Below are 56,821 nucleotides of genomic sequence, written 5' to 3'. Positions count from 1 at the left end.
GCTGTAAAATCATTGCCCATCCCAGCGGGAAAATCTGATCGCCATCTGCACGAAGGCGGTTGAATAAAGCGTTCTCTGTTACATCCAGCCACTCAGCAGCTTCAGCGTACCCCCCCGGCAACGCCGCGATAGTTTTTCTGACAGCTTTCACGTACCACTCAGGCTGTTTTTCTACTTTCCAGTGATGCTTACCCACGGTTAGCCTCATCGTTCTGTGGTTAAAAATTGAAGGTGTTCTGTTAATCTTTCGGATAGATATCCGGTCTTAAGTCAGATTTCGTAATTGCACCTGACGTGCATTGCTCAAGTTTTTTAGCCAGCACAAAACTGGCTTTTTTATAACCATTGAAAACCAGCCGTAAGTAGCCTGGTGTTGAGCCAACTTTTCCGGCCAACTCGCCCTGCTGTTCTTTGGTTAAAGAGTCCCAATACGCTTTCATACAATATGTACCTCCGATGTACATATTACATGATTAAAATGAACCTTCAAGATACTTGTACCTTAACGGTACAAGGGTTTTAATTTCATTATGAAAACAGTCCATGACATCCGGCGGTCTAACGCCAGAAAACTGAGAGATGGTGTTGGCGGGAATTCTTCCTTTGCCACCATGATTGATCGCGAGCCAACCCAGACCAGCAGGTTTATGGGAGATGGTGCAACTAAAAATATCGGTGACAGCATGGCACGGCACATCGAAAAATGTTTCGACCTGCCTGTCGGATGGCTTGATCAAGAACACCAGACAACGAACATCACAAAAAAACCTGATGTTTCAATCACTAACAAACAAATAACGTTAGTCCCTGTCATATCATGGGTACAGGCCGGAGCATGGAAAGAAGTTGGCTATTCTGAGGTTGATTTGAGCACAGCAGAAACTTATCCCTGCCCTGTACCCTGTGGCGAAATGACTTATATCTTGCGGGTGATTGGTGATTCAATGATTGATGAGTACCGCCCGGGAGACATGATTTTTGTTGATCCTGAAGTCCCTGCCTGCCACGGTGACGACGTTATTGCATTGATGCACGATACAGGCGAAACCACCTTCAAGCGGTTGATAGAAGATGGAACACAGCGTTACCTCAAAGCATTAAACCCAAACTGGCCTGAACCTTACATTAAGATCAACGGTAATTGCTCTATAATTGGTACAGTGATTTTCTCGGGAAAACCAAGAAGATACAAAATAAAGGCCTAATCAATATTTATGAACCTGCTTCGGCAGGTTTTTTTATACTTGACAATGTACCTTTGAGATACATAATGTATCCAAAAGAAACATGCAACAGGCAAGATTCAAACAAAATTTGGTTGTAACACGGCGTATGGCACATGCGTCGTTAGCGGTCTGGGGACGTTAAAGGGGACAATCCACTCCTTGCTCGGGCAAACAAACCAGGTAGCCGGAATGTGCAAGTCAATGATGATGCTGATAAGACGCCTAACCAGCGTGGCGATTCGGTTTGACGCCTGGGAAGAGACCAGGGTGCAACGATAAGAGCATTTATGGAGCCGCGACAAAGTGTGGTGCCGTAACTGGCTAAGTGCTCTCAGCGTTGTGGTAATCCGCGAAATGGCGCGGCGGTAAGTATGGCGGGGTTACTCTTTCCCCGTTGAGGACACCGGATTGTCAGGTTGACCATACGCCTGAGTGACAACCCCGCCACAACTGCCACTGCGTTGGCGGTACCAGCTTGTACCCTTGCTTCCGGCTGGTACCGTCCTTTTTACAAAACAGAGAAGAGCATCACCGGACGACGGGCTCATAACCCAATCCATCCGGGCGGCAGTCACCGCAGGTGTTCTTCTCTGTTTTGTGGAGAAACCAACCGACCTTGCAGGGTCGATATGATGAGGAGCAGCAAAATGGCTAGCGAACGCAGTACCAACGTGCAGGAATTTATCGTAGAACTGGACGGCGGCGTATTTGAAACCAAACTCGGCGCAGTTCTCAGTGAAGTCGCTTCCGGTGTGATGAACACGAAAAACAAAGGTAAAGTCTCGGTCAATCTGGACATCGAACCGTTTGATGAGAACCGTGTGAAAATCAAACACAAACTCTCATATGTTCGCCCGACTAACCGCGGGAAAATTTCCGAAGAAGACACCACCGAAACGCCGATGTATGTCAATCGCGGTGGTCGCCTGACTATTCTGCAGGAAGACCAGGGACAATTACTGACTCTTGCCGGTGAACCTGACGGAAAACTCCGCGCAGCAGGTCATTAATATCGTTCTTAATTAACCGATTATTTATCTCATCACTGAATATCTTTATATAGTGAGGACTTATTATGTCTCAGAACTTAGACGCAACCGCAATTAATCAAATCCATGCCCTTATTTCTGCTCAGGGTGTTAATGAAATTATCAGTAAGATTGGTGCCGATGCTGTGGCATTGCCTGAGAATTTCCGCATTCATGATCTGGAAAAATTTAATTTAAATCGCTTCCGTTTCCGTGGTGCGCTTTCCACTGCCAGCATCGATGACTTTACCCGTTATTCTAAAGATCTTGCAGATGAAGGCACCCGCTGCTTTATCGATGCCGATAATATGCGAGCAGTCAGTGTGCTTAACCTGGGTACTATTGATGAACCAGGTCACGCAGATAACACCGCCACTCTCAAACTGAAAAAGACAGCACCGTTCTCTGCCCTGTTGTCTGTTAACGGCGAGCGTAACTCCCAGAAGTCACTGGCAGAATGGATTGAAGACTGGGCCGACTACCTTGTGGGCTTTGATGCTAATGGTGACGCTATTCAGGCAACAAAAGCGGCTGCGGCAGTCCGTAAAATCACGATTGAAGCAAACAAGACCGCTGATTTTGAAGATAATGACTTCAGCGGCAAACGCTCCCTGATGGAGTCTGTCGAAGCGAAAACCAAAGACATTATGCCAGTGGCATTTGAATTTAAATGCGTTCCGTTTGAAGGCCTGAAAGAACGTCCGTTTAAATTACGCCTCAGCATTATCACTGGCGATCGTCCTGTACTGGTTCTGCGCATTATTCAGCTGGAAGCAGTGCAGGAAGAAATGGCTAACGAATTTCGTGATCTGCTTGTTGAGAAATTCAAAGACAGCAAAGTAGAAACCTTTATTGGTACTTTCACCGCCTGATTTCATTACTGCAAATGCCCCTGCGGGGGCATTTATGGAAACGTAATTGACTCAATAATCGCCGGATGGTGAGGGCTTCCTTTTACCAGAATTCAGCGCGGTGCAGCGCATATACGTGGAGAACAAAATGTCATTTATTAAAACTTTTTCCGGGAAGCATTTTTATTATGACAAGATAAATAAAGACGACATCGATATTAACGATATCGCGGTTTCCCTTTCAAATATCTGTCGCTTTGCCGGTCATCTTTCACACTTCTACAGCGTCGCCCAACATGCGGTTCTTTGCAGCCAGCTGGTGCCGCAGGAATTTGCTTTTGAAGCGTTAATGCATGATGCAACAGAAGCGTATTGCCAGGACATTCCCGCACCACTGAAACGCCTTCTTCCTGACTATAAACGGATGGAAGAAAAAATAGACGCCGTAATCCGTGAGAAATACGGGTTACCTCCGGTTATGAGCACGCCAGTGAAATATGCCGATCTCATTATGCTGGCAACCGAACGCCGCGATCTCGGACTTGATGATGGCTCTTTCTGGCCTGTACTGGAAGGTATCCCGACAACAGAGATGTTCAAAGTGATTCCACTGGCACCGGGCCATGCCTACTGGATGTTTATGGAACGTTTTAACGAGTTATCGGAGTTACGCAAATGCGCATGAATGTTTTCGAAATGGAAGGGTTTCTTCGTGGGAGATGTGTACCGCGAGACCTGAAAGTGAATGAAACAGATGCTGAATACCTGGTGCGTAAATTCGATGCGCTTGAAGCTAAATGTGCGGCACTGGAAAACAAAGTAATACCAGTGTCAACTGCACTGCCACCAGCAAATGAAAGTGTTTTGTTATTCGATGCTAACGGAGAAGGCTGGCTAATTGGCTGGCGTTCTCTCTGGTACACCTGGGGGCAAAAAGAAACCGGAGAATGGCAGTGGACATTTCAGGTCGGGGACCTTGAAAACGTCAATATCACTCACTGGGCAGTAATGCCGAAAGCACCGGAGAATAAGAAATGAGCGTACTGGAAACAAAAGCGAACCAACAAACCACTATAAGCGATAAGAGCCTGACCGAGCTGATTGCCGCTGCTGACAAAATGCTGGGTATGCGTTCGCCGGTTGTAGACAGCGAGTGGTGGACGCTCTTACGGCAGTCCCTGATTGAACTTCAGGAGCGCCGCAAAAACAGCATTTCTGAATCTGGAATCCGTGCTGAAACCCTGAATGATTTAATCCGACATATTGACAGAAACCTGGATATTGACGCGATGAAATCGCCGTTTGAACTGTCATCTGAAATTGTGGATTACGTTAATAAGCAACTGCACAAGGAGAATACGTAATGCAGGTGGCATTTGTTGGCCTGTTACCGCATCCGATCCGCCTTTGGGCGGATATGTCACTCATAAAACCACATTTTTTTTACTACTGATGGCGGCATCCCGGCACCAAAGCGCCGCCATACAGGTATTGCGGCGGCACGACGTGCAGCAAAGAAACGCAGGAGAGCAAAACGATGAAAAACCGTAAAGCAAAACGACTTTTTTTACAGCGACCTGTGCGTGTGGTGGAGCTGGTTATCAGCAACCATAAGATAGCGGTATTCCATCCATTTGGTCAGGTGGCTTTTGCCGCAAAGCGTAAGCCTAGCGCGTCACAGAACAGGCGGAAGAAAGGGTACGCAGTAAGATGAAAAACCGTAAAGCAAAAATTCTTTTGACCTGTAGAAACGCGCGCGGCGTCCAGCAATGGTTAAAACTCAGTAACCGCAGAATGGGATTGTTCACAAACACGGCTGATATCGTGATGTGTTCTCTTAACAAACCCAGCGCGGCGCAAAACCGCTGGAAAAACCACGGGCGCACTAAAGGAGAGTGATATGACCACTATTACCAGAGAAAGCGCGGAGATTAAATCATTCATCACTGGTTTCCTGAGCGACCCGGCGCACGATAACCAATCGTCAAACAGTCTGCTTGCTAATGTGTTTCGTATCGCACTGGCATCACTGGAAGCAGAGCCGATAGCATGGACTGATGACGAAGAGTTACGAGACGTCGAGCGGATTGGTTGCGGCTACATATTGCCGTGTCCGCCAGATAAATACGCGGACCCGCGCCGAGTTATTCCGTTGTATCGCTATCCTCCAGCACCGGTAGCTCCAGATGGTTGGATAAGCTGTAGTGAGCGAATGCCGAACGACGCGCAGTGGTGCGTAGTGGACACAGAAGGCGGGTATTACGTGCAATGCTGGTCTGAAGGTCAAGGATGGCTTGGAGATGACATCAACCTAAGTAATTGCGATGTAATCAGATGGATGCCGATACAAGAACCGAAGCAGGAGGTGGAGTGATGAACAACTTAATGATCGACCTTGAGACGATGGGGAAAAATAAGGATGCACCGATCGTTTCCATTGGCGCAGTGTTCTTCACCCCAGAAACAGGAGATATCGGACAAGAATTCTATACGGTTGTTAGCCTGGAAAGTGCTATGGAGCAAGGGGCCACACCTGACGGCGATACCATCCTGTGGTGGTTGAAACAAAGCCCTGAAGCACGAGCTGCAATCTGTATTGATGATACTTTATCGATCAGCGATGCACTCTCTGAACTGAGCCATTTCATTAATCGGCACGCGGACAATACGAAATATTTAAAAGTCTGGGGTAACGGAGCCAACTTCGACAACGTAATTTTACGCGGAGCTTATGAGCGAGCAGGACAAATCTGCCCATGGGCGTACTGGAATGATCACGATGTACGCACGATCGTTACGCTTGGGCGTTCCATCGGATTCGACCCCAAAATGGACATGCCTTTCGATGGCGAACGGCACAACGCCCTAGCTGATGCTCGTCATCAGGCAAAATATGTTTCCGCTATCTGGCAGAAATTAATTCCTGCCACCAGCACAGAATTATGATTTTCCCGGGTGCAGCCGGTTTTGATGGAGAAAATTATGAACACCTTGTTTTTACTGATGGCTGAATTCAATACCCCTAACATTGAACTCTCAGCAGTTAGCCAAAAGTACTTTGGCATGAGCCCAGCCACGGCAGAAGCAAAAGCAAACGCTTGTAAGTTGCCCGTTCCAACATATCGCATCGGCACATCACAAAAAGCAAAACGTTGCATCAATATTCAGGATCTTGCGGAATACATAGACAAAAGACGAGAAGAAGGACGAGCTGAGTGGGAAAAGGTCAGAACGGATAAACAAAAATATAACTAAACTAAAACCATGAATAACCCGTGTATATACGGGTTATTTTTCTTTATCGCCATCTTTTCTTGATTTGAACAATCCACTAACAACGAAACCAACCAAACCAACAATGCTAATTGTACTTGTACCTAGTAATGCAACGATTGCTTCAACTGGAGGCTTTCCTTCATGAGCAATAAGAAACGATACAAACATTACGGCTACAAATAAGCACCACCACGACATAAAACAAACCGTGAATGATGCCATTTTTGTCCGAAGTTCATTGTCTATTTCTTTACCAGTTGCGTCAGCTATCTTATCGCGTACTTGTGATTTGAGCATATCAAGCTGAGCTTGAAGACTGTCCATTCTGTGCTGCTGCATAAACTCATGCAATGCACCTGTATTAGAACCAAACTCTTCTTCCTCCAGAATAGCTTTATTTTCTGAAGAAGAATCATCATCGCTCTCATGATTAGACGGCTCAAATGCAGATTTAAAAACCTGTTCTTGACTGTCAGTATAGTTTAAGGATGCTTCAGAGCGACCATTTTCAACACCTGCAGCCGCTCCGATAAGTTTATAGATATCTGAATTGCGAGACATGTCATCCCTGAATATTACTTTTTCAGAGGCCCTGACATTGCTGTCGGTTATTCAATAAATCATGATAATAAGTCTTGATCGCATCATCTGGGATGATTGACGAGCCAATACCATTATAAGTTTGTGACCAAGGCGTACCTGGCATATGAGTTAGAGTTGATAACTCAATTCCATTTTTCGAGCCGTAAAATTTATAAACAGCCCCTATAATGCTCTCTGCTTGCGGATCCATAGTAACAATGCCACCAAAAGGAGCTACTGCTACATTCGTAACAGGCTTATTCCCATAATCTTTGAAAGCATCGTACATTCCGGGAATAACCGGACCGTACTTCCACGCAGAGACACATTCGTTGAGCAAAGGCTTACCTGTTAATGCTAAATAGTAACCATGGGCAATATAAGTAAGCTTCTGCAGTTGCATGTGGGTCAGAGGATTATGATGTTGGTTTCCCAACGTTATGAATTTATTGGCTATTTGTACCGGGCTGTACATAACCACCCTCCTCATTACACTGAATGTGCAAACAGTATCATCACTGTTATCTCAACCTAGCACGAACAAAAAAAATTTTGGAAGATTGCAAGAGCAAATCACTGTGTTTATAACCAGTAAACAACTGTACATATACACAGGTTACAAATTGGTGGCGAATTATACCTGCAGACGTTGCGATGTCAACAAAGCTACCATCACAGTGTTTTACATCTCACACTGTTTATGACAAAAAATCTTTTGATAGGTTCCCAATAGGCTCCCACAAAACACATAACCAATTGTTTTTCAAAAACGATACATCCTATCGAGCATAGGAGCAATAGAGAAACGGTATGCGGGATAAGCGGTTTGTGATTCTGCTGACATGGCGATTTTTTAAGCATCTGGTGAATTGGGGGCGCTACTATAGCATAACGAATATGCGATCAGGCAATGCGGCAGCTTCGATGCCCGGTTGTCGGTGTTTAAGTGAGAATTATGGTAAAGTAAGGACATTCTTAACCCCACTTTCGAGGTGCACAATGGAAAAGACCACAACGCAGGAGTTATTGGCGCAGGCTGAAAAACTCTGCGCGCAGCGTAATGTGCGCCTGACACCGCAACGTCTCGAAGTGCTGCGCCTTATGAGCCTGCAAGAAGGGGCTATCAGCGCCTACGATCTACTTGATTTGCTGCGCGAAGCCGAGCCGCAAGCCAAGCCGCCGACGGTTTATCGCGCACTCGATTTTCTGCTTGAACAAGGTTTTGTGCATAAGGTTGAATCCACCAACAGCTATGTGCTCTGCCATCTTTTCGATCAGCCTACGCATACTTCAGCCATGTTTATTTGCGATCGCTGCGGCGCGGTGAAAGAAGAGTGTGCGGAAGGTGTGGAAGACATCATGCATACGCTGGCGGCAAAAATGGGTTTTGCCCTGCGGCATAATGTGATTGAAGCACATGGACTCTGTGCGGCATGTGTGGAAGTTGAAGCGTGTCGTCATCCTGAACAGTGCCATCATGACCACTCTCTTCAGGTGAAAAAGAAACCTCGCTAAGAGGGCGTACATCCTTGTACACGTCGGGCAGGAGGGATCAATTACCAACGGTAATCATGGCGTTTTTCCCAGCTATCAACCTCTTTTTCTGCCTGATCTTTCTGGTAACCGTAACGTTCCTGGATTTTACCCACTAACTGGTCACGCTTACCTTCAATGACCGTCATATCATCATCGGTCAGTTTGCCCCATTGCTCTTTCACTTTACCTTTGAACTGTTTCCAGTTACCGCCGACTTCGTCTTTATTCATATTCAAATCCTCATCGTTAGGTGGTGAATGAGTGTACGCTCACTTTTCTTCTGAACGTGGGATTAAGTGTAGTCAGGAATTTGGCTTAGGATTATTTATTCAGAACTTTTAACCGTCATGTTGCTGAAAACCAGGTTCCATTACGCCAGTGACGACGCCAGATAACCGCCAGTGAAAGCCCGCGCAGCGCCAGAAAGACGGTTAACGCCAGCCATAAACCTTGGTTACCCAACCACGGCAACGTCAGTAGCGTCAAAGCAAACCCTGCTGCTGCGACTGCCATACTATTGCGCATTTCGGCAGCGCGCGTTGCGCCAATAAACATACCGTCCAGCAGATAACACCAGACGCCCACCAGCGGTAAAATAACCTGCCAGATTAGGTAGCGATCGGCCAGATTCTGGATCTGCGTTAACGACGTTAGCAACGCGATGATATGTTCTCCCGCCAGCAAATAAATCACCGAAAACAACAATGCCACGATCCCCGACTGGCGGCACGCTGCGCGCCAGACATCCAGTAACTGGCTACCGTCGCGCGCACCATACGCCTGACCGGAGTGGGCTTCAACCGCGTAGGCAAAACCATCCAGCGCATAGGCAGTAAAGGTGAGTAACGTCATCAGGACCGCGTTGACGGCGATAATATCGCTCCCCAGTCGCGCCCCAAGAACCGTTATTGCGCCAAAACAGAGTTGTAGCAGCAGTGAGCGCAGCATAATGTCGCGGTTAAGCGCCAGCAAGCGACGGAAGTTTCCTCGCCAGGCAGTTTTCAGCATTTCGCCGGAGATGCCACGTAGTTTGAGGATTTTACGCACCATTAGCAGACCAATCAGCAATGTTGCATATTCCGCAATAACCGTCGCCAGCGCCGCGCCCTGCACGTTCATATGCAGCCCCATCACCAGCCAGACATCCAGCACAATGTTGAGGATATTGCCAACCACTAACAAAATCACTGGCGCGCGGGCATATTGCACGCCGAGCAACCAGCCGAGCAGCACCAGATTCGCCAGCGACGCCGGTGCGCTTAACCAGCGGATTGCAAGAAAGCGCCGCGCCTGTTCCAGAACCGCTTCGCTACCACCAACAATATGCAGCGCCAGCTCGATAATCGGCGTACGCAGTAACGCAATCAACGCTCCGGCTCCCAGTGCCAACAGCAACGGCTGCACCAGCGCACGCGCCAATGCCTGAGGATTTTTGGCACCATAAGCCTGTGCAGTAAGCCCGGTAGTGCTCATACGCAAAAACAGCAACAGCATAAAGAGAAAACTGGTCGCCGTTGCGCCAACCGCCACGCCGCCCAGATAAACCGGACTATCAAGATGACCAATGACCGCCGTATCAACCAGTCCCAGCAAGGGAACGGTGATATTGGAGAAAATCATGGGTAAAGCCAGATGCCAGAGTGCTTTATCAGATGAAGTGAGGAATGCCATGCAGACAAGCCTGATGAAGAGAGATTAAAACAAACCGCGATGCCAGGCGGCATCGCGGTATCAGAGATAGATTACAGCCAGTCGCCGTTGCGAATAACACCAACCGCCAGCCCTTCAATGCTGAAGCTCTGCTGACGAAGGTCAACGACAATTGGTTTAAACTCGCTATTTTCTGGCAGAAGTTCGACTTTATTACCCTGTTTTTTCAGACGCTTAACGGTAACTTCGTCATCTATACGCGCGACAACGACCTGACCATTACGCACATCCTGGGTTTTATGCACTGCCAGCAAGTCGCCGTCCATAATGCCGATATCTTTCATCGACATCCCACTGACGCGCAGCAGGAAATCGGCATTCGGTTTGAACAGGGAAGGATCGACCTGATAATGACCTTCAATATGCTGCTGCGCCAGAAGCGGTTCACCGGCAGCCACACGGCCCACCAACGGTAACCCTTCTTCCTCTTCCTGCAACAGACGAATCCCGCGCGATGCGCCGGAAACAATTTCAATAACGCCTTTGCGTGCCAGCGCCTTCAGATGCTCTTCTGCCGCATTTGGGGAACGGAACCCCAAACGCTGCGCGATTTCCGCACGCGTCGGCGGCATACCTGTCTGGCTGATGTGATCACGGATGAGATCAAACACCTCTTGTTGCCTGGCCGTTAACGCTTTCATTCCGCCCCCTGGGTGTATATACAGTTATGCTGTGAGTATATACAGCAAAAGGTGATTTTGGAACCATAAACTACACAATAAACCAGAGATTTATCGAATTCTGGAAGGGTTATCCAAAATGCGACCATAACAGAATGCACCAGGTAATCACGGCGACGATAATGGCGATCAGCACCGCGGCAGAGCCCATATCTTTCGCCCGCCCGGAAAGCTCATGGTATTCAGAGCCAATTCGGTCAACCACTGCTTCGATAGCGCTATTGAGGATTTCCACAATCATCACCAGCATGACAGAACTAATAAGCAATACTCGGGTTATTGCATCCACATCCAGCCAACAGGCAATAACCACTGCCAACAATACCGCGACACCTTCCTGACGGAATGCCGCTTCGTTGATCCATGCGGCACGTAAACCTTTCCAGGAATAGCCAGCAGCTTTGATAATTCGGGTGAATCCAGTGGTATTATTGGCCATCGAAAGAACCTTTTTACATTATGAGCGTCAATATCAGTGTACCGTTGAATCCGAAGATTACGGTTAGCGTAACGTCGCGCGAAACATGAGCGGATACCACAGAATTTCCCATGACTTTCTGCTATCCTTCCCGCGCATTTGCATTATTAACCAGAGGCTTTACATCGTTTATGTCCGGCTGGCCACGAATTTACTACAAATTACTGAATTTACCATTAAGCATCCTGGTAAAAAGCAAGTCTATCCCGGCAGATCCTGCCCCGGAACTGGGACTGGATACCTCTCGTCCAATTATGTACGTTTTACCGTACAACTCAAAAGCGGATTTGCTGACGTTGCGCGCCCAGTGCCTGGCGCACGACCTGCCTGACCCATTAGAGCCGCTGGAAATAGACGGCACGTTACTACCGCGCTATGTGTTTATTCATGGCGGGCCGCGTGTTTTCACCTATTACACACCGAAAGAAGAGTCTATTAAGCTGTTCCACGACTATCTCGATCTGCACCGCAGCAACCCAAATCTGGATGTGCAGATGGTGCCGGTATCGGTGATGTTTGGTCGTGCGCCGGGGCGCGAAAAAGGTGAAGTTAACCCGCCACTGCGCATGCTCAACGGCGTACAGAAATTTTTCGCCGTGCTCTGGCTCGGTCGCGACAGTTTTGTGCGCTTCTCTCCGTCAGTTTCGCTGCGCCGTATGGCGGATGAACACGGCACGGATAAAACCATCGCCCAAAAACTGGCACGCGTGGCGCGTATGCACTTTGCCCGCCAGCGTCTGGCTGCCGTAGGGCCGCGCCTGCCAGCTCGTCAGGATCTGTTTAACAAACTGCTCGCCTCCCGCGCCATTGCCAAAGCGGTAGAAGACGAAGCGCGCAGCAAAAAAATCTCCCAATGAAAAAGCGCAGCAGAATGCTATTGCACTGATGGAAGAGATTGCTGCGAACTTCTCTTACGAGATGATCCGCCTGACTGACCGTATTCTGGGCTTCACCTGGAACCGACTTTATCAGGGCATCAACGTCCATAACGCCGAGCGCGTTCGCCAGTTGGCCCACGACGGTCATGAGCTGGTGTATGTGCCTTGCCACCGCAGTCACATGGACTACCTGCTGCTTTCTTACGTGCTGTATCACCAGGGGCTGGTGCCGCCGCATATCGCCGCCGGGATCAACCTGAATTTCTGGCCTGCCGGGCCGATTTTCCGCCGTCTGGGTGCGTTCTTTATTCGCCGCACGTTTAAAGGCAATAAGCTCTATTCTACGGTTTTCCGTGAGTATCTCGGCGAACTGTTCAGCGTGGTTATTCCGTCGAGTACTTTGTGGAAGGCGGTCGTTCGCGTACAGGCCGTTTGCTGGACCCGAAAACCGGTACGCTGTCGATGACCATTCAGGCGATGCTGCGTGGCGGCACTCGTCCGATTACGCTGATTCCGATCTACATCGGTTATGAGCACGTCATGGAAGTGGGTACTTACGCCAAAGAACTGCGCGGCGCAACGAAAGAGAAAGAGAGCCTGCTGCAGATGCTGCGCGGTTTAAGCAAGCTGCGTAATCTCGGTCAGGGCTATGTCAACTTCGGTGAACCAATGCCGTTGATGACCTACCTTAACCAGCACGTGCCAGACTGGCGTGAATCTATCGACCCAATCGAAGCGGTGCGTCCGGCCTGGTTAACACCGACGGTCAATAACATTGCTGCCGATCTGATGGTACGCATTAACAACGCAGGCGCGGCAAACGCCATGAACCTGTGCTGTACTGCGCTTCTGGCGTCACGTCAGCGCTCACTCACCCGCGAGCAGTTAACCGAGCAACTCAACTGCTATCTGGATTTGATGCGCAACGTGCCTTACTCCACGGACTCTACCGTTCCTTCAGCCAGCGCCAGCGAGCTTATCGATCACGCGCTGCAAATGAACAAGTTTGAAGTTGAGAAAGACACTATCGGCGACATCATCATTCTGCCGCGCGAGCAAGCGGTGCTGATGACCTACTATCGCAACAACATTGCGCATATGTTGGTGCTGCCTTCGCTGATGGCGGCAATTGTCACCCAGCATCGCCACATCTCCCGCGACGTATTGATGGAGCACGTCAATGTGCTTTACCCAATGCTGAAAGCGGAACTGTTCCTGCGCTGGGATCGCGACGAATTACCGGGCGTGATTGATGCGCTGGCAAATGAGATGCAACGTCAGGGGCTGATTACACTGCAAAATGACGAGCTGCATATCAATCCGGCACATTCCCGCACGCTTCAGCTGCTGGCCGCAGGCGCGCGCGAAACGCTGCAACGTTATGCCATCACTTTCTGGCTGCTGAGCGCCAACCCGTCGATCAACCGCGGGACGCTGGAGAAAGAGAGCCGCACCGTGGCGCAACGTCTCTCCGTGCTTCACGGCATCAACGCACCGGAGTTCTTCGACAAGGCGGTATTCAGTTCTCTGGTACTGACGCTGCGTGATGAAGGGTATATCAGCGACAGCGGCGACGCCGAACCGGCAGAGACGATGAAGGTCTATCAGTTGCTGGCAGAGTTGATTACATCAGATGTACGTTTGACGATTGAGAGTGCGACGCAGGGTGAAGGGTAATCGGTGAGAGTTGCCGGATGCGGCGAAAATGAACTGAACCACAAAACCTGCAAATTCAATAAGTTGCGATTCACCGGGTAGGCCTGATAAGCGAAGCGCATCAGGCAATTTTTCCCGGACAAAAAAGCCGGAGGATCCTCCGGCTTTTTTACATCATCAGAAATGCCAGTAACTCATTGCCAGCCCTAAAAACAGCACCAGGCCAACATAGTTATTATTCATAAATGCTTTAAAGCAGGCTTCGCGCTCGCGGTTAGCAATCAGTTTTTGTTGATATACAAACAGCGCGCCCGCGACCAGAATTGACCAATAATATCCCCAGCCTAAGCCATTTAACTCGCCGATAATCGCCATCAGCACCAGCACGCCAATCTGCAAAATACCGATAATCAACTTATCGTATTGACCGAACAAGATAGCGGTGGACTTAATGCCAATCTTCACGTCATCGTCACGGTCGACCATCGCATATTGCGTGTCGTAAGCCACCGCCCACAGAATATTGGCAAGGAACATCAGCCAGCAGCTTAACGGCACCGATTCACTCACCGCGGCAAAAGCCATTGGAATCGACCAACCAAACGCCGCACCCAGCACCACTTGCGGTAAATGGGTATACCGCTTCATAAACGGGTACACCCACGCCAACGCCAGTCCGGCAATCGACAACAGAATGGTCATCGTGTTCAGTGTCAATACCAGTAAGAACGAAATCAGCACCAGCACCACAAATAGCGTTCGCGCCTCTTTCTCCGTAACCGCACCACTGGGAAGCGGTCGGTTTGCTGTGCGCTTCACATGACCATCAAATTTACGGTCAGCATAGTCATTCACCACGCACCCGGCGGCGCGCATCAGCCAGACGCCAGCGACGAACACCGCCAGAATCCAGAGTTGGGGAACGACCTGGGGTCGCCACCCACAGCGCCCACAACGTTGGCCAGAGCAGCAGTAACGCGCCTATTGGCTTATCCGTACGCATTAAGCGATGAAACGCCAGCAGCTTATTCTGCGTCAGACTCCACTCCATATTTTTTTCCTCTTAGTACAACGGTGACGCCGGTAAAAACAGTTCAGTCAGCAACAGCGGCTTACCGCTTAATCGCAGGCGGGAACGGCGCCCCCAAAGTCCGGCATCACGGCCTATCTCAATAAAGTCCCGGGTTAATGTCGATGATGTGAACAGATAACGTCCTAATGGCGTTTTACCCAATTTTTGTAACGCCAGCTCAGGGCCACTTAATGTTGATACAGGGAGGACGGTACGCCCGGCAAGCCAGGGTTCCCCATCGGCACATAGCAAAATTTCACGTAACCAGTAACGGGATTCTTTCGGCAGCAGCGGTAATTCTTCGGGGATTTCATTCTGTTCGACAAATCCTTCGCGGATCATCGTCACGCTCACCGTTTTTCCCTGCTGTTCAAAACGTTTAGTCATGGAATCTTCCAGCAACAACCAGTCGAGCAGTTGCGGTTCCAGCGCAGGGATCTCTGCAAAATAGCGCAGCGCACGCAGTTGCGTTAACGCGGGGTGTGACATGCCGAACTCTCCGTTACATAACGTAAAGGCATTGTATCGCAGAAAAGCGATAACGGGAGATGTAAAGCATATTAAGTGATCTAATACGCAACAATCACGCAACAATCACTGGGGGGAGAAAAAAAGGTGCGCCAGAAGACGCACCAGTTGTTGCAAAATCAGCACTGTGGGGCGTAATTACCCCTTGCCTTTTACACTGCTGATAAAGGTGGAACGGGCAGATGTCGATCCCAGACGTTCAGCTTCATCAAGCAGTTTTAACGCCTTATCAACATCACCTTTCGCGACAGCGTTTTTGATCGCGGTATTAAAATAACTTTCCGTGTCGTTGAGCATCGGTTCACTTTTCTTCACCGGTGCCGGAGCGGGTGCAGCCACGGCTGGTGCCGCCGTGTTGCCTACCGTAACCGGAGCTGGGGCGGAAGAACCAAATAACGGTCCCACCAGCACACTGGAGCTGGAGTTCGTTTTCACTTTCAGTTTCAGCAGGCCATCAGTGGTATGACGAGCTACCGGGTCTGGAATATCAGGGATCGAGTTACCGACGCCTTTGGCATAGGCTTTTGCCGGGTCGAGCAGTTGCGTCGTCTGCTGGAGATCTTTTTCCGTGGTAAAGACCAGAACATACAGTTTTTGCTGCCCCAACGCTGGTGTCAGGCGCATCACTCCTTCCAGACGATCTGCGCTCATGACGCCTGGTTCCTGGTAGGTGAAATAACTGCTGGGGAAGAAGGCAGATGGCGTCATGCTCTGATCAAGAATCAGCACGTTCGGCGCAAATACACTGGTTTGTTTGTTCACTTCGCTGGTCAGCGTAAGGGTCAGTTCGCCAATGTTTGCCGGAACGCTGTATGCCGCAACCGGACCACTGATACCAGGAACGTTCAACCGTTGGCCGCCAGTCGCTAACTGGGTAGTCTGAGTTTTGGATTGATCGACTGGTGTCCAGGTTAATTGTTGTAGCGCGGCAGATGGAATAGCTGGTGCGTCACTGGTGTTTTGCGGTACGTAGTTGACGTCGGCGAGGCTGATTCCAGGCGCGCTCGCCAGCAACCCTGCTGATAAACAGAGGGCGATGAGACTTTTATTCATTTTCATTGTTTTCACCTCAAAATCTGGAGTTCAGCGGTAGCCAGGCAATAGCGCGCTAAACCGATAATCAGAGGGGCTTGCGCCCCTTATAGATAATGACAACGTGTTTTTATGCCGGATGCGGCGTGAACGCCTTATCCGGCCTACGCTTTGCTATTACCACCAGATTTCCATCTGGGCGCCGAAGGTCCACTCGTCGCTATCACCACGACCGAAGCTACCGCCTTCGAAGTTCGCCGGAACGGCTTTACCGTAGTACGGGTTGGTTGAAGAAGTCCCCGTGTAGTCATAGCCCCATTTCTCATCCCACTTGGCGTAGGTCGCGAAGACACGAATAGCCGGACGTGACCAGATGCTGTCGCCAGCCTGCCATTGTTGTGCGAGGGTAATTTTGTACTGATTGTTCTTGTCGCCAGTGCGCTGGGATTCGACGTTGTCGTAGCCGATCTCCATCAAGGTGCTCATGATTGGCGTCCACTTGTACATCGGGCGAATACCGACGGTCCACCACTTGGTGCCGTTATCGTTATCCCAGTTGATGTCCTGATACATACCCACGTACATCATGTCCCAGTTGTCGCCCATCGAGATCGCACCGTGATCAAGAATACGCAGCATGTGACCGTTGTTGTTGATGTTGTAGGCAAAGTGTTCGTTATCAAACGCGACGCCAGAGCCCTGCGACAGACCTTTACCCTGCGAGGTCATCGAATCAGTTGCGTACTGAACAACAAACTTGTTGAAGCCCTTCAGGATGCTCTGAGTATGTTCAGCAGTGAATAACCAACCGTCTTTCGATGCGCCATCAACCAGACGATAGTTATCACGCAGGTTAGCGCGACCGTAGTCGACACCCAGTTCTAACGTACCGCCTGGGTTGATTTCCATCTGCGCTAAACGCACGTCGAAGACATCGTTCGCAGTTTCGTTGGTGTAGTCATAGATATTGTTGCTGGCGAAAGAAGAAGAACCACCAGCTTCAGAAGAGCGGGTTGCTGCCAGGGAGAGCTTACCGAAGCCAACATCGATGTTTTCCAGACCGGCACCAGGACCAGAAATATCCCAGTAGTAGAAGTCGATCATATGAACGTCATGACGTTGATAGAAACGCTTACCCGCCCAGATGGTGGAACCTGGCAGCCATTCAATCAGGTTTTTACCCTGCACGTTCGCTTCACGGAAGGCCGGATCGGTAGCTTCCCAGTCATTCTGTTGCGCGACGGAATAGGCCACGTTAGTGTCGAAATAGAAGCTCTTATCGCCCTCTTTCCACACTTCCTGACCCAATTTTAATTCAGCATAAGTTTCACATTCGTTGCCAAGACGGTATTTACTTTGAGCACCAGTGGTCTGGAAACACTGTTGTTCACCGCCACTCCCTGTCCAGCCGATACCGGAACGAGCGTAACCGTGGAAATCCACAGCCATTGCCTGAGCAGACATTACGCCCGCTGCGACGGCAACCGCCAGAGGAAGTTTGCGCAGAGTAATCATCATTCTATCTCCTGAGTCATTGCTTTTCTTTTTTCACATCACCTGTCACAGGTTTTGTGTCTTTTGTAGGGTGCTTAAACGCCCGGCTCCTGATGCAGTCGACGACATGCAGTGCCATCCTCACGGAACAGATGGCAACGCTCTGGCGGCAGGCCGATAGCGAATGTGGCACCTTCTTCTACCAACACCACGTCAGACTGGCGGTACACCAGGTTTTGACGAATGGAAGGGATCTGGATATGAATTTGGGTTTCGTTACCGAGTTGCTCGACGACCTGAACTTCACCTTCAAGGATGACGTCGGCGATATCACTTGGCAGTAGATGTTCCGGGCGAATGCCCAGTGACATGTTGGCTCCGACCTGAACGTTGTGGCTTTCAACCGGAAGCCAGACTTGCTGGAGGTTTGGCATCGGCAGCTCAACCTGAACTTGATCGATTGCAACGGCGGTCACTTTTACCGGCAAGAAGTTCATTTTCGGCGAACCAATAAAACCGGCGACAAAGCGGTCTGCCGGATAGTGATACAGTTCGAGGGGTTTCCCGACCTGCGCCACGCGCCCGGCATCCAGCACCACGATTTTATCGGCCAGCGTCATCGCTTCGACCTGATCGTGAGTGACGTAAATCATTGTGCGGCCCAGACGTTTATGCAGACGGGAGATTTCGATACGCATCTGCACACGCAGCGCAGCGTCAAGGTTGGAGAGCGGTTCATCGAGCAAAAACACGCTTGGCTCGGCCACCAGCGTACGGCCAATCGCCACACGCTGACGCTGCCCGCCGGAGAGCGCCTTCGGTTTGCGATCAAGCAAGTGCGCCAGTTGCAGTACTTCCGCCACCTGGTTAACACGCTGGTTGATCACCTCTTTCTTCGCGCCCGCCAGTTTCAGGCCAAAGGACATGTTTTCTGCCACTGACAGATGGGGATAGAGCGCATAGGACTGGAACACCATGCCGACGCCGCGTTCTGCTGGCGGGGTATCGTTCATTCGTTTCTCACCGATGAACAGGTCGCCGCTGGTGATCGTCTCAAGACCGGCAATCATGCGCAGTAACGTTGATTTACCGCAGCCAGATGGCCCGACAAACACCACGAACTCACCTTCGTGGATCTCGAGGTTGATATCTTTCGATACCACCACATCCCCCCAGGCCTTCGTTACATTTTGCAGCTGTACGCTCGCCATGCCCTTCTCCCTTCGTTACAACCTGTCATCGACAGCAACATTCATGATGCGGTGACTATGCTTGATCGACAGATAGCTTAAATCCTCCACCCCCAGGCTTTTTTATGGGGGAGGAGGCGGGAGGATGAGAAGGTGGTGTCTGCGTACTAATCCGAAGGAAAGTAAGGAAATTCGTGATGTTGCTTGCAAAAAACATGGCGATTTTGTGTGCGCCCTCCCGCAATACTGCCGTTTCTGCGACATGGATCACACAAAACGAAGGTGGGGCGTAGGGGCAAGGAGGATGGAAAGAGGTTGCCGTATAAAGAAACTAGAGTCCGTTTAGGCGTTTTCACAAGCACTTCACCAACAAGGACCAGAGATTATGAAAATAAAAACAGGTGCACGCATCCTCGCATTATCTGTTTTAACGACGATGATGTTTTCCGCCTCGGCTCTCGCCAAAATCGAAGAAGGTAAGCTGGTAATCTGGATCAACGGCGATAAAGGCTACAACGGCCTTGCTGAAGTCGGTAAGAAATTCGAGAAAGATACCGGAATTAAAGTCACCGTTGAGCATCCGGATAAGCTGGAAGAGAAATTCCCCCAGGTTGCGGCAACTGGCGATGGTCCGGACATCATCTTCTGGGCGCACGACCGCTTTGGCGGCTATGCCCAGTCTGGTCTGTTAGCTGAAATCTCTCCGGACAAAGCGCTCCAGGACAAGATTTATCCGTTCACCTGGGATGCCGTGCGTTTTAACGGCAAACTCATTGCTTACCCGGTTGCAGTTGAAGCGTTATCGCTGATTTATAACAAAGATCTGTTGCCGAACCCGCCAAAAACCTGGGAAGAGATCCCGGCGCTGGATAAAGAACTAAAAGCGAAAGGTAAGAGCGCGCTGATGTTCAACCTGCAAGAACCGTACTTTACCTGGCCGCTGATTGCTGCCGACGGTGGTTATGCGTTCAAGTATGAAAACGACAAATACAACGTGAAAGACGTTGGCGTGGATAACGCTGGCGCGAAAGCGGGTCTGACCTTCCTGGTTGATCTGATTAAAAACAAACACATGAATGCGGATACTGACTACTCCATTGCAGAGGCAGCCTTTAACAAAGGTGAAACTGCGATGACCATTAATGGTCCGTGGGCATGGTCTAACATCGACACCAGCAAAGTGAACTACGGTGTGACGATGCTGCCAACCTTCAAGGGACAACCGTCCAAACCGTTCGTTGGCGTGCTGAGCGCAGGCATTAACGCGGCCAGTCCGAACAAAGAGCTGGCGAAAGAGTTCCTCGAAAACTACCTGCTGACCGACGAAGGTCTGGAAGCGGTGAATAAAGACAAACCGCTGGGTGCCGTGGCGCTGAAGTCTTACCAGGATCAGCTGGCGAAAGATCAACGTATCGCCGCCACTATGGATAACGCCAAGAACGGTGAAATCATGCCGAACATCCCGCAGATGTCCGCCTTCTGGTATGCCGTGCGTACCGCAGTAATCAACGCAGCCAGTGGTCGTCAGACCGTTGATGCCGCGCTGAAAGATGCACAGGGTCGTATTACCAAGTAATGCAGAGAAATGCCGGATGCGGCGTAGAACGCCTTATCCGGCCTACGAAGACCGAAACGTATGTAGGCCTGATAAGACGCGCCAGCGTCGCATCAGGCAGTTGTTGCCGGATGCGGCGTAAACGCCTTATCCGGCCTACGAAGCCGAAACGTATGTAGGCCTGATAAGACGCATCTGCGTCGCATCAGGCAGTTGTTGCCGGATGCGGCGTAAACGCCTTATCTGTCCTGGAATGAGGAAGAACCCCATGGATGTCATTAAAAAGAAACATTGGTGGCAAAGCGACGCGCTGAAATGGTCAGTGTTAGGTCTGCTCGGCCTGCTGGTGGGTTACCTTGTTGTTTTAATGTACGCACAAGGGGAATACCTGTTCGCCATTACCACGCTGATTTTGAGCTCAGCGGGGCTCTATATTTTCGCCAATCGTAAAGCCTACGCCTGGCGCTATGTCTACCCGGGAATGGCCGGGATGGGGCTATTCGTCCTCTTCCCTCTGGTCTGCACCATCGCCATCGCCTTCACCAACTACAGCAGCACCAACCAGCTTACCTTTGAACGCGCTCAGGAAGTTCTGTTGGACCGCGCCTGGCAGGCAGGGAAAACCTATAACTTTGGTCTTTATCCCGCGGGTGATGAGTGGCAACTGGCGCTCACCGACGGCGAAACCGGCAAAAATTATCTCTCAGACGCTTTCAAATTTGGCGGCGAGCAAAAACTGCAACTGAAAGAAACGGCCACGCAACCTGAAGGCGAGCGCGCAAATCTGCGCGTGATTACCCAGAATCGTCAAGCCCTGAGCAACATTACCGCCATTTTGCCGGATGGCAACAAAGTGATGATGAGCTCCCTGCGCCAGTTCTCCGGCACTCAGCCGCTGTACACATTAGGCGATGACGGTACGCTGACCAATAACCAGAGTGGCATAAAATATCGTCCAAACGACCAGATTGGTTTTTACCAGTCCATCACTGCTGACGGCAACTGGGGTGACGAAAAACTCAGCCCGGGTTATACCGTGACTACTGGCTGGAAAAACTTTACCCGCGTCTTCACCGACGAAGGCATTCAGAAACCGTTCCTCGCCATTTTCGTCTGGACCGTAGTGTTCTCACTTATCACTGTCTTTTTAACGGTGGCGGTCGGCATGGTTCTGGCGTGTCTGGTGCAGTGGGAAGCGTTGCGCGGCAAAGCGGTCTATCGCGTCCTGCTTATTCTGCCCTACGCGGTGCCATCGTTCATTTCAATCTTGATTTTCAAAGGGTTGTTTAACCAGAGTTTCGGTGAAATCAACATGATGTTGAGCGCGCTGTTTGGCGTGAAGCCCGCCTGGTTCAGCGATCCGACCACCGCCCGCACGATGCTGATTATCGTCAACACCTGGCTGGGTTATCCGTACATGATGATCCTCTGCATGGGCTTGCTGAAAGCGATTCCGGACGATTTGTATGAAGCCTCAGCAATGGATGGCGCAGGTCCATTCCAGAACTTCTTTAAGATTACGCTGCCGCTGCTGATTAAACCGCTGACGCCGCTGATGATCGCCAGCTTTGCCTTTAACTTTAACAACTTCGTGCTGATTCAACTGTTAACCAACGGCGGCCCGGATCGTCTTGGCACGACCACGCCAGCCGGTTATACCGACCTGCTCGTTAACTACACCTACCGTATCGCCTTTGAAGGCGGCGGGGGTCAGGACTTCGGTCTGGCGGCGGCGATTGCCACGCTGATCTTCCTGCTGGTGGGTGCGCTGGCGATAGTGAACCTGAAAGCCACGCGAATGAAGTTTGATTAAGGGAGATAACAAAAATGGCAATGGTCCAACCGAAATCGCAAAAAGCACGTTTGTTTATTACTCACCTGCTACTCCTACTTTTTATCGCGGCGATTATGTTCCCGCTGCTGATGGTCGTCGCCATCTCGCTGCGCCAGGGGAACTTCGCGACCGGTAGCCTGATCCCGGAGCAAATCTCGTGGGATCACTGGAAACTGGCGTTAGGTTTTAGCGTTGAACAGGCGGATGGCCGCATTACGCCACCGCCATTCCCGGTACTGCTGTGGCTGTGGAACTCGGTAAAGGTCGCCGGTATTTCCGCGATTGGTATCGTGGCGCTCTCCACCACCTGCGCTTATGCCTTCGCCCGTATGCGCTTCCCTGGCAAAGCGACGCTGCTGAAAGGGATGCTGATTTTCCAGATGTTTCCCGGCAGTACTCTCACTGGTGGCGTTGTATGCGTTGTTTGATCGTCTGGGTGAATACATTCCGTTCATCGGCCTGAATACTCACGGCGGCGTGATCTTCGCGTACCTGGGGGGGATTGCGCTGCACGTCTGGACGATTAAAGGCTATTTCGAAACCATCGATAGCTCGCTGGAAGAAGCAGCAGCGCTGGATGGTGCGACACCGTGGCAGGCCTTCCGCCTTGTCCTGTTGCCGCTGTCAGTACCGATTCTGGCGGTTGTGTTCATCCTGTCGTTTATCGCTGCCATTACCGAAGTTCCGGTCGCGTCGTTGTTACTGCGTGACGTGAACAGTTACACCCTGGCCGTGGGTATGCAGCAATACCTCAACCCGCAAAACTACCTGTGGGGCGACTTTGCTGCCGCTGCCGTGATGTCTGCATTACCCATCACCATCGTCTTCTTGCTGGCTCAACGCTGGCTGGTTAACGGCCTGACGGCAGGTGGTGTGAAAGGTTAAAGATGTTGTTCTGCCAATGTTATGCCGCTAGACCCTCAACTTACGTTATCCTAACTTGTGACTGTTATTCGGCGCTCTTCGGAGCGCCTCTTTTTTACTCCCGCTTCAGCCGTTTCGAATTACACAGCCACAGGGTGATCACCAGTAACAGGATCGCAGCCGAGTAGATCAACACATCCAGTGGCGATTTATGATCGACGATGATCAAGCGCACAATGGCGGTGATCCCAATATAGACAAAGTAACGTAGCGGGAAGTGAAAACCGGACTGAAAGTACTTCACAATCAGTGCGATAAATTCGAAATAGAGAAAGTAAACCACCAGCCCCTCTACCAGCTCATATTTACTGGTTTGTTCTGGCGCGAACAGCACATCAGCCAGATGCACCGTTTCTTTGCCGAGGAAGACAACCAAAATCAGGCCGAGACACAGCAGGCCAAGATTGAGAACGGTCTGCAAAATGGTGGAGATAAACTCCACGCGCGGACGAGAGAGTGACGTCATAGCAGTACCTCCTTCACAGTGGCGAGCTTCCTGTATAACGCAAAAATGTGACGGAGATCTATATTTTTTGTGTATGTTTTGTTCAACCTGGATTTGGGGCGCGCCTCCACCAACGCCGGATGCGCCTACCCGTAGGCCGGATAAGCCGCGCCTGGCGGCGCATCCGGCAAGGCAAACCACACCAAAGCCGGTAATGCAAAAATCACCCATTCAGGTGATTCCCAGCCACCAACAAAGCGCGAAAAATCGACATTGTTCCTCTGGAACAAATGAAACGTAACCTGATAAAGGTGGTAAAAATGAAGCCTTATTTTGCTGCTTTGATGTTATCAGTCTCTGTTCTTCCTGCTTATGCTGGTCCGCTCGGTACTGCTGATAAAGCCGACCTACCGCAAAGCAATGTCTCCAGCCCAATGATGGCCCAGTCGCTCAGGCAACCAGACCTGCAACCGATATCGACGGACATGAAGACAGAATGTTTTCGCCTTTACACACCAGATCGCAAACCGGGGGTGAACTGCGTTCCTGATGGCTCAACAGGCCATTAAGAATGAGGGTGCCAGTGAGTGCGAAAACTGGCACCTTTCCCATGAATTAGCGGAAATTGACGCTACGGTCGCTGGTCATGTCATACAACTGGAACTTACGCCCAAGTTGCTGACCCCCGTCACGCGTCAGCGGCGTCCAGCCAATCGCCGCACGGCTGCGTGTCGGGCCAGACGAGAAGAGATCCAGCGGTACAGAGACATACACGCCTTTGGTGAAGTCCCCTTCGCCGTACTCCTCTTTTGAAACATTAGTGATCGTGGCATAGCCACCCACCACCACGCCGCTATCAAAGCGTTTGGCGATCTCCAGCGTGCCGCCTTTATCCCCTGCCAGATACTGTCCGACGCTGGCTTTCACTAACACATCCTGAGCGAAAGATGGCGTCCAGTATGCGGTCAGATGTCCGGTTTTCACGCTGTAGTCGGTGAATTTCATCATATCTTTTGCACTACGCCAGTCGCGCTGTTTAACGTAGTTGGCATCCAGACCAAACGCCCAGTTGCTGTCCAGCGGACGATACAACACTTCGGCCCCCGCACCGCCAAACATGGTTTCGAGATAACCTCCATAGACCTGACCGTAGAAGCCGTTGCCCAGATGCTGGAAGTAGTTGGCTTGCAGGTTATTCACATAGACATCGTTCTGAACATACTCGCGCACATGGGTACGAACGCGCGGTAAGTGCGAGTCCTGCGGCGGATTGGTGTAGTTAAACTTGTCGTAGTTGTTAGCCAGGTTAGCAAACAGGCTGCCGGTGGTCAGCAGATGGTCCGTCAGCCACAAATCTGCCGTTCCCATCACGCCCAGCTGATACATGTAAAAGTTTTCCGGGCCACCGACCGACTGGTTCAGCACCGGATCGATATGGAAATCAAAACGCGATTTGTCGATATACCATCCCTGCTCGGTGGACTTCGGAACCACTGGCTCGACGCGTTTTTGCGCCAGCTTCGTTTCATGGCCCAGCGGCTCCCCGGCGAGATGATTTTTCAGGCTGGCGACATCGGTTTCCGTCGTCACCTGCGGCATGTTAAGGCGATTCTCCGTAATGCGGATCGTTTTGATCCCATCCGGCAGATCGTTCATCACGATCCGATTAGCACGGATGATCCCTTCGCGCGAATCACGATATTTCACCTGCTCGCCGGTGACATACAGCGTATCGCCTTTCGCCTGGATCTGCGGATCGGCAAGTCCGGCGTTGTATTTCAACAGCGTTAACTGATTCGCCACCACCGAATGCTGCAAAATGGCATCCTGTGGCTGCGGTTGATATTGCGGGCGGGCGTTATCGTTGTACGAAGGACGTAGATCGTTAAAGTTGGTGCGCAGCGTGACGCCAAACATAAAGGTGTTACCACGTTCATAGCTAAGGTTAACGTCGGCCCAATCGGTAACGCGATAAATCGCACCGACGTTAAACTTACTTTTTTGCTCCAGCTTCCCGGCAAAATCCTGCTGATAATTATTACCTTCATACTCCAGTTTCAGGCGCAGCGGCTGCCAGGGCGTCTGGTATTCCACGCCGCCAAACAGTGAGGCCGGGCCGTGGAACATCTGGCTGCCGTCGATAGATCCCGCCTGTTTGTAGCTGTTATCGCGATAGCAATATTTATCACTGGCTGAACAGAGCGGATTTTTCACATTACCGCTGGTGCCCAGATATCCCCAGCCCAGGCCGAGCGTAAAATCGAACGGCCCCCAGGCTTTGCTGGCAACAAGATATTCCGCATCAAACAGCCCCGTGCCACCGATATCCCGCGCGCCAACCGCCACTTGCGGCAGCCAATAACTCTCTTCCCACAAACGCAGTTTGAGATCGAAGGCTTTATCTTTATACGTTTGATCACCAGAGAACGCTTCGACGCTGCTGTACTGCCGGGTGCGCACGTCGGTGTAGCGCAGCGTTGTTTCCAGCCAGGGGAAGAGTTGCACTGAAGCTGAGTAATAACGGTACTGATCGTTATCGCGATAGTTCAAACTCAACTCCCCTTCCCGCGCCATGCGGGCGGTGGGCGTTTGTAATAATCCTACGCCACCGAAATCCGATTGCGACGGGCCAATGGGCGCAGGATACGTTTCGCCGTAGCAAGCCGTGCTAATGCCCAGCGCCAGTAAGCTAAGCAGATGTCTTTTTTTCATTATTGGGGTATCCGCTGCGTCAGGGTCTGAAGAATGTCGGCGTTAAGGGCGTCGGGCGTCTTACTCCAGACGGAGTCCGCGAGGCCAACATAAATAATGCTGCCGGGCATTGGCTCTACGTGACGCTTGTTCCAGTAAGCCACCGGCGCTTTTTGCGTGCGTCCGTCCGGGTAAACCACCCACGCGTAGCTGCGATCCGCACCGCTAAGCAGACTTTGCCCGGAGAGATAGCTCGCCACGTCGCGACCGGGAGTGAATGGCTGATTGCCAGGACGGCTGATAAGCCCGAACAACGTGACCGTTGACGGCGGTGGTCCGACCCACAGCGTGTAGTTGCCCTGCAACGGCGGGTTACCGCGTTCGGCAACGCGCACGATATCGGGATCAAGATTGATTTTTTGTCTGCCCGTCACCTTCAACGCCTGAATTTGCTGGCGTAAGGCGTTAATCGCGGCGGTATCGTCTGCGCTGGAATCTGCGGCCTGTTCAGCCAGCCGTGTCAGCAACGCCTGCTGCTGACGCAATGCTGCCGCCGTTGCCAGCTCTTCGCTAATCACCGCACCGGGCCACCAGCTGTTTGCCAGCCGTGGTTGGCCTACCAGATCGATTAGATGCTCCGCGCCCGTCAGCGTTTTGGCCTCACCACTACCATTGCTGAACACCTTGACGGTTCCTGCCGCAAAGACCGATGACGATCCCACACTCAAAAGCAACGCGACAATAGTTTGTTTAATCATTGTTTTGCCGCCTTGATGAGAGTGGTTTTCACCGGGAAATAATCCGCGCCAAGATACTGTTCCGACTGGCGAATTTGCCCTTCTCTGTCGATCCAATAGCGGTTATGCCAGCGCGCCTGGTCGGTGGAGACTTCTTCGTCCAGCACGCGAACCGGGGTTTCATCGCTGCCGACCTTGACGGTATCGGTGCCATCCCATCTGAAGACTGAGCGTGCGGTGGCGTAGCGTACCTGCTGGTACTCGGTCCAGCCCATCGTGCGCGTCCAGGTTGCACCATCAATGATTTGTGCGGGTTTAATCAGCGGGTCAGTGGCAAGGTTATTCACTTCAATCAGGTTGTCGCCGCCAAGCAAAGTCTTCACCAGACGACCATGTTGTGTGACGAGAGTGGCCTGATCCTGAGTGACCCATTTTTGTTGTCCGTCTTCAGCGAAGGCCAGCACCACAAATAACTGCGGCCCGCCATTAAGCTGCATGTACTGGCTGGCGTAGGGCATATTTTGAATATCATCGTCCGTCAGCTGTACGCCTGGCGTACCGAACAGACTGTCCCACAGTGAATTGCCCAGCTCTTTAGTCGTGGCTGAACACGCCTGTAATAACAGGCAGATAAGAATGAGTGCAGGTCGCTTCACGACTCTTCTCCAGAGGGGCAGAATAACCACACCGGAGTGTGGTTATGGTTAATCCCCGTCATACTGAATTATTTTGGGGATACATACGTTATTACTGGGTACTGGTGGTCGTGGTTGTAGTGGTCCCGGTATTAGAACCATCACCGCCACCGGTTGCCGCGAGCGCGACACCCACCGCCGAGCTTACGGTGCTGACGCTGGTCGCGGAGGAACTACCCGCCGAAACCGACGTTGCTGCCGATCCTGCCGCTTCGCCCACCTGTACAGGTGCAGCCCACGCAGAAGTCGCCGCAAGCGCAGATATGGCAAAAATGCCATACAGAACTTTTTTCATAACAATTTCCCTTCATTGAATGAATGGAGATTTACCCAAAAACATTTCGGGCGGGATCGAGTATACACAACTAAAGCATGCGAATTACGGCGCGGGTAATTAGTGAAGGAGTTTTAGGATAATTGGAATGAATATCAAATATAAGCTTTAAATTATATATAAATAAGATTAAAAATCATGAAGTTAAAATAAAATAAAAAGTAATTAATCTGCGTATTTTCCGAAATAAACCACGATTAAAAATCTATTTTAGGATTAACCTCACGGTATGTTTTTCGTTAAATCGCCGACAAGGGGATTGATCTGATAAAACAATGCCGACTTATAGTCGGCATTGTTATTAAGGTTATTTAATCAATCGTGCTATGTATTAATTGCCAAATACGATGTACATATCGGCATCGACCTGTAGGCCTGATAAGACGCGACCGCGTCGCATCAGGCACCGGTTGCCGGATGCGGCGTGAACGCCTTATCCGGCCTACATATCGACGATGATTAACCGCGCCACGCTTTATAGCGGTTAATCAGACCATTGGTTGAGCTATCGTGGCTGCTGATTTCTTTGTCATCTTTCAGCTCTGGCAGAATACGGTTCGCCAGCTGTTTACCCAGCTCAACGCCCCACTGGTCGAAGGTGAAGATGTTGAGGATCACGCCCTGAGTAAAGATTTTGTGCTCATACAGCGCAATCAACGCACCCAGGCTGAACGGAGTGATTTCGCGCAGCAGGATAGAGTTGGTCGGGCGGTTACCTTCGAACACTTTAAACGGCACCACGTAGTCAAGCGTTGCCGGATCTTTACCCTGATCGCGATATTCCTGCTCAACCACTTCGCGGGATTTACCAAACGCCAGCGCTTCGGTCTGAGCAAAGAAGTTAGACAGCAGTTTCTGGTGATGATCAGAGAGCGGGTTATGGGTGATAGCCGGAGCGATGAAATCGCACGGTACCATTTTGGTTCCCTGGTGGATCAGCTGGTAAAACGCGTGCTGACCGTTAGTACCAGGTTCACCCCAGATAATCGGGCCAGTCTGGTAATCCACCACGTTACCGTTACGGTCAACGTACTTACCGTTGGATTCCATATTACCCTGCTGGAAGTACGCCGCGAAACGGTGCATATACTGGTCATACGGCAGAATCGCTTCAGTTTCCGCGCCAAAGAAATTGTTGTACCAGATGCCAATCAGCGCCAGCAGTACAGGCAGGTTTTTCTCGGCAGGCGTAGTGGAGAAATGCTTGTCCATCGCGTGTGCGCCGGAAAGCAGTTCAACGAAGTTATCAAAGCCGATGGAGAGAACAATCGACAGGCCAATCGCTGACCACAAAGAGTAACGGCCGCCAACCCAGTCCCAGAACTCGAACATATTGGCGGTATCAATACCAAACTCGCCAACGGCTTTGGCATTGGTGGAGAGCGCCGCAAAGTGTTTCGCAACGTGTTTTTCATCACCAGCCGCTTTCAGGAACCAGTCACGCGCGCTATGGGCGTTGGTCATGGTTTCCTGAGTGGTGAAGGTTTTAGATGCTACCAGGAACAGCGTGGTTTCCGGGTTTACTTTTTTCAGCACTTCCGCGATGTGAGTCCCATCAACGTTAGAAACAAAGTGCATGTTCAGGTGGTTTTTGTAAGGGCGCAGCGCTTCAGTCACCATGTACGGACCAAGGTCAGAACCGCCGATCCCGATGTTCACTACGTCAGTGATGGCTTTGCCGGTATAGCCTTTCCACTCACCAGAAATAATCGCTTCCGAGAAGGTTTTCATCTTCTCCAGCACCGCGTTGACTTCCGGCATAACATCTTTGCCATCAACCAGAATCGGCGTATTGCTACGGTTACGCAGCGCCACGTGCAGTACGGCACGGTTTTCGGTGCGGTTGATCTTCTCGCCAGAGAACATCGACTTAATCGCGCCCGCCAGATCGCACTCTTTCGCCAGATCCTGTAATTTCGCCAGCGTTTCTTCGGTGATGCGGTTTTTGGAGTAATCCACCAGCATCTGATCGTCGAAGGTTGCGGAGAACTTAGAAAAACGATCGCCGTCTTTAGCAAAAAGATCGGCGATCGTAACGTCTTTCATTTCATCGAAGTGTTTCTGTAGTGCCTGCCAGGCCGCGGTCTGCGTTGGATTGATGTTTTTCATTAGCAATACTCTTCTGATATTGAGAATTGTGACTGTGGAAGATTGTAGCGCCAGTCACAGAAAAATGTGATGGTTTTAGTGCCGTTAGCTCAGCTAACCACTGAAGAGGATAAAAAGTATAGACGTTATAAGCACAATTTCTGACCACGCCCGCTGCATGAATAATCCGCATAATCCCGGCGTTGACACACTCCCCTACACCTTTTATTTATAAATACGGTCTGCGCCTGCACCGGTTTCTGTTTTGCCTTTGTGCCAAGGTCGCTTCTTTCATTCCCTGACACGAGGTTGTTATGCCCGATATTGTTGTCTCCAAATTTGGTGGTACTAGCGTGGCTGATTTCGACGCCATGAACCGCAGCGCCGACATTGTGCTTTCTGATGTGAATGTGCGTTTAGTTGTGCTTTCTGCTTCTGCGGGCATTACCAATCTGTTGGTTGCACTGGCTGAAGGTCTGGAACCGGTTGAGCGTTTCGAAAAACTCGATGCCATTCGCAATATTCAGTTCGCCATTCTGGAGCGCCTGCGTTACCCGAACGTCATCCGTGAAGAGATTGAACGTTTGCTGGAGAACATTACCGTTCTGGCCGAAGCTGCTGCACTGGCAACCTCTCCAGCGCTAACTGATGAACTGGTCAGCCACGGCGAACTGATGTCTACCCTACTGTTTGTGGAGATTCTGCGTGAACGCAATGTTCAGGCCCAGTGGTTCGATGTGCGTAAAGTGATGCGCACAAACGATCGCTTTGGCCGCGCGGAGCCAGATATTGCTGCGCTGGCGGAACTGTCTGCGCTGCAACTAACCCCACGTCTCAGCGAAGGTTTAGTCATCACCCAGGGCTTTATTGGCAGTGAAAGTAAAGGGCGAACCACAACGCTTGGTCGCGGCGGTAGTGACTACACGGCGGCACTATTGGCAGAAGCGTTAAACGCTGCTCGCGTCGATATCTGGACAGATGTGCCGGGGATTTATACTACCGACCCGCGCGTCGTGCCTGATGCCAAACGAATTGATGAAATCGCCTTTGAAGAAGCAGCTGAAATGGCAACCTTTGGTGCCAAAGTACTTCATCCGGCAACCTTACTGCCTGCAGTGCGCAGCGATATCCCGGTGTTTGTCGGTTCAAGCAAAGATCCGCGTGCTGGCGGTACTTTGGTGTGTAATAAAACCGAAAATCCGCCGTTGTTTCGTGCGCTGGCTCTGCGTCGCAAACAAACGCTATTAACCCTGCATAGCCTGAATATGCTGCATTCTCGCGGCTTCCTCGCGGAGGTTTTCGGCATTCTCGCACGGCATAATATTTCAGTGGATTTAATTACTACGTCAGAAGTGAGCGTGGCGTTAACCCTCGACACTACCGGTTCAACGTCAACTGGCGATACGTTGCTGACACAATCGCTGCTGATGGAGCTTTCAGCCCTGTGCCGGGTAGAAGTGGAAGAAGGCCTGGCGCTGGTGGCTCTGATTGGTAACGACCTGTCAAAAGCCTGTGGTGTTGGCAAAGAGGTGTTTGGCGTACTTGAACCGTTCAACATACGCATGATTTGCTACGGCGCTTCCAGTCATAACCTGTGCTTCCTGGTGCCTGGCGAAGATGCGGAACAGGTGGTGCAGAAACTGCATAGTAATTTGTTTGAGTAAAAACAGTGCGGCCCGGATGATACTTGCCGGGCCGAATTTATTCTCCCATCACTGTCGCCATCAACAACCTATCCAGCTCCCTGGTATCACCATCCCTACTATCCGGTAACACAGGCGGAATTTCCCCACGCGCCAGTTCCGCATGGATAAACGCATGTAGCAATGGACGGCGTGGGCCATATTCCGCTTCACCCGCACGCTGTTTACGTTCCAGCAACTCATCTATTTCTGCGCGTAAGGCCGCATCCAACTCACTTCCCGCCAGCAATTCGGAAAAACGCATTGGCGGTACGCCTTTTCCCGCTTCAACCCAGCGCACGGCCAGCAGCGGACGCAGCACGTAAAAGTATTTTTTCAGTCGAACTTCATCGCCCTGCAAATAGCCGCGGAAGTTTTTCTGCGCCATCGAATAGTAATGCCAACGCGCACGCAGCGGAGAAAACCACGTTGGGACCATTGCCTTAAGCGCCGTTATCGTCTCTTCATCTTGCTGATAGACCACCGGTGAATCCAGCCATTCAATTAGCGTGGGATTCGCACCTTTCAGCAATCCCAGCGCTTTGCGCCATTCCCAACCGGAAACATCTAACTCGTCGTCGATGGGCAGTTCGATAACATCGCGTGGTGACTCTACCCGCAGATACCATTCCAGCGGATGGACATACAAAAACCGCACATCGTAATCGCTGTCGGGCGAAGCAAATCCCCAGCCGCGACTCCCCGATTCGCAGGCGTACAGCACTTTCACGCCATAGCGACGTTCAATTTCCTTTAACTGCTGCGATACCCGTTCACGCATCGCAGCACTGACTCCATTTAATGGCATTTGACTCATCCTTTGATATTAACTACCCCGAACAAGACCACTGAAAACAGAGATGTTATCAATGAGATAGCGTTATTGCGAGAAACAGGCCAGAAGTAAAATTACAACTTTAACGTATTGAATAACAAAGAATTAATTAAATTTTATAAGTTAGCGGTCATTTATTTTCGTTAAATTTTTATCTGTATTTATCGCCAATTATCTAAGCAGATAAAAATAAAGAGAAGGCAAATGAATCTTATCAGTTCTGCTTGCAAATAAATTCCCGTACACTGAACTATCCGATTAACAGAGGGCACCATCATGGCACTCCCCCGTATTACTCAAAAAGAGATGACTGAGCGTGAACAGCGCGAACTGAAGACGCTGCTGGATCGCGCGCGTATTGCACATGGTCGCGTGCTGACCAACGCCGAAACCAACAGCATTAAGAAAGAGTACATCGATAAATTAATGGTTGAGCGTGAGGCTGAAGCGAAAAAAGCCCGCCAGTTGAAGAAAAAGCAGGCTTATAAACCGGATCCTGAAGCGTCATTCAGTTGGTCGGCAAATACGTCGACGCGCGGCAAACGCTGATTAACGACCTTTTTTCTTCCGCCCCGGCGAGGCGAAACGCTTGCCGTTTGATGCCGGGCGGCTACCTTTCTCCGCCGTTTTTTCTACCTTCACCACCGGGCGTTTGATGCCTGCCGTTTTCGGTTTGGCCTTCGCTTTGGGCTTCGCCTCGGAAGAGGAATTTTCAATGAGCTTAAAGAGATCGATAAGCTCGTCGTCGGTTAAATCGCGCCATTCTCCCAGCGGAATGCCGCTTAAGCTGACGTTCATAATGCGCGTACGTTCCAGCTTTTTCACTTCGTAGCCAAAGTGCTCGCACATGCGACGGATCTGACGGTTCAGCCCCTGCACTAACGTAATGCGAAAGACAAACGGCGCTTCTTTTTTAACTTTGCACTTTTTGGTCACTGTCCCGAGGATTGGCACCCCCGCACTCATGCCGCGAATAAACTCCTCGGTAATCGGTTTATCGACCGTCACCAGATATTCTTTCTCATGATCGTTACCCGCGCGGAGGATCTTATTCACCAGATCGCCGTGGTTGGTGAGGAAAATCAGCCCCTGGGAATCTTTATCCAGGCGACCAATCGGGAACACGCGTTTGCTGTGGTTAACGAAATCGACAATGTTATCGCGCTCGCCATCTTCGGTGGTGCTGACAATGCCTACGGGCTTGTTCAGGGCGATAAGTACCAAATCTTCGGCTTCCCGAGGCTCAATCAACTGACCGTTTACTTTCACAACGTCGCCGGGTTTCACCTGATCGCCAATGGTGGCACGCTTGCCATTAAGGAACACATTGCCTTGCTCGATATAGCGATCCGCTTCGCGGCGTGAGCAAATTCCGCTTTCGCTGATGTATTTATTTAAACGGACTGATGAGTCGGGCAGCATAAATTCTCCTGTAAAACGCGGAATATACCGTACCTCTTAGCGGGGAAAAACAGGGTTATGCGGCAACGTCGAAATTAAATGTGATCTGCCGCGCCTTTTATCACAAAAGTGTCACCAGAAGCCTGATGCAAATTTGCCTGGCGAAAACCAGGATAATCAACCGATTACGAATCTCTGCACACCTGTGCTGATGACTGCTACGCAGAGAAACAAATGTGCAAGATAAAGCGCCATTTCAGCCCAAACAAAGAGTGAAAAATCGCTTTTAAAGGTCACCATGATGGAGTTATATCAGATCAAGCGGTTAAAAAGCATATTTGCACAAATGTGCAAAATCAGGAGGCGGCGATGGAAAACAGTGACGATATCCGTTTGATTGTGAAGATTGCCCAACTCTATTACGAACAGGACATGACGCAGGCGCAAATCGCCCGCGAACTGGGTATTTATCGGACCACCATCAGCCGCTTACTTAAACGGGGCCGCGAACAGGGAATTGTCACCATCGCCATCAACTATGACTACAACGAAAACCTCTGGCTGGAGCAGCAACTGAAGCAAAAGTTTGGTCTGAAAGAAGCTGTGGTGGTATCAGGGCGCGATGAAGAGGAAGACGCTCAGTTGGCGGTAATGGGGTTACACGGCGCGCAATTGTTAGATCGTTTGCTGGAACCTGGTGATATTGTTGGTTTTTCCTGGGGCCGCGCGGTGAGCGCACTGGTTGAAAACTTGCCGCAGGCGGGGCAATCGCGGCAGTTAATTTGCGTGCCGATTATTGGCGGCCCGTCCGGTAAACTCGAAAGCCGCTATCACGTAAACACATTAACCTACAGCGCGGCGGCAAAGCTGAAAGGGGAATCGCAGCTCGCGGATTTTCCAGCTCTGCTGGATAACCCCTTAATTCGTAATGGGATCATGCAGTCTCAGCACTTTAAAACCATCTCAGCTTACTGGGATAATCTGGATGTCGCCCTGGTGGGGATTGGTTCACCGGCCATTCGCGATGGCGCCAACTGGCATGCATTTTATGGCGGCGAAGAGAGTGACGACCTGAATGCCCGTCAGGTTGCTGGCGATATTTGCTCGCGCTTTTTTGATATTCACGGCGCAATGGTCGAAACGAATATGAGCGAGAAAACACTCTCTATCGAAATGAATAAACTAAAGCAGGCACGTTATTCCATTGGTATTGCTATAGGTGAAGAGAAATATAGCGGAATTATTGGCGCACTGCGTGGGCAATATATTAATTGTCTGGTAACGAATAGCAACACAGCTGAACTATTACTGAAATAAAAATCTGCCCGACTTTTACCGTAATGAAAAATTACGGCGGGCCTCTATTACCTAAAACCAGGAGTCTGTTATGCCAAATTGGTTAAATTTGCAGGATAAAATTATTATTGTCACCGGTGGCGCATCCGGCATTGGTCTGGCGATTGTGGATGAATTATTAGCACAAGGCGCGAATGTTCAGATGGTCGATATTCACGGTGGCGATGGTCAATATGAAAGTCATAAAGGTTATCAGTTCTGGCCGACCGATATTTCCAGCGCCAAAGAGGTAAATCATACGGTAGCGGAAATTATTCAGCGTTTTGGTCGCATCGACGGTCTGGTCAATAACGCCGGGGTCAACTTCCCGCGTCTGCTGGTCGATGAGAAAGCGCCTGCCGGGCAGTATGAACTCAACGAAGCTGCATTCGAAAAAATGGTCAATATCAACCAGAAAGGCGTTTTTCTGATGTCGCAGGCGGTGGCGCGGCAGATGGTAAAACAACACGATGGCGTGATTGTGAATGTTTCCTCGGAAAGCGGTCTGGAAGGCTCAGAAGGCCAAAGCTGTTACGCCGCCACCAAAGCCGCGCTCAATAGCTTCACGCGCTCCTGGTCGAAAGAGTTGGGTAAACACGGTATCCGTGTGGTCGGTATCGCGCCGGGGATTCTGGAAAAAACCGGGCTGCGCACGCCGGAATATGAAGAGGCGCTGGCGTGGACGCGCAATATCACCGTCGAACAGCTGCGTGAAGGCTATACCAAAAACGCCATTCCTATTGGGCGCGCCGGAAAATTAGCAGAAGTCGCTGATTTTGTTAGTTATCTGCTGTCTGAACGCGCCAGCTATATCACCGGAGTAACCACTAACATTGCGGGCGGCAAAACGCGCGGCTAAGGAGGCTTTATGGTCAATGCCATTTTTTGCGCCCACGGCAAATTAGCCTGCGCCATGCTGGAATCGGTTCAGATGGTGTACGGCGACGCCAGGGTCGAGGCAGTTGAATTTGTGCCCGGCGAGAACGCCGGAGACATTGTGGCAAAGCTGGAGAAGTTAGTGAGCATTCACAATCATGACGAGTGGCTAATCGCCGTGGATTTACAGTGCGGTAGCCCGTGGAATGCAGCAGCGACGCTTGCGATGCGCAATCAGCACCTGCGGGTGATAAGCGGCCTTTCCCTGCCACTGGCGCTCGAACTGGTCGATAACCAGGACAGCATGAACGTTGATGAACTGTGTGAACACCTGACGCAAATCGCAAAGCAAACCTGCGTTGTCTGGAAACAACTGGCAACGGCAGAGGAGGATTTCTGATGAACATTACGCTCGCCCGCATTGATGACCGCCTAATCCACGGCCAGGTCACTACCGTCTGGTCGAAAGTGGCTAACGCCCAGCGCATTATTATCTGCAATGACGAGGTGTATAACGATGAAGTTCGCCGGACATTATTGCGTCAGGCCGCCCCGCCGGGAATGAAAGTTAACGTGGTCAATATTGAAAAAGCCGTCGCGGTGTATCACAACCCGCAATATCAGGACGAAACCGTATTTTATCTTTTTACCCGACCTCAGGATGCCTTAGCGATGGTTCGCCAGGGAGTAAAAATCGGCACCCTGAATATTGGCGGCATGGCCTGGCGACCCGGTAAAAAACAGTTAACCAAAGCAGTTTCATTAGATGACGATGATATTAACGCATTTCATGAGTTAAATAATCTTGGCGTCACGCTGGATTTACGCGTTGTAGCGTCAGATCCTTCAATCAATATTATCGACAAAATAAAAGAACAGTTAGTCGCAAATTAAATAATAGCGCCTGTGTACATATGCTTTAACAGGCAGGGATGACGACACTTAAAAGGTGACAAATCATGGAAATAAGTACCCTACAAATCATTGCCATATTTCTTTTTTCCTGTATTGCCGGAATGGGCAGCGTGCTGGATGAATTTCAGACTCATCGCCCGTTAATTGCCTGTACGGTGATTGGTTTAATTCTCGGTGATTTAAAAACCGGAATTATGCTCGGTGGTACGCTGGAATTGATAGCTCTCGGCTGGATGAACGTCGGCGCGGCGCAATCTCCGGATTCTGCACTCGCCAGCATAATCTCCGCCATTCTGGTTATCGTTGGTCAGCAAAGCATCGCCACCGGTATCGCCATCGCGTTGCCTGTGGCTGCGGCAGGCCAGGTGCTGACGGTGTTTGCCCGCACCATCACCGTTGTGTTCCAGCACGCGGCGGATAAAGCAGCGGAAGAGGCGCGGTTTCGCACTCTCGATATTCTGCATGTCTCCGCGCTTGGCGTGCAGGCACTGCGCGTTGCGATTCCGGCACTGATTGTCTCGCTGTTCGTCAGCGCCGATATGGTGAGCAATATGCTGAGCGCCATTCCCGAATTTGTGACCCGTGGACTGCAGATTGCTGGCGGTTTTATCGTGGTGGTCGGTTACGCCATGGTGCTTCGCATGATGGGCGTGAAATATTTGATGCCTTTCTTTTTCCTCGGTTTCCTCGCAGGTGGCTACCTCGATCTCAGTCTGCTGGCTTTCGGTGGCGTCGGCGTAATCATGGCCCTGCTCTACATCCAGTTAAATCCACAGTGGCGTAAAGCTGAACCACATCCCCAGACCACCACTATCACCGCCCTTGACCAACTTGATGATTAACGGAGCCATCATGGAACAGAGAAAAATTACACGCAGCGATCTGGTGAGCATGTTTCTGCGCTCCAACCTGCAACAGGCGTCCTTCAACTTTGAACGCATTCATGGGCTGGGCTTTTGTTACGACATGATCCCCGCCATCAAGCGACTCTACCCATTAAAAGAGGATCAGGTTGCGGCGCTCAGGCGACACCTGGTGTTTTTCAATACCACGCCAGCCGTATGTGGTCCGGTCATCGGCGTGACCGCCGCCATGGAAGAAGCTCGGGCCAACGGTGCAGAAATTGATGACGGCACCATTAACGGCATCAAAGTTGGCCTGATGGGACCATTGGCAGGGGTTGGCGATCCACTGGTCTGGGGAACGCTGCGCCCGATTACCGCCGCGCTCGGCGCATCTCTGGCACTTTCGGGCAACATTCTCGGCCCGCTGCTGTTCTTCTTTATTTTCAACGCGGTGCGTCTGGCGATGAAGTGGTATGGCCTACAACTCGGCTTTCGTAAAGGGGTGAATATCGTCAGCGATATGGGCGGGAATGTGCTGCAAAAACTCACCGAAGGCGCGTCGATTCTCGGACTGTTTGTGATGGGCGTGCTGGTCACCAAATGGACGTCGATCAACGTGCCGTTGGTGGTTTCACAAACGCCTGCCGCCGATGGCGCCACCGTCACCATGACCGTGCAGAACATTCTCGACCAACTTTGCCCTGGTTTGCTGGCGCTCGGTCTGACGCTGCTGATGGTGCGTCTGCTCAACAAAAAAATTAACCCGGTATGGCTGATTTTCGCCCTGTTTGGTTTAGGGATTATCGGCAATGCGCTGGGCTTCCTGTCCTGATTCTTCGCCCCGGCGCAACCGTCGGGGCCATCGTTCAACACGAGGTGGTTTATGAAAACAACAGCTCTGCGTCTTTATGGTAAACGTGATTTACGCCTGGAAACCTTTGACCTTCCTGAAATGCAGGAGGATGAAATCCTCGCGACGGTGGTCACCGACAGCCTGTGCCTCTCTTCCTGGAAAGAGGCCAATCTGGGTGAAAACCATAAAAAAGTACCCGACGATGTGGCGACCAATCCCATCATCATCGGCCATGAATTTTGCGGCGATATTCTGGCCGTGGGTAAAAAGTGGCAGCACAAATTTCAGCCGGGCCAGCGCTATGTGATTCAGGCCAACCTGCAACTGCCGGATCGCCCGGACTGCCCCGGTTACTCTTTCCCGTGGGTGGGCGGTGAAGCCACACATGTGGTTATCCCAAATGAGGTTATGGCACAGGATTGCCTGCTGGCATACGACGGCGAAACCTACTTTGAAGGTTCGCTGGTTGAACCGCTTTCCTGCGTGATTGGCGCGTTCAACGCCAACTATCATCTTCAGGAAGGTAGTTATAACCACACGATGGGGATTCGCCCGCAAGGGCGCACACTGATCCTCGGCGGCACCGGACCAATGGGACTGTTAGCGATTGATTATGCGCTGCATGGGCCCGTTAACCCGTCGCTGCTCGTTATTACCGATACCGACAATAACAAATTGAGTTATGCGCGGCAGCACTATCCATCAGAACCGCAAACACTGATTCATTATCTCAATGCCGCCGATGCAGCATTTGATACGCTAATGGCGCTGAGTGGCGGTCACGGCTTCGATGATATTTTCGTCTTTGTGCCTAATGAAGGACTGGTGACTCTCGCCTCTTCCTTGCTGGCGACAGATGGTTGCCTGAATTTCTTCGCCGGACCGCAGGATAAACATTTCAGCGCGCCAATTAATTTCTACGATGTGCATTATGCCTTTACTCATTACGTTGGCACGTCGGGCGGCAATACCGATGACATGCGTGCGGCGGTCAAACTGATCGAAGAGAAAAAAGTGCAGGCCGCAAAAGTGGTAACACATATTCTTGGGCTGAATGCTGCGGGCGAAACCACGCTTGAATTGCCTGCCGTCGGCGGCGGCAAAAAACTGGTGTATACCGGGAAAGACCTGCCGCTGACGTCACTCACGCAGATTCAGGATCAAGCACTGGCGGCGATTCTGGCGCGTCATCAGGGGATCTGGTCCGGTGAGGCGGAGCAATATCTGCTCACTCATGCAGAGGCAATTAGCCATGATTAATCGCGATACTCAACTGTGCATGTCGCTGGCCGGTCGCCCCGGCAACTTCGGCACGCGTTTTCACAATTATCTGTATGAAAAGCTGGGGCTGAATTTCATCTACAAAGCGTTCACCACCCAGGATATTGAGGCGGCGGCGAAAGGCGTTCGCGCATTAGGTATTCGTGGCTGTGCCGTGTCGATGCCGTTTAAAGAAAGCTGTATGCCCTTTCTCGATGCGATCGATCCGTCAGCGAAAGTCATTGATTCTGTGAATACCATCGTGAATGACGACGGCAGGCTGACCGGGTTTAACACCGACTACATCGCGGTGAAAAACCTGATTATTCACCACCAGCTCAATAGCGCCGCACGCGTGATGATTCGCGGCAGTGGCGGCATGGGCAAAGCGGTCATTGCCGCCTTTCGCGACGCGGGGTTTACCGATGTCATCATCGCCGCCCGCAACCACGAGAGCGGCCCGGCGCTGGCGAAGCAGTATGGCTTCCAGTGGCAACCGCAGCCAGAAGGAATCGACTGCGACATTCTGGTTAACGTTACCCCTGTCGGCATGAGCGGTGGTAAAGAGAGCCATGAGCTGGCCTTCAGCGAAGCGATGATCTCTACGGCAAGCGTCGTTTTTGACGTCGTGGCATTACCGCCGGAAACGCCGCTCATTTGCCTGGCGCAACGGCTTGATAAGCAGACGATCAGCGGCGCAGAGGTGATTGCTTTACAGGCCGTCGAGCAGTTCGCGATGTATACCGGTGTGCGACCTGATGCGCGGCTGATTACTGAAGCGGCACAATTTGCACGAGAAGGATAAGAAACATCAGCGCCTTAAGGGGCGCTCAGATTGGTGGCAAAGTGCACGTTGTTCATGCCGGATGCGGCGCGAACGCCTTATTCGGCCTACAAAATCGCGAAAATTCAAGACATTGCAATTAGCTTGTAGGCCTGATAAGCGTAGCGCATCAGGCAATGCTGTGTTTGTCATCAGGCTCAGCGCCTTGTTTGCTAACCGTCTTCAGAACGCCTGGTACAATGTGTGACATCGTGAGCCACGTCAGTAAGTGGTTAAATTTGCAGTGGTAGCATTCCTTCCGTGTTTTCTTACTAACCGGAGAAGTAATGGAACTGCTTTTATTGAGTAACTCGACGCTGCCGGGTAAAGCCTGGCTGGAACATGCGCTGCCGTTGATTGCTGAACAGTTGCAAGGTCGCCGTTCAGCGGTGTTTATTCCTTTCGCTGGCGTAACGCAAACCTGGGATGATTATACGGCCAAAACGGCTGCGGTCCTTGCCCCACTTGGCGTTTCTGTCACCGGTATTCATAGCGTGGCCGATCCTGTTGCCGCGATTGAAAATGCGGAAATTGTGATTGTCGGCGGCGGTAATACTTTCCAGTTGCTGAAAGAATGCCGCGTACGCGGGCTTTTGGCACCCATTGCCGACGTAGTAAAACGTGGCGCGCTGTATATCGGCTGGAGTGCAGGCGCTAACCTTGCTTGCCCAACCATTCGTACCACCAACGATATGCCGATTGTCGATCCGCAAGGTTTCGATGCGCTGAATCTGTTCCCGCTGCAAATCAACCCGCACTTCACCAACGCGCTGCCGGAAGGCCATAAAGGGGAAACGCGCGAGCAGCGTATTCGCGAACTGCTGGTCGTCGCGCCAGAACTGACCATTATTGGCCTGCCGGAAGGTAACTGGATCAGAGTAAGTAAAGATCACGCTACACTGGGCGGCCCGAACACCACTTATGTGTTTAAGGCTGGTGAAGAAGCGGTTCCGCTGGAAGCGGGTCACCGTTTTTAAGTGAATTGCCGGATGCATGATCCGGCATTTTGTACATAGTGCCTGATGCGACGCTTTACGCGTCTTATCAGGCCTACAGGGTCACGGTATTAATACTCGTCCCGTCCCTCATCTTCATCAGGCTGTTCCAGCACACTGTAAGCCACCGAACAAAACAGCGAGTTCAGGCGCTGCATATCTCCCAGTAAGCCTAAATGCAGCGAACTGGTTTCAATGCTTTGCACGTTTTGCTGATGCAGGCGATCGACGTGAGCGTGGGAATAACGGCGATTAAGAATGCGAAAGCGATGCTTACTACGGCGCAAACGACGAGCGCTGGTGACATCGCCAGAGAAGAACACCGACATTGCCAGCTTTAAATTACTGAGCAATTGCTCATAGAGCGCATCCAGTTCCTTCAACCCATCAAGCGAAAATGCCCGCCGTGCTGCCAGTGATTTGTCAGCAATTTCGCTGCCCATGCGCTCGACGATATCGGAAGCCTGCTCCAGGTTGAGAGCCATTTCGATAATCTCTGCCCAGCGGCGCGACTCTTCTTCCGCCAGCTCTTCTTTTGGCATCCTCGCCAAATAAAGTTTAATCGCGGTGTAGAGGACGTTGATATCATCCGCCAGCTTGCGCAACTCCTTCTCTTCACGCGGTTCACCGTGCATCACTTTATTCAGCCCTTCCATCATCTGTTCCATCGCGTCACCGATGCGCAGTGTTTCACGGGCGGCATTCGCCAGAGCAAGAGTCGGAGTATCCAGCGCACTAACGTCCAGATGTTTTGGTTTCAGATGGGCATCCAACTCAGGTTCATCACGAATAATCGTTTTGCAAAATCGCGCCATTGGATCGACAAACGGCAGCATGACCAGGCAACGAACGAGGTTGTAGAAGACGTGGAAATAGATAACCAGTTCCGCTTTTGGCAAAGGCAGTTTATCCATTGATTCAGCCAGAACATGGACAAATGGCAGGATAATCAAGCTCCCCACCAGCTTAAACAACAAACTACCCATCGCAACACGGCGAGCGGCGGCATTGGCGGCACTATTGTTGAGCATCGCCAGCAGGCCGGAACCGAGGTTGGCTCCGATTACCAGACAGAGCGCCACCGGGAAGGAGATAATACCTGCGGCGGTCAAAGTCGCGGTCAGCAATACAGCAGCAAGGCTGGAGTAGCTGATAACGGCGAACATCGCGCCAATCAGCGCATCCAGCAGAATATCGCCAGTCAACGAAGCAAAGATCACCTGAACGCCGTTTGCCTGGGTGATCGGCGTTACGGCCTGCACAATCAATTCCAGCGCCAGTAAAATCAGCCCAAGACCAATACCGACGCGGCCCAGTTGCCCGGCGCGTGACTGTTTGCGTCCGAGGAAAAAAATCACGCCGATAAAAATGAGCAGCGGTGACAACCAGGATAAATCGAAGGTGAGGACCCGCGCCATTAGCGCCGTCCCGACATCAGCCCCCAGCACAATCACCAGCGCGGGCGCGAGAGCAACCAGATCCTGGGCAACAAACGAAGTCACCAGCATGGTGGTGGCATTACTGCTCTGTACCAGTGCGGTAACGCCGATCCCCGCGCAAAAGGCGAGCGGCTTCTTTTCGACGCTTCGGCTAAGAACTGTACGCAGTCGTGCACCGAAGACGCGCATTACGCCCGTTCGGACAATATGCGTCCCCCAGACCAACAGGGCGACGGCAGAAAGCAGGTGAAGCAAGGTTAGCACGGAATCAGGTTCTCCTTTTTGTTATGCATTTTCCTGTTAAGATTTTTCTAATCACGTTGTTTTTATCCAGGCATTTCTCTTGTATGTACTTTCAGTATAAGAGATTTATACAAGAAAGTATTTAAAAAGGCATTTATATAAAAATTCACCTGTATCTGTTGCTATTTCTATCACACTTTTCCCTGTCGTTTACACCAGATAATCGTTGTCACTTTTGTGACCTCTGAGAAGATAAACAACGAAATATTTAAGACCAGATTCTGTGAGTGAAAATAATTAAGTAACAACGGTATTACGGAGATTGAACAGCTTACGGTAGCAAAACGCATAAATTCCTGAACTGCCAAAAAAGAGAAACTAAACAATTTTTTGTTTTAAAAAAAGATTGCGCAGAAAAGAATAAAGAGAACAATAATACTATTTGTAGCGTAACAGTGGCGACTGCATAAGCGTAAAAACCGCCTTCAACACCGATAGCTTTAAGTAAGGAAATTGAATGAACGATATCGGAATAAAAAGGGATACGACCATTACCAACCGAGTAGAACAGATAGGTGGCTATCGCGATAACATCCATGACACCCCAAAAGAGAAGAATGTATTTTTTATATTGACGTTGCATAAAGTAAATCCTTTTCACGAAAACAAATATTACCAGGAATTATTATAATTGCGGGCGTTTTTTGGATTAACACTCCACCCGTATTTTTTAAACCTCTGTCAGCCATACCTTCACTAAATAAGACATCGATACGCCCTTTACTTTTATCGTGATACAGAATACTGCATGAGATACACCTTATACCCTCTTTGGATTTACGAAAATCTAACCAATAACGACCATCATAAAATACCCACTCCACACCTGTTTTTATATTAATTATCCAATCATTATAACCTGTTGGTTTTTTTCCTAATAGTTCAGTAACTTCGGACTCTGAACATCCTTCGAAAGCAAAAAAATCTATTTCATCAATTTTTATCATGTTCAATAATCCATTATTTATGACATTAAAAACCGGGGCAAATACCCCGGTGTTATCACTTACTCGGCATCATACCCCAGATTCGGTGCCAGCCAGCGCTCAACTTCGGTAACGCTCATACCTTTACGACGGGCATAGTCTTCGACCTGATCGCGCTGAATCTGCGCCACGGCATAGTACTTGCTGTCCGGATGGCTGAAGTACCAACCCGAAACCGATGCACCGGGCCACATCGCGAAAGATTCCGTGAGTTTCATGCCAGTGTGTTTTTCCACTTCCAGCAGCTCCCAGATGGTGGCTTTTTCCGTATGTTCCGGGCAGGCCGGATAGCCCGGTGCCGGACGGATGCCCTGGTAGTTTTCGCGGATCAGCTCTTCGTTACTGAGGTTCTCGTTCGGCGCATAGCCCCAGTAGACTTTACGCACACGTTCATGGAGATACTCCGCAAAGGCTTCGGCTAAACGGTCAGCAAGCGCTTTCACCATGATTTTGTTGTAATCATCGTGCTGCACTTCGAACGCATCAGCCAGCGCGTCTTCTTCCAACCCACCAGTCACGGCAAATGCGCCGATGTAATCTGCTTTACCAGAAAGCTTCGGCGCAACGAAGTCAGCGAGACAGTAGTTAGCGAAGCCCGTTTTTTCGGTCTGTTGACGCAGATGGTGGCTGACGTTGATCACATGTGTACGCGTTTCGTCACGGTAGATTTCAATGTCATCGCCCACACGGTTTGCCGGGAACAGGCCCACCACGCCACGCGGATTCAGCGTTTTCTCGGCGCTTAATTTATCCAGCATGTCGTTGGCGTCTTTAAACAGCCGCTGCGCCTCTTCGCCTACCACTTCATCTTCCAGAATGCGCGGATACTTCCCGGCCAGCGACCAGGTCATAAAGAACGGCGTCCAGTCGATGTAATTACGCAGCGTTTCGATGCTGGCTTCAACTTCCTGCACACCGAGACGGTGCGCCACCGGCGGCGTGTAAGTCTGCCAGTCAAAAGCGAAATCGTTATCGCGCGCCGCTTCCAGCGTGACCGGTGGTGTGCGCGGTTTCTTGCGCCCGTGTTGAATACGCACGGTTTCGTACTCCTTGCGGGTACGAGCAACGAAATCATCACGCTGAGTGTCAGAAAGCAGCGCCGCCACCACACCAACGGTGCGCGAGGCGTTCTGAACATACACCGTCGGGCCGCTGTAGTTTTGCTCGATTTTCACCGCCGTGTGCGCTTTTGAGGTGGTCGCACCACCAATCAATAGCGGAATGGTGAAGCCCTGACGCTCCATCTCTTTCGCCACGTTGACCATTTCGTCAAGCGACGGCGTGATCAATCCTGAAAGGCCAATCAGATCGGCATTCACTTCTTTGGCGGTGCGGAGGATTTTTTCCGCAGGCACCATCACGCCGAGATCGACGATTTCGTAGTTGTTACATTGCAGCACCACGCCAACGATATTTTTACCGATATCGTGGACGTCGCCCTTCACGGTGGCGATCACCATCTTGCCGTTGGTTTTGCCCTGCTCTTTGCTGGCTTCGATAAACGGTTCGAGATACGCCACCGCCTGTTTCATGACGCGCGCCGATTTAACCACCTGTGGCAGGAACATTTTCCCTTCGCCAAACAGATCGCCGACCACGTTCATGCCGTCCATCAACGGGCCTTCAATCACCTGAATGGGGCGCTCCGCCTGCTGGCGGGCTTCTTCGGTGTCCTGTTCAATAAATTCGGTAATACCTTTGACCAGCGAGTATTCCAGACGTTTATTCACTTCCCACGAGCGCCACTCTGCCTGCTGGGCATTAGCGGTATCGTCGGTTTTGCTGCCGCGATATTTCTCGGCAAGTTCCAGTAAACGCTCGGTGCCATCGTCGCGACGATTGAGGATCACATCTTCCACCGCGTCGCGCAGTTCGGCGGGCAGGTCGTCGTAAATCGCCAGTTGCCCGGCGTTGACGATCCCCATATCCATACCGTTGCGGATAGCGTAGTAGAGGAACACAGCGTGAATGGCTTCGCGCACCGGATCGTTACCACGAAACGAGAACGAGACGTTAGATACGCCGCCGGAAATCAGCGCGTGCGGCAGTTCGCGTTTGATGTCTTCACACGCGCCGATAAAGTCCTGCGCGTAGTTGTTGTGCTCTTCAATGCCAGTTGCGACCGCGAAAATGTTCGGGTCAAAGATGATATCTTCCGGCGGGAAGCCGACTTCCTCGGTGAGGATTTTGTACGCCCGACGGCAAATCTCGATTTTCCGTGCGCGGGTATCGGCCTGACCCTGTTCGTCAAAGGCCATTACCACCACCGCTGCACCGTAACGACGCAACAGTTTCGCATGATGGATAAAGGCGTCGACGCCCTCTTTCATTGAGATAGAGTTAACAATGCCTTTGCCCTGAATACACTTCAGCCCCTTTTCGATGACCTCCCATTTTGAGGAGTCGATCATAATCGGCACGCGGGCGATATCCGGTTCACCGGCAATCAGGCTGAGGAAACGCACCATCGCCGCTTCGGCATCGAGCATCCCCTCATCCATGTTGATATCGATAATCTGCGCGCCGTTTTCCACCTGTTGACGCGCGACATCCAGCGCCTCGCTGTATTTCTCTTCTTTGATCAGGCGCTTGAACTTAGCGGAACCGGTGACGTTGGTGCGTTCACCCACGTTCACAAACAGGCTATCTTCGCCAATGTTCAGCGGCTCCAGGCCGGACAAACGGCAGGCTACGGGAATTTCCGGCAGTTTGCGCGGCGCTAATCCTTCTACTGCACGACTCATCGCTGCAATATGTTGTGGCGTGGTGCCACAGCAACCGCCGACGATATTGAGGAATCCCGCTTCCGCCCATTCGCGGATGTGCTTCGCCATCGTGTCGGCGTCGAGATCGTATTCACCAAAGGCGTTGGGCAGCCCAGCGTTCGGGTGAGCGGTGACGTAGCATTCCGCAATCCGTGATAGTTCCTGCACGTACTGGCGCAGTTCGTCTGGCCCCAGCGCACAGTTCAGGCCAAAAGTCAGCGCTTCGGCGTGGCGCAATGAGTTGTAAAATGCTTCGGTGGTCTGCCCGGAGAGGGTGCGCCCGGAGGCGTCAGTGATGGTGCCGGAGATCATAATCGGCAGTTCAACGCCCAGCGCTTCGAACTCCGTTTTCACCGCAAAAATCGCCGCTTTGGCGTTGAGGGTGTCGAAAACGGTTTCAATCAGAATCAGATCCGCACCACCTTCGACTAATGCTTTGGTGGATTCGCGATAGGCCGCCACCAGCTGGTCAAAAGTGATGTTGCGGAATGCTGGATCGTTTACGTCCGGAGATATAGACGCCGTGCGGTTGGTTGGGCCGAGAACACCAGCAACGTAGCGCGGTTTCTCCGGCGTGCGCGCGGTCCACTCATCAGCACAGGCACGCGCCAGTTTCGCTGCCGCAAAGTTAATTTCTGCCGACAGGGATTCCATCTGGTAATCCGCCATCGCAATAGTCGTGGAGTTGAAGGTGTTGGTTTCGATGATATCTGCGCCCGCTTCAAAGTAAGCGTTGTGGATGGCGGAGATCACTTCCGGTTTGCTGAGAACCAGCAGGTCGTTGTTACCTTTAAGATCGCAAGGCCAGTCGGCAAAACGTTCACCGCGAAAATCTGCCTCGTTCAGTCGATAACTCTGGATCATGGTGCCCATACCGCCGTCCAGCACCAGAATACGTTCATTTAACTGCGCACGCAGTTGTTCAACTTTGCTGCTCACACTCGCTCCCGACACGCTCAACCCAGACTGTAAAAAAATTCAACAGACCATACTGGCATAAACGCATCAGTGGTAAAAGCGACCACCACGCAACATGAGATTTGTTCAACATTAACTCATCGGATCAGTGTGGCAACTGTTGCATTACACCGCAATAAAAATGAAAATGATTTCCACGATACAGAAAAAGGAGACTGTCATGGTCGCACCCATTCCCGCAAAACGCGGCAGAAAACCCGCCGTTGCCACCGCACCCGCGACTGGACAGGTTCAGTCTTTAACGCGTGGGCTGAAATTACTGGAGTGGATTGCCGAATCCAATGGCAGTGTGGCGCTAACGGAACTGGCTCAGCAAGCCGGATTACCCAACTCCACTACTCACCGCCTGCTAACCACGATGCAACAGCAGGGTTTCGTACGTCAGGTCGGTGAACTGGGTCACTGGGCGATCGGCGCACATGCTTTTATGGTCGGCAGCAGCTTTCTCCAGAGCCGTAATTTGTTAGCCATTGTCCATCCTATTCTGCGCAATCTGATGGAAGAGTCTGGCGAAACAGTAAATATGGCGGTGCTGGATCATAGCGATCACGAAGCGATTATTATCGACCAGGTGCAGTGTACGCATCTGATGCGTATGTCAGCCCCTATCGGCGGTAAGTTACCGATGCATGCCTCTGGTGCCGGTAAAGCCTTTTTAGCCCAACTGAGCGAAGAGCAGGTGACGAAGCTGCTGCATCGCAAAGGCTTACATGCCTATACCCACGCGACGCTGGTGTCTCCTGTGCATCTAAAAGAGGACCTCGCCCAGACGCGTAAACGTGGCTATTCATTTGACGATGAAGAACATGCGTTGGGGCTTCGTTGCCTCGCGGCGTGTATTTTCGATGAGCACCGCGAACCATTTGCCGCGATTTCGATTTCCGGGCCGATTTCACGTATTACCGATGACCGCGTGACCGAGTTTGGCGCGATGGTGATTAAAGCGGCGAAGGAAATCACGCAGGCGTACGGCGGAATGCGGTGACTTTTTCGCCTCTGGTTTATACGAATCGCACGCTAAACCGCTGCCTGCGCCGATACGCATAAACATCTTCCACGTGCCCTTCACGGATGCGTTTTTGTAGCGCGCGCCAGTAATCAGCGCGGAACAGGTCGGCGTGCATCTCTTCAAACAGTGGCCCAATGCGCGGGTCGGCACATAGCCAGTGGCGGAATTCTTCTGGGAAAACATCGCCCGGCGAAACGCTGTACCACGGCTCACTAGCAAGTTCGTCTTCCGGGTAGCGCGGCGGTGGGATATCGCGGAAATTCACTTCCGTCATGTAGCAAATTTCATCGTAATCATAAAACACCACGCGCCCGTGACGGGTGACACCGAAGTTTTTAAACAGCATGTCGCCAGGGAAAATATTGGCGGCGGCAAGCTGGCGAATGGCATTACCGTACTCTTCAATGGCGTCGCGCAGCTGCTGACCTTCCACTTGTTCCAGCCAGATATTGAGCGGCACCATTCGCCGTTCGATGTAGAGATGGCGAATCACAATCTGTTCGCCGAGATCGGTGATTTTTTCCGGCGCCTCCTGGAGCAGTAATTCCATTAATGCCGGGGAAATATGCCGCTTCGCCAGTACAAAGTTTTCAAATTCCTGGGTGTCCGCCATTCGGCCTACACGATCGTGCTCTTTAACCAACTGATAGCAGGCGCGGACGTGAGCCGCAGACATCTCTTTCTGCGGCGCGAACTTGTCTTTAATCACTTTGAATACCCGATCAAAGCCCGGCAGCGTGAACACCAGCATCACCATTCCACGAATGCCCGGCGCTTCAATAAATTGCTCATTACAGCCTTGCAGATAAATCAGATATTCACGGTAACTTTCGGTTTTGGCGTGCTTCTGGCAGCCGATAGCCATATACAGTTCTGCGGTCGTTTTGCCCGGTAGAATTTCCCGTAGCCACTCGACCAGTGCGGCAGGTAGCGGCGCGTAAACCATAAAATAGGAACGCGCGAAGCCAAAGACGATGCTCGCTTCGGCGGTCGTCGTCAGGCAGGTATCGATAAATAACTCGCCATCGTCCGTCTGGTGGATCGGCAGCAAAAAGGGCAATGTGCCGGAAGGCGTTATTAGTTTGCCTACCAGCCAGGCGGCTTTATTGCGGTAAAACAGTTCGTTCGCCACCTGTAAATGGCTTTCGGCGAGGTTATCAGTCCCCATCGTTTCGGTCAGATGGCGAATGATGTAGTTGATATCACGGCTTTTATTCTGCCAGCGCAGGCGCAGCGGCAGATCGCTGATAACACGCATTAGTAGCGATTCCCAGCCGTGATCGGGATAAAAGTCTTTCGCCAGCGGGCGTGGAATGGTACGAAAACGGCGCTCCGGCTGGGAGCTAAAGATAAAAAGCCGCTCGGGAGTAAGCGAGCGGTGGTCAAATAACCGACAGTACACGGAGTTAAAAAAGCTCTCCGCAATCTCGAAGCGCGGGTAATCCGGCAACAGCCGGGTGTAATGCTCTTTGACGCGCAGTAAAAATTCCGCGTCCGCGCTTTGGCCGTTAGTGATACAGCGCAGCTGTTCCACCACCAGACCCACGTGATGATCATAAAGATGGATACGGTTTTTCATCGCCTGCTGGACAGCATGCCAGTCGGCTTGCTCGAAACGCTGCTGCGCCCCGGAAGTCACTTCGAGGAATCGACCATACTGAGCGTCGAAACCTTGCAAAATGGTTTGTGCAATCAATAATTCCAGGCCACGCGGCATTTAGCGCCCTCATCAGGAGCAGAGAATTGCCGGATGCGGCGTAAATGCCTTATCCGGCCTACAGTTAGCAACGGTTGTAGGCCTGATAAGACGCGCAAGCGTCGCATCAGGCATCATGCGCTGATTGCCGGATGCGGCGTAAACGCCTTATCCGGCCTACAGTCAGCAACGTTTATCGGTTGCTTAGAACTGCGATTCTTCGGTGGAGCCGGTCAGCGCGGTAACCGACGACGTACCGCCCTGAATAATGGTCGTCACTTTATCGAAATAACCTGTACCCACTTCCTGCTGGTGAGAAACGAAGGTGTAGCCATCTTTCGCGGCAGCGAATTCCGGCTGCTGCACTTTCTCAACGTAATGCTTCATGCCCTCGCCCTGCGCATAGGCGTTTGCCAGGTCGAACATGTTGAACCACATGCTGTGGATGCCTGCCAGGGTGATGAACTGGAACTTGTAACCCATATCCGACAGCTGCTGCTGGAAGCTGGCAATAGTTTTGTCGTCGAGGTTTTTCTGCCAGTTGAACGACGGCGAGCAGTTATAAGCCAGCAGTTTGCCCGGATATTTCGCGTGGATGGCTTGTGCAAAGCGACGCGCCAGTTCCAGGTCTGGCGTGGAGGTTTCACACCATACCAGGTCAGCATACGGCGCATACGCCAGGCCGCGGCTGATCGCTTGTTCAATACCTGCATGAGTACGGAAGAAACCTTCGTTGGTGCGTTCGCCGGTAATAAATTCGCTATCATACGGGTCGCAATCGGAGGTGATCAGATCCGCCGCATCGGCATCGGTACGAGCAACCAGTAGGGTTGGAACGCCCGTCACGTCGGCAGCCAGACGCGCAGCGACCAGTTTCTGAATAGCTTCCTGAGTTGGCACCAAAACTTTGCCACCCATATGACCGCATTTTTTCACGGACGCCAGCTGATCTTCGAAGTGAACTGCCGCTGCACCGGCTTCAATCATCGCTTTCATCAGTTCAAAGGCATTCAGGACACCGCCAAAACCGGCTTCCGCATCAGCAACAATCGGCAGGAAGTAATCGACATAGCGCGGATCGCCCGGCTCAATGCCTGCAGACCACTGGATCTGATCCGCACGGCGGAAAGTATTGTTGATCCGCTCCACCACAGCTGGCACCGAGTTTGCCGGATAGAGCGACTGATCCGGATACATGCTGGCCGCCAGGTTAGCGTCCGCCGCTACCTGCCAGCCAGACAGGTAGACCGCTTCAATGCCCGCTTTCGCCTGTTGCAGCGCCTGACCACCAGTCAGTGCACCGAGGCTGTTGATATAGCCTTTTTTCGACTCACCGTGCAGCAGACGCCACATTTTCGCCGCGCCCAGTTGCGCCAGCGTGCATTCCGGATTGACTGAACCACGTAATTTCACCACATCTTCCGCGCTGTACGGGCGAGTAATGCCTTCCCAACGCGGTTGAGTCCACTCTTTCTGTAATTCTTCAATTTGTTGTGTACGGGTTTTCATGTGCAGATGCTCCATAGTTATGTGGTGGTTTACGCTAACAGGCGGTAGCCTGGCAGGGTCAGGAAATCAATTAACTCATCAGAAGTGGTGATCTGTTCCATCAGGCGTGCGGCATCGTCAAAACGCCCCTGGGAGAAACGTTCTTCGCCCAGTTCGCTGGCAATGACTTTCATCTCTTCGCCCAGCATCTGGCGGAACAAGGCTTTGGTCACCGGTTTGCCATTGCTCAACGTTTTTTGATGATGGATCCACTGCCAGATTGAGGTACGGGAAATTTCAGCCGTCGCCGCATCTTCCATCAGGCCATAAATCGGCACACAGCCGTTGCCGGAGATCCACGCTTCGATGTACTGCACAGCCACACGAATGTTGGCGCGCATACCGTCTTCGGTGCGTTCACCGTCACAAGGTGCCAGCAGTTGATCGGCAGTAATCGGCGCGTCTTGTTCGCGCATCACTTCAAGCTGATTTTTACGGGAGCCGAGAATGTCGTTGAATACCGCCATTGCCGTATCCGCAAGGCCTGGGTGAGCGATCCATGTGCCATCGTGACCGTTATTGGCTTCCAGCGATTTATCCGCTTTTACTTTATTGAGCACCTGATTATTGCGCTCTTCATCTTTGCTCGGAATAAACGCTGCCATGCCGCCCATCGCAAAAGCACCGCGTTTATGGCAGGTTTTAATCAACAGGCGTGAGTAAGCATTCAGGAAGGGTTTATCCATCGTCACTGCCTGTCTGTCTGGCAGGACGCGATCGGGATAGTTTTTCAACGTTTTTGATATAGCTGAAGATGTAATCCCAACGACCGCAGTTCAGACCAACAATATGGTCGCGCAGCGCGTGAAGGATTTCGTCCATCTGGAACACGGCGGGCAGCGTTTCAATCAGCAACGTCGCCTTGATAGTGCCGCGCGGCAGATTAAAGCGATCTTCGGCATAGCTGAAGACTTCGCTCCACCAGGCCGCTTCCTGCCAGGACTGGGTTTTCGGCAGATAGAAATAGGGACCGCTGCCCTTTGCCAACAGTGCCTGATAGTTGTGGAAGAAATAGAGCGCAAAATCAAACAGGCTGCCAGGAATTGCTTCGCCGCGCCAGGTGACGTGTTTTTCCGGCAAGTGCAGACCGCGTACCCGACAAATCAAAACCGCGGGATTGGGCTTGAGCTGATAAATTTTGCCTGCTTCATTGGTATAGCTGATGGTGCCGTTAACCGCATCGCGCAGGTTAATTTGCCCATCGATCACTTTGTTCCAGTCTGGTGCCAGTGAATCTTCGAAATCGGCCATAAAGACTTTCACATTGGCGTTGAGCGCGTTGATCACCATCTTGCGCTCTACGGGTCCGGTAATCTCTACCCGACGATCTTCTAAGTCCGCAGGAATCCCGCGAATTTTCCAGCCAGCATCACGAATGGAAGCCGTTTCCGAAATAAAATCAGGCAACATTCCGTTATCGATATCCTGCTGCTGCTGAATGCGCGCTGCCAGAAGTTTATTGCGTTGTGGCGTAAAATGCGTCACCAGCTCAGTCAGAAATTCTACCGCTTGGGCAGTAAGAATTTGCTTCTCCTGCTCGCCATATGGCCTTGTGAAAGCCAGTTCATCGGTTGTTGTTGCCTGTTCAGTCATCGTGCAGCTCCTCGTCATGGATCCGAAAACTTCCCCACTGTGAACGAAGGATCGTTGTGCGCTTTTCGTTCAGCACAACTAAGACTACTCATTTAAAATGCAAAATCAAAAACAATTTCCATTTTAATTAAAAATACTTGATAACTTATTGATAACAATATGAATAAAATTTATTCACCTGCTGAGGTGCGTTTCGGAAATAAAAAAAGGCACCCGAAGGTGCCTGAGGTAAGGTGCTGAATCGCTTAACGATCGACTATCACAGAAGATTAATCCAGCGTAGGATTCATACGGCGTAGATCGTATGGCGTGATCTGGTAGACGTAATAGTTGAGCCAGTTGGTAAACAGCAAATTACCGTGACTACGCCAGCTCGCTCGCGGTGTATTTTGCGGATCATTGTGCGGGAAATAGTTATACGGTACATCCGGGTCTAGCCCGGCTTCCACATCGCGGAAAAATTCCTGCGCCAGCGTTTGCGCATCATATTCGGGATGGCCCGTCACAAAGGCAATTCGCTTATCTTTGCTGGCAAACAGATATGCATCCCCTTCTTCCGTCTCTGCCAGAATTTCCAGATCGGTGTAATCACGAATCAACGCGGCAGGGAAATCGGCATAGCGCGAATGTGGTGCCAGGAATGAATCATCAAAACCACGCGTCAGAAGCGCATGAGGATGGAGAATATGATGCTCGTAAACGCCAGAGAGTTTGTCGGTGCGGGTTTGCTTAGGAATGCCGTAGAGGATATTGAGCGCGGCCTGTACCGCCCAGCAGACAAACAGCGTCGAGGTGACGTGATCTTTCGACCACTCCAGCACCTGTTTGATCTGCGGCCAGTAAGCGACATCATTAAACTCCACCAGACCCAGCGGCGCACCAGTTACAATCAGACCGTCAAAGTTCTGTTCCTGAATATCTTCAAAGTTACAGTAGAAATTGTTCAGATGCTCTGCGGGCGTGTTGCGCGATTCGCGGGAATCGATGCGCAACAGCTGAATATCGACCTGCAAAGGTGAGTTTGAAAGCAGGCGCAGAAACTGATTTTCAGTTTCGATCTTCTTCGGCATCAGGTTAAGGATAAGCACCTTTAGCGGACGAATTTCCTGACCAGACGCGCGAGAAGTTGTCATCACAAAGACGTTTTCTTCACGCAAGAAATTGACGGCGGGTAGCTCGTCCGGCACACGAATCGGCATAACCTGATTACCTCACTACATACGCTTATACGTTTAGACATCCAGATAGCTGAAGATAACCAGAAAATTTGCCAATGTCGAGCCTGCATGTTGAAGGTGAGAAAGTTTCAAGGAAAAGGCTACGTTAGAATATAAGAATGACTAAAAGGAGAGAAAATGGTTATTAGTATTCGCCGCTCACGGCATGAGGAAGGGGAGGAACTCGTTGCGATTTGGTGTCGTTCTGTCGATGCCACCCACGATTTTTTATCAGCAGAGTATCGGGCCGAGCTGGAAGAGCTGGTGCGTTCCTTTCTGCCGGAAGCACCGTTGTGGGTCGCGGTTAATGAGCGGGATCAGCCGGTTGGGTTTATATTGTTAAGTGGGCAGCATATGGATGCGCTGTTTATCGATCCTGATGTGCGCGGCTGCGGCGTGGGTCGGATGCTGGTGAAACATGCGCTCTCAATGGCACCGGAACTGACAACCAACGTTAATGAACAAAATGCACAGGCGGTAGGGTTCTATAAGAAGATGGGCTTTAAGGTTACCGGGCGTTCTGAGGTGGACGATTTGGGGAAACCGTATCCGTTGCTGAATCTGGCGTATGTGGGGGAATAAGCTGCCCCCCTACCGTGCCTGCGTAGGCTGGATAAGACGCGCCAGCGTCGCATCCGGCCTTTTTTTTGCACCAACGCAAAAAGGCCATCCTGACGGATGGCCTTCTGCTTTATCTGATGCCTGGCAGTTCCCTACTCTCGCATGGGGAGACCCCACACTACCATCGGCGCTACGGCGTTTCACTTCTGAGTTCGGCATGGGGTCAGGTGGGACCACCGCGCTAGTGCCGCCAGGCAAATTCTGTTTTATTCAACCCGCTTACGCCGGTTAATCTAATCTGTTATCAAGCTTACTTATCGATGTCTCTCCGCCAAACATCTCGGCGTTGTAAGGTTAAGCCTCACGGTTCATTAGTACCGGTTAGC

At 51.2% G+C, this 56,821-nt stretch carries 54 protein-coding genes, 1 rRNA gene and 6 pseudogenes (1 of these 61 cut by a window edge); 30 read left to right on the top strand and 31 right to left on the bottom strand.

From position 1 onward, the window contains the following. Together ymfL and CRI63_RS21990 are read right to left on the bottom strand one after the other, a co-directional pair. Positions 1-196, bottom strand: partial view of a protein YmfL gene (gene ymfL, locus CRI63_RS21995; protein WP_000515860.1) — the 5' portion only. The gene continues 356 nt to the left of window position 1, outside the view; 196 of the gene's 552 nt are visible here — the first part of the coding sequence; it begins with the start codon at positions 194-196; the stop codon falls past the left edge of the window. A 43-nt stretch (positions 197-239) separates the two neighbouring features. Next, a complete protein-coding gene (locus CRI63_RS21990) occupies positions 240-440 on the bottom strand; it encodes a YdaS family helix-turn-helix protein (protein WP_000649477.1) in 201 nt (66 codons plus the stop codon). 90 nt (positions 441-530) lie between these two features. Between CRI63_RS21990 and CRI63_RS21985 the strand changes: the two genes are divergently transcribed. From CRI63_RS21985 to CRI63_RS21930, 11 genes are all read left to right on the top strand, one after another. After that, positions 531-1,205, top strand: coding sequence for a LexA family transcriptional repressor (locus tag CRI63_RS21985; protein ID WP_000859462.1), 675 nt, complete (start codon positions 531-533; stop codon positions 1,203-1,205). A gap of 668 nt (positions 1,206-1,873) precedes the next feature. After that, complete coding sequence (locus CRI63_RS21970; RefSeq protein ID WP_024231413.1) at positions 1,874-2,236, top strand: hypothetical protein; 363 nt, start codon at positions 1,874-1,876, stop codon at positions 2,234-2,236. A gap of 65 nt (positions 2,237-2,301) precedes the next feature. After that, the gene (locus CRI63_RS21965; protein ID WP_135520804.1) at positions 2,302-3,126 is read left to right on the top strand and encodes a DUF2303 family protein; all 825 of its coding nucleotides are present in this window, start codon (positions 2,302-2,304) and stop codon (positions 3,124-3,126) included. A gap of 127 nt (positions 3,127-3,253) precedes the next feature. Beyond that, a complete protein-coding gene (gene yfdR / locus CRI63_RS21960; RefSeq protein ID WP_135520802.1) occupies positions 3,254-3,790 on the top strand; it encodes a 5'-deoxynucleotidase in 537 nt (178 codons plus the stop codon). Beyond that, positions 3,781-4,143 carry a hypothetical protein gene (locus CRI63_RS21955; RefSeq protein WP_135520800.1) on the top strand — a complete coding sequence of 121 codons (363 nt, stop codon included), beginning with the start codon at positions 3,781-3,783 and terminating at the stop codon, positions 4,141-4,143. The genes yfdR and CRI63_RS21955 overlap by 10 nt, the downstream gene beginning before the upstream one ends. Next, a complete protein-coding gene (locus CRI63_RS21950) occupies positions 4,140-4,469 on the top strand; it encodes a hypothetical protein (protein WP_135520798.1) in 330 nt (109 codons plus the stop codon). Before CRI63_RS21955 ends, CRI63_RS21950 begins: the two co-directional genes overlap by 4 nt. Positions 4,470-4,642: 173 nt before the next feature. After that, positions 4,643-4,819 (top strand): hypothetical protein, encoded by a 177-nt coding sequence (locus CRI63_RS24035; protein WP_167852329.1) that lies wholly within the window; start codon positions 4,643-4,645, stop codon positions 4,817-4,819. After that, positions 4,816-5,004 (top strand): hypothetical protein, encoded by a 189-nt coding sequence (locus tag CRI63_RS21945; RefSeq protein WP_135520796.1) that lies wholly within the window; start codon positions 4,816-4,818, stop codon positions 5,002-5,004. Before CRI63_RS24035 ends, CRI63_RS21945 begins: the two co-directional genes overlap by 4 nt. A 1-nt stretch (position 5,005) precedes the next feature. Beyond that, complete coding sequence (locus CRI63_RS21940; protein ID WP_135520794.1) at positions 5,006-5,479, top strand: DUF551 domain-containing protein; 474 nt, start codon at positions 5,006-5,008, stop codon at positions 5,477-5,479. Then, a complete protein-coding gene (locus CRI63_RS21935) occupies positions 5,479-6,051 on the top strand; it encodes a 3'-5' exonuclease (RefSeq protein WP_135520792.1) in 573 nt (190 codons plus the stop codon). Before CRI63_RS21940 ends, CRI63_RS21935 begins: the two co-directional genes overlap by 1 nt. 36 nt (positions 6,052-6,087) lie before the next feature. Then, positions 6,088-6,360 (top strand): pyocin activator PrtN family protein, encoded by a 273-nt coding sequence (locus CRI63_RS21930; RefSeq protein WP_001093911.1) that lies wholly within the window; start codon positions 6,088-6,090, stop codon positions 6,358-6,360. Between the two features lie 33 nt (positions 6,361-6,393). Here the strand turns inward: CRI63_RS21930 and CRI63_RS21925 are convergent, their stop codons facing one another. Both CRI63_RS21925 and CRI63_RS21920 read right to left on the bottom strand, forming a co-directional pair. Further along, on the bottom strand, positions 6,394-6,942 hold the full coding sequence (locus CRI63_RS21925) for a hypothetical protein (protein ID WP_053878051.1): 549 nt from the start codon (positions 6,940-6,942) through the stop codon (positions 6,394-6,396). A 22-nt stretch (positions 6,943-6,964) separates the two neighbouring features. After that, positions 6,965-7,438 (bottom strand): type II toxin-antitoxin system antitoxin SocA domain-containing protein, encoded by a 474-nt coding sequence (locus tag CRI63_RS21920; protein WP_059242328.1) that lies wholly within the window; start codon positions 7,436-7,438, stop codon positions 6,965-6,967. A gap of 524 nt (positions 7,439-7,962) precedes the next feature. On the opposite strand from CRI63_RS21920, the gene zur reads away from it, so the two are divergent. Beyond that, positions 7,963-8,478 (top strand): zinc uptake transcriptional repressor Zur, encoded by a 516-nt coding sequence (zur, locus tag CRI63_RS21915; RefSeq protein ID WP_064525566.1) that lies wholly within the window; start codon positions 7,963-7,965, stop codon positions 8,476-8,478. 41 nt (positions 8,479-8,519) lie between these two features. Here the strand turns inward: zur and CRI63_RS21910 are convergent, their stop codons facing one another. From CRI63_RS21910 to dgkA, 4 genes are all read right to left on the bottom strand, one after another. Next, entirely contained in the window at positions 8,520-8,729 is a 210-nt protein-coding gene (locus tag CRI63_RS21910; RefSeq protein WP_001030602.1) for a CsbD family protein, read from the bottom strand. A gap of 115 nt (positions 8,730-8,844) precedes the next feature. Next, positions 8,845-10,170, bottom strand: coding sequence for an MATE family efflux transporter DinF (gene dinF / locus CRI63_RS21905; protein WP_135520790.1), 1,326 nt, complete (start codon positions 10,168-10,170; stop codon positions 8,845-8,847). A 71-nt stretch (positions 10,171-10,241) separates the two neighbouring features. Then, positions 10,242-10,850: a transcriptional repressor LexA gene (gene lexA, locus CRI63_RS21900; protein ID WP_064525560.1), complete on the bottom strand. Its 609-nt coding sequence runs from the start codon at positions 10,848-10,850 to the stop codon at positions 10,242-10,244. Positions 10,851-10,959: 109 nt separating this feature from the next. Next, positions 10,960-11,328 (bottom strand): diacylglycerol kinase, encoded by a 369-nt coding sequence (dgkA, locus tag CRI63_RS21895; protein ID WP_000002907.1) that lies wholly within the window; start codon positions 11,326-11,328, stop codon positions 10,960-10,962. A 170-nt stretch (positions 11,329-11,498) separates the two neighbouring features. Between dgkA and plsB the strand changes: the two are divergent. After that, positions 11,499-13,922, top strand: a pseudogene (gene plsB, locus CRI63_RS21890) (glycerol-3-phosphate 1-O-acyltransferase PlsB). A gap of 156 nt (positions 13,923-14,078) precedes the next feature. Here plsB and ubiA read toward each other — a convergent pair. The 5 genes and pseudogenes from ubiA to malK all read right to left on the bottom strand — a co-directional run bounded on the left by ubiA (position 14,079) and on the right by malK (position 19,238). Continuing rightward, positions 14,079-14,952 (bottom strand): annotated as a pseudogene (gene ubiA / locus CRI63_RS21885) (4-hydroxybenzoate octaprenyltransferase). 12 nt (positions 14,953-14,964) lie between these two features. After that, complete coding sequence (ubiC, locus tag CRI63_RS21880; protein ID WP_135520788.1) at positions 14,965-15,462, bottom strand: chorismate lyase; 498 nt, start codon at positions 15,460-15,462, stop codon at positions 14,965-14,967. Between the two features lie 177 nt (positions 15,463-15,639). Then, positions 15,640-16,560, bottom strand: a complete 921-nt coding sequence (gene malM, locus CRI63_RS21875; protein WP_135405640.1) for a maltose operon protein MalM — start codon at positions 16,558-16,560, stop codon at positions 15,640-15,642. Between the two features lie 150 nt (positions 16,561-16,710). Next, positions 16,711-18,051, bottom strand: a complete 1,341-nt coding sequence (gene lamB, locus CRI63_RS21870) for a maltoporin LamB (RefSeq protein ID WP_135520786.1) — start codon at positions 18,049-18,051, stop codon at positions 16,711-16,713. Positions 18,052-18,122: 71 nt separating this feature from the next. Continuing rightward, positions 18,123-19,238: a maltose/maltodextrin ABC transporter ATP-binding protein MalK gene (gene malK, locus CRI63_RS21865; RefSeq protein ID WP_130205781.1), complete on the bottom strand. Its 1,116-nt coding sequence runs from the start codon at positions 19,236-19,238 to the stop codon at positions 18,123-18,125. A 364-nt stretch (positions 19,239-19,602) separates the two neighbouring features. Between malK and malE the strand changes: the two genes are divergently transcribed. The 3 genes and pseudogenes from malE to malG all read left to right on the top strand — a co-directional run bounded on the left by malE (position 19,603) and on the right by malG (position 23,491). Then, complete coding sequence (malE, locus tag CRI63_RS21860; RefSeq protein ID WP_130205779.1) at positions 19,603-20,793, top strand: maltose/maltodextrin ABC transporter substrate-binding protein MalE; 1,191 nt, start codon at positions 19,603-19,605, stop codon at positions 20,791-20,793. A 247-nt stretch (positions 20,794-21,040) separates the two neighbouring features. Next, positions 21,041-22,585 (top strand): maltose ABC transporter permease MalF, encoded by a 1,545-nt coding sequence (gene malF, locus CRI63_RS21855; RefSeq protein ID WP_135520784.1) that lies wholly within the window; start codon positions 21,041-21,043, stop codon positions 22,583-22,585. A gap of 14 nt (positions 22,586-22,599) precedes the next feature. Beyond that, positions 22,600-23,491, top strand: a pseudogene (gene malG, locus CRI63_RS21850) (maltose ABC transporter permease MalG). Positions 23,492-23,585: 94 nt separating this feature from the next. Here the strand turns inward: malG and psiE are convergent. Together psiE and CRI63_RS24030 are read right to left on the bottom strand one after the other, a co-directional pair. After that, on the bottom strand, positions 23,586-23,996 hold the full coding sequence (gene psiE, locus CRI63_RS21845) for a phosphate-starvation-inducible protein PsiE (RefSeq protein WP_000202902.1): 411 nt from the start codon (positions 23,994-23,996) through the stop codon (positions 23,586-23,588). Positions 23,997-24,121: 125 nt separating this feature from the next. After that, complete coding sequence (locus tag CRI63_RS24030; RefSeq protein WP_167852328.1) at positions 24,122-24,265, bottom strand: hypothetical protein; 144 nt, start codon at positions 24,263-24,265, stop codon at positions 24,122-24,124. Between CRI63_RS24030 and CRI63_RS21840 the strand changes: the two genes are divergently transcribed. Then, positions 24,266-24,544 carry a hypothetical protein gene (locus tag CRI63_RS21840; RefSeq protein ID WP_135520782.1) on the top strand — a complete coding sequence of 93 codons (279 nt, stop codon included), beginning with the start codon at positions 24,266-24,268 and terminating at the stop codon, positions 24,542-24,544. A 46-nt stretch (positions 24,545-24,590) separates the two neighbouring features. Here the strand turns inward: CRI63_RS21840 and CRI63_RS21835 are convergent, their stop codons facing one another. The 5 genes from CRI63_RS21835 to pgi all read right to left on the bottom strand — a co-directional run bounded on the left by CRI63_RS21835 (position 24,591) and on the right by pgi (position 30,541). Next, entirely contained in the window at positions 24,591-26,687 is a 2,097-nt protein-coding gene (locus tag CRI63_RS21835) for a YjbH domain-containing protein (RefSeq protein WP_000745767.1), read from the bottom strand. Then, positions 26,687-27,424 (bottom strand): capsule biosynthesis GfcC family protein, encoded by a 738-nt coding sequence (locus CRI63_RS21830; RefSeq protein WP_135520780.1) that lies wholly within the window; start codon positions 27,422-27,424, stop codon positions 26,687-26,689. The genes CRI63_RS21835 and CRI63_RS21830 overlap by 1 nt, the downstream gene beginning before the upstream one ends. Next, positions 27,421-28,059, bottom strand: a complete 639-nt coding sequence (locus tag CRI63_RS21825) for a YjbF family lipoprotein (RefSeq protein WP_135520778.1) — start codon at positions 28,057-28,059, stop codon at positions 27,421-27,423. Before CRI63_RS21825 ends, CRI63_RS21830 begins: the two co-directional genes overlap by 4 nt. Before the next feature lie 91 nt (positions 28,060-28,150). Further along, positions 28,151-28,393: an exopolysaccharide production protein YjbE gene (gene yjbE, locus CRI63_RS21820; RefSeq protein WP_000757333.1), complete on the bottom strand. Its 243-nt coding sequence runs from the start codon at positions 28,391-28,393 to the stop codon at positions 28,151-28,153. A gap of 498 nt (positions 28,394-28,891) precedes the next feature. Further along, positions 28,892-30,541, bottom strand: a complete 1,650-nt coding sequence (pgi, locus tag CRI63_RS21815) for a glucose-6-phosphate isomerase (RefSeq protein ID WP_000789986.1) — start codon at positions 30,539-30,541, stop codon at positions 28,892-28,894. Between the two features lie 293 nt (positions 30,542-30,834). On the opposite strand from pgi, the gene lysC reads away from it, so the two are divergent. After that, positions 30,835-32,184, top strand: a complete 1,350-nt coding sequence (gene lysC / locus CRI63_RS21810; protein ID WP_130224367.1) for a lysine-sensitive aspartokinase 3 — start codon at positions 30,835-30,837, stop codon at positions 32,182-32,184. Positions 32,185-32,221: 37 nt separating this feature from the next. Here lysC and CRI63_RS21805 read toward each other — a convergent pair whose 3' ends face one another. Beyond that, positions 32,222-33,010, bottom strand: coding sequence for a nucleotidyltransferase domain-containing protein (locus tag CRI63_RS21805; protein ID WP_135520776.1), 789 nt, complete (start codon positions 33,008-33,010; stop codon positions 32,222-32,224). A gap of 303 nt (positions 33,011-33,313) precedes the next feature. Here CRI63_RS21805 and CRI63_RS21800 point away from each other — a divergent pair, with 303 nt between their 5' ends. Beyond that, complete coding sequence (locus CRI63_RS21800; protein WP_001207629.1) at positions 33,314-33,586, top strand: DUF3811 domain-containing protein; 273 nt, start codon at positions 33,314-33,316, stop codon at positions 33,584-33,586. Here the strand turns inward: CRI63_RS21800 and rluF are convergent, their stop codons facing one another. Continuing rightward, a complete protein-coding gene (rluF, locus tag CRI63_RS21795; RefSeq protein ID WP_135520774.1) occupies positions 33,587-34,459 on the bottom strand; it encodes a 23S rRNA pseudouridine(2604) synthase RluF in 873 nt (290 codons plus the stop codon). A 348-nt stretch (positions 34,460-34,807) separates the two neighbouring features. Between rluF and CRI63_RS21790 the strand changes: the two genes are divergently transcribed. The 9 genes from CRI63_RS21790 (at position 34,808) to pepE (ending at position 42,322) form a co-directional block, all read left to right on the top strand. Next, positions 34,808-35,755 (top strand): sugar-binding transcriptional regulator, encoded by a 948-nt coding sequence (locus CRI63_RS21790; RefSeq protein ID WP_135405633.1) that lies wholly within the window; start codon positions 34,808-34,810, stop codon positions 35,753-35,755. A 70-nt stretch (positions 35,756-35,825) separates the two neighbouring features. Further along, positions 35,826-36,632 carry an SDR family oxidoreductase gene (locus tag CRI63_RS21785; protein ID WP_135405632.1) on the top strand — a complete coding sequence of 269 codons (807 nt, stop codon included), beginning with the start codon at positions 35,826-35,828 and terminating at the stop codon, positions 36,630-36,632. Between the two features lie 9 nt (positions 36,633-36,641). Beyond that, positions 36,642-37,049 (top strand): mannose/fructose/sorbose PTS transporter subunit IIA, encoded by a 408-nt coding sequence (locus tag CRI63_RS21780; RefSeq protein WP_135520772.1) that lies wholly within the window; start codon positions 36,642-36,644, stop codon positions 37,047-37,049. Next, the gene (locus tag CRI63_RS21775; protein WP_130205757.1) at positions 37,049-37,543 is read left to right on the top strand and encodes a PTS system mannose/fructose/N-acetylgalactosamine-transporter subunit IIB; all 495 of its coding nucleotides are present in this window, start codon (positions 37,049-37,051) and stop codon (positions 37,541-37,543) included. The genes CRI63_RS21780 and CRI63_RS21775 overlap by 1 nt, the downstream gene beginning before the upstream one ends. Positions 37,544-37,608: 65 nt before the next feature. Then, entirely contained in the window at positions 37,609-38,406 is a 798-nt protein-coding gene (locus tag CRI63_RS21770) for a PTS mannose/fructose/sorbose transporter subunit IIC (RefSeq protein WP_000406332.1), read from the top strand. A 10-nt stretch (positions 38,407-38,416) separates the two neighbouring features. Continuing rightward, positions 38,417-39,241: a PTS system mannose/fructose/sorbose family transporter subunit IID gene (locus CRI63_RS21765; RefSeq protein ID WP_130258445.1), complete on the top strand. Its 825-nt coding sequence runs from the start codon at positions 38,417-38,419 to the stop codon at positions 39,239-39,241. 51 nt (positions 39,242-39,292) lie between these two features. Continuing rightward, on the top strand, positions 39,293-40,522 hold the full coding sequence (gene sorE, locus CRI63_RS21760) for an L-sorbose 1-phosphate reductase (protein ID WP_135520770.1): 1,230 nt from the start codon (positions 39,293-39,295) through the stop codon (positions 40,520-40,522). Further along, positions 40,515-41,327 (top strand): shikimate 5-dehydrogenase, encoded by an 813-nt coding sequence (locus tag CRI63_RS21755; protein WP_135520768.1) that lies wholly within the window; start codon positions 40,515-40,517, stop codon positions 41,325-41,327. Before sorE ends, CRI63_RS21755 begins: the two co-directional genes overlap by 8 nt. A 305-nt stretch (positions 41,328-41,632) precedes the next feature. Next, the gene (gene pepE / locus CRI63_RS21750) at positions 41,633-42,322 is read left to right on the top strand and encodes a dipeptidase PepE (protein ID WP_135490101.1); all 690 of its coding nucleotides are present in this window, start codon (positions 41,633-41,635) and stop codon (positions 42,320-42,322) included. An 89-nt stretch (positions 42,323-42,411) separates the two neighbouring features. Here the strand turns inward: pepE and CRI63_RS21745 are convergent, their stop codons facing one another. The 4 genes and pseudogenes from CRI63_RS21745 to metH form a co-directional block, all read right to left on the bottom strand. Next, the gene (locus tag CRI63_RS21745) at positions 42,412-44,043 is read right to left on the bottom strand and encodes a Na/Pi cotransporter family protein (protein ID WP_130205749.1); all 1,632 of its coding nucleotides are present in this window, start codon (positions 44,041-44,043) and stop codon (positions 42,412-42,414) included. A 170-nt stretch (positions 44,044-44,213) separates the two neighbouring features. Further along, positions 44,214-44,665: pseudogene (locus tag CRI63_RS21740) on the bottom strand (hypothetical protein). A gap of 46 nt (positions 44,666-44,711) precedes the next feature. Continuing rightward, positions 44,712-45,029, bottom strand: a pseudogene (locus CRI63_RS21735) (hypothetical protein); the annotation flags it as partial. A gap of 59 nt (positions 45,030-45,088) precedes the next feature. Further along, positions 45,089-48,772, bottom strand: a complete 3,684-nt coding sequence (metH, locus tag CRI63_RS21730; RefSeq protein WP_135520764.1) for a methionine synthase — start codon at positions 48,770-48,772, stop codon at positions 45,089-45,091. 199 nt (positions 48,773-48,971) lie between these two features. Between metH and iclR the strand changes: the two genes are divergently transcribed. Continuing rightward, positions 48,972-49,796: a glyoxylate bypass operon transcriptional repressor IclR gene (gene iclR / locus CRI63_RS21725; protein ID WP_135520762.1), complete on the top strand. Its 825-nt coding sequence runs from the start codon at positions 48,972-48,974 to the stop codon at positions 49,794-49,796. 16 nt (positions 49,797-49,812) lie between these two features. Here the strand turns inward: iclR and aceK are convergent, their stop codons facing one another. The 4 genes and pseudogenes from aceK to metA all read right to left on the bottom strand — a co-directional run bounded on the left by aceK (position 49,813) and on the right by metA (position 55,856). Beyond that, the gene (aceK, locus tag CRI63_RS21720) at positions 49,813-51,537 is read right to left on the bottom strand and encodes a bifunctional isocitrate dehydrogenase kinase/phosphatase (protein WP_135520760.1); all 1,725 of its coding nucleotides are present in this window, start codon (positions 51,535-51,537) and stop codon (positions 49,813-49,815) included. A 183-nt stretch (positions 51,538-51,720) separates the two neighbouring features. After that, positions 51,721-53,025 carry an isocitrate lyase gene (gene aceA, locus CRI63_RS21715; protein WP_000857849.1) on the bottom strand — a complete coding sequence of 435 codons (1,305 nt, stop codon included), beginning with the start codon at positions 53,023-53,025 and terminating at the stop codon, positions 51,721-51,723. 29 nt (positions 53,026-53,054) lie between these two features. After that, positions 53,055-54,657 (bottom strand): annotated as a pseudogene (aceB, locus tag CRI63_RS21710) (malate synthase A). A gap of 269 nt (positions 54,658-54,926) precedes the next feature. Continuing rightward, entirely contained in the window at positions 54,927-55,856 is a 930-nt protein-coding gene (metA, locus tag CRI63_RS21705; protein ID WP_135520758.1) for a homoserine O-succinyltransferase, read from the bottom strand. A 156-nt stretch (positions 55,857-56,012) separates the two neighbouring features. On the opposite strand from metA, the gene CRI63_RS21700 reads away from it, so the two are divergent. Further along, entirely contained in the window at positions 56,013-56,456 is a 444-nt protein-coding gene (locus tag CRI63_RS21700; protein WP_135520756.1) for an acetyltransferase, read from the top strand. Between the two features lie 118 nt (positions 56,457-56,574). Here the strand turns inward: CRI63_RS21700 and rrf are convergent. Then, positions 56,575-56,690: ribosomal RNA gene (gene rrf / locus CRI63_RS21695) — 5S ribosomal RNA — on the bottom strand. Positions 56,691-56,821: the final 131 nt, after the last annotated feature.

The sequence above is a fragment of the Escherichia sp. E2661 genome (assembly GCF_004745185.1).
Classification (GTDB): domain Bacteria; phylum Pseudomonadota; class Gammaproteobacteria; order Enterobacterales; family Enterobacteriaceae; genus Escherichia.
This window is presented reverse-complemented; position numbering and strand designations above follow the sequence as displayed.

What these genes read in the sequence shown, in the direction of transcription:
- CRI63_RS21990 (WP_000649477.1), bottom strand. Translation starts at nt 440, where the DNA reads ATGAAAGCGTATTGGGACTCTTTAACCAAAGAACAGCAGGGCGAGTTG.
- CRI63_RS21985 (WP_000859462.1), top strand. Translation starts at nt 531, where the DNA reads ATGAAAACAGTCCATGACATCCGGCGGTCTAACGCCAGAAAACTGAGA.
- CRI63_RS21970 (WP_024231413.1), top strand. Translation starts at nt 1,874, where the DNA reads ATGGCTAGCGAACGCAGTACCAACGTGCAGGAATTTATCGTAGAACTG.
- CRI63_RS21965 (WP_135520804.1), top strand. Translation starts at nt 2,302, where the DNA reads ATGTCTCAGAACTTAGACGCAACCGCAATTAATCAAATCCATGCCCTT.
- yfdR (WP_135520802.1), top strand. Translation starts at nt 3,254, where the DNA reads ATGTCATTTATTAAAACTTTTTCCGGGAAGCATTTTTATTATGACAAG.
- CRI63_RS21955 (WP_135520800.1), top strand. Translation starts at nt 3,781, where the DNA reads ATGCGCATGAATGTTTTCGAAATGGAAGGGTTTCTTCGTGGGAGATGT.
- CRI63_RS21950 (WP_135520798.1), top strand. Translation starts at nt 4,140, where the DNA reads ATGAGCGTACTGGAAACAAAAGCGAACCAACAAACCACTATAAGCGAT.
- CRI63_RS24035 (WP_167852329.1), top strand. Translation starts at nt 4,643, where the DNA reads ATGAAAAACCGTAAAGCAAAACGACTTTTTTTACAGCGACCTGTGCGT.
- CRI63_RS21945 (WP_135520796.1), top strand. Translation starts at nt 4,816, where the DNA reads ATGAAAAACCGTAAAGCAAAAATTCTTTTGACCTGTAGAAACGCGCGC.
- CRI63_RS21940 (WP_135520794.1), top strand. Translation starts at nt 5,006, where the DNA reads ATGACCACTATTACCAGAGAAAGCGCGGAGATTAAATCATTCATCACT.
- CRI63_RS21935 (WP_135520792.1), top strand. Translation starts at nt 5,479, where the DNA reads ATGAACAACTTAATGATCGACCTTGAGACGATGGGGAAAAATAAGGAT.
- CRI63_RS21930 (WP_001093911.1), top strand. Translation starts at nt 6,088, where the DNA reads ATGAACACCTTGTTTTTACTGATGGCTGAATTCAATACCCCTAACATT.
- CRI63_RS21925 (WP_053878051.1), bottom strand. Translation starts at nt 6,942, where the DNA reads ATGTCTCGCAATTCAGATATCTATAAACTTATCGGAGCGGCTGCAGGT.
- CRI63_RS21920 (WP_059242328.1), bottom strand. Translation starts at nt 7,438, where the DNA reads ATGTACAGCCCGGTACAAATAGCCAATAAATTCATAACGTTGGGAAAC.
- zur (WP_064525566.1), top strand. Translation starts at nt 7,963, where the DNA reads ATGGAAAAGACCACAACGCAGGAGTTATTGGCGCAGGCTGAAAAACTC.
- CRI63_RS21910 (WP_001030602.1), bottom strand. Translation starts at nt 8,729, where the DNA reads ATGAATAAAGACGAAGTCGGCGGTAACTGGAAACAGTTCAAAGGTAAA.
- dinF (WP_135520790.1), bottom strand. Translation starts at nt 10,170, where the DNA reads ATGGCATTCCTCACTTCATCTGATAAAGCACTCTGGCATCTGGCTTTA.
- lexA (WP_064525560.1), bottom strand. Translation starts at nt 10,850, where the DNA reads ATGAAAGCGTTAACGGCCAGGCAACAAGAGGTGTTTGATCTCATCCGT.
- dgkA (WP_000002907.1), bottom strand. Translation starts at nt 11,328, where the DNA reads ATGGCCAATAATACCACTGGATTCACCCGAATTATCAAAGCTGCTGGC.
- ubiC (WP_135520788.1), bottom strand. Translation starts at nt 15,462, where the DNA reads ATGTCACACCCCGCGTTAACGCAACTGCGTGCGCTGCGCTATTTTGCA.
- malM (WP_135405640.1), bottom strand. Translation starts at nt 16,560, where the DNA reads ATGAAAATGAATAAAAGTCTCATCGCCCTCTGTTTATCAGCAGGGTTG.
- lamB (WP_135520786.1), bottom strand. Translation starts at nt 18,051, where the DNA reads ATGATGATTACTCTGCGCAAACTTCCTCTGGCGGTTGCCGTCGCAGCG.
- malK (WP_130205781.1), bottom strand. Translation starts at nt 19,238, where the DNA reads ATGGCGAGCGTACAGCTGCAAAATGTAACGAAGGCCTGGGGGGATGTG.
- malE (WP_130205779.1), top strand. Translation starts at nt 19,603, where the DNA reads ATGAAAATAAAAACAGGTGCACGCATCCTCGCATTATCTGTTTTAACG.
- malF (WP_135520784.1), top strand. Translation starts at nt 21,041, where the DNA reads ATGGATGTCATTAAAAAGAAACATTGGTGGCAAAGCGACGCGCTGAAA.
- psiE (WP_000202902.1), bottom strand. Translation starts at nt 23,996, where the DNA reads ATGACGTCACTCTCTCGTCCGCGCGTGGAGTTTATCTCCACCATTTTG.
- CRI63_RS21840 (WP_135520782.1), top strand. Translation starts at nt 24,266, where the DNA reads ATGAAACGTAACCTGATAAAGGTGGTAAAAATGAAGCCTTATTTTGCT.
- CRI63_RS21835 (WP_000745767.1), bottom strand. Translation starts at nt 26,687, where the DNA reads ATGAAAAAAAGACATCTGCTTAGCTTACTGGCGCTGGGCATTAGCACG.
- CRI63_RS21830 (WP_135520780.1), bottom strand. Translation starts at nt 27,424, where the DNA reads ATGATTAAACAAACTATTGTCGCGTTGCTTTTGAGTGTGGGATCGTCA.
- yjbE (WP_000757333.1), bottom strand. Translation starts at nt 28,393, where the DNA reads ATGAAAAAAGTTCTGTATGGCATTTTTGCCATATCTGCGCTTGCGGCG.
- pgi (WP_000789986.1), bottom strand. Translation starts at nt 30,541, where the DNA reads ATGAAAAACATCAATCCAACGCAGACCGCGGCCTGGCAGGCACTACAG.
- lysC (WP_130224367.1), top strand. Translation starts at nt 30,835, where the DNA reads ATGCCCGATATTGTTGTCTCCAAATTTGGTGGTACTAGCGTGGCTGAT.
- CRI63_RS21805 (WP_135520776.1), bottom strand. Translation starts at nt 33,010, where the DNA reads ATGCCATTAAATGGAGTCAGTGCTGCGATGCGTGAACGGGTATCGCAG.
- CRI63_RS21800 (WP_001207629.1), top strand. Translation starts at nt 33,314, where the DNA reads ATGGCACTCCCCCGTATTACTCAAAAAGAGATGACTGAGCGTGAACAG.
- rluF (WP_135520774.1), bottom strand. Translation starts at nt 34,459, where the DNA reads ATGCTGCCCGACTCATCAGTCCGTTTAAATAAATACATCAGCGAAAGC.
- CRI63_RS21790 (WP_135405633.1), top strand. Translation starts at nt 34,808, where the DNA reads ATGGAAAACAGTGACGATATCCGTTTGATTGTGAAGATTGCCCAACTC.
- CRI63_RS21785 (WP_135405632.1), top strand. Translation starts at nt 35,826, where the DNA reads ATGCCAAATTGGTTAAATTTGCAGGATAAAATTATTATTGTCACCGGT.
- CRI63_RS21780 (WP_135520772.1), top strand. Translation starts at nt 36,642, where the DNA reads ATGGTCAATGCCATTTTTTGCGCCCACGGCAAATTAGCCTGCGCCATG.
- CRI63_RS21775 (WP_130205757.1), top strand. Translation starts at nt 37,049, where the DNA reads ATGAACATTACGCTCGCCCGCATTGATGACCGCCTAATCCACGGCCAG.
- CRI63_RS21770 (WP_000406332.1), top strand. Translation starts at nt 37,609, where the DNA reads ATGGAAATAAGTACCCTACAAATCATTGCCATATTTCTTTTTTCCTGT.
- CRI63_RS21765 (WP_130258445.1), top strand. Translation starts at nt 38,417, where the DNA reads ATGGAACAGAGAAAAATTACACGCAGCGATCTGGTGAGCATGTTTCTG.
- sorE (WP_135520770.1), top strand. Translation starts at nt 39,293, where the DNA reads ATGAAAACAACAGCTCTGCGTCTTTATGGTAAACGTGATTTACGCCTG.
- CRI63_RS21755 (WP_135520768.1), top strand. Translation starts at nt 40,515, where the DNA reads ATGATTAATCGCGATACTCAACTGTGCATGTCGCTGGCCGGTCGCCCC.
- pepE (WP_135490101.1), top strand. Translation starts at nt 41,633, where the DNA reads ATGGAACTGCTTTTATTGAGTAACTCGACGCTGCCGGGTAAAGCCTGG.
- iclR (WP_135520762.1), top strand. Translation starts at nt 48,972, where the DNA reads ATGGTCGCACCCATTCCCGCAAAACGCGGCAGAAAACCCGCCGTTGCC.
- aceK (WP_135520760.1), bottom strand. Translation starts at nt 51,537, where the DNA reads ATGCCGCGTGGCCTGGAATTATTGATTGCACAAACCATTTTGCAAGGT.
- aceA (WP_000857849.1), bottom strand. Translation starts at nt 53,025, where the DNA reads ATGAAAACCCGTACACAACAAATTGAAGAATTACAGAAAGAGTGGACT.
- metA (WP_135520758.1), bottom strand. Translation starts at nt 55,856, where the DNA reads ATGCCGATTCGTGTGCCGGACGAGCTACCCGCCGTCAATTTCTTGCGT.
- CRI63_RS21700 (WP_135520756.1), top strand. Translation starts at nt 56,013, where the DNA reads ATGGTTATTAGTATTCGCCGCTCACGGCATGAGGAAGGGGAGGAACTC.